Origin of the sequence: Nocardioides zhouii, from assembly GCF_004137345.1 — a bacterium.
Lineage (GTDB): Bacteria > Actinomycetota > Actinomycetes > Propionibacteriales > Nocardioidaceae > Nocardioides > Nocardioides zhouii.
This window is the reverse complement of sequence record NZ_SDWV01000015.1, coordinates 1-56,738: the sequence shown is the minus strand read 5'-3', so window position 1 is coordinate 56,738 and position 56,738 is coordinate 1. Positions and strand designations below refer to the sequence as shown.

Sequence of the window (56,738 nt, the reverse complement as noted above, 5' to 3'; positions counted from 1 at the left end):
TCCTCGACGTCGCGCAGATGCTGCTCGCCTCGGTCAAGGGCGAGCAGGCGACCAAGGCCGCACCGGGCTCGTCGGCTGCTGCTCCTGCCGCTGCTCCTGCCGCTGCCGACACGGACGTCGCCACTAAGGACGAGCCCGAGGCCGGTGACGTCACGGTCACCGACGACACCGTCACCGACACCGCCGATGCCGGTCCCGCCGCGAAGGCTTCCGGCGGTACGTCGCTCTTCGACACTCCTGCGCCCGAGGCTGAGCCTGCGCCCGAGCCGGAGGCCGCACCCGCTGAGCCCGCCGCTGACGAGAAGCCCGCGTCGACCGACCTGGGTGGCGGCGGATCGCTCTTCGACCTCGTCCCGAGCGAGCCGGCCCCGAGCGAGCCCGAGGCGGCGCCCGCGTCCTCCACCGAGGAGCCGACCGAGAAGGCCCCTGCCGAGCCCGCAGCCGCGGAGAAGCCCGCAGCCAACCTCAGCAGCGGCGGATCGCTCTTCGACATCGCCGCCCCCGAGCCGAGCGAGCCGGCGGCCGTACAGGCAACTGAGCCCGAGCCGGAGCCCGTAACGAGTGACGAAGCGGCGGCCCCGGCGACCACAACGTCACACGTCCCCGAGGCCAGCAGCGGTACGACCTCGACGCCGGCCACCGACGTCGACCTGAGCAGCGGCGGCTCACTCTTCGACATCGAGGCCCCGGCCACGTCGACCGCCCAGCCGGAGCCCGAGCCGGAGCCTGAGCCTGAGCCCGAGCCCGAGCCCGCAACGAGTGACGAAGCGGCGGCCCCAACGACCACAACGTCACACGTCCCCGAGGCCAGCAGCGGTACGACCTCGACTCCGGCAACCGACGTCGATCTCACGAGCGTCGGATCGCTCTTCGACATCGAGGCCCCGGCCACATCGACCGCCGAGCCGACCCCTGCCGCCGAGCCCGAGCCGGAGCCCGAGGCCGCGGTGGGGGTTGAGTCTCCCAGCGACTCAACTCCAAGCGAGCCCGAGCCCGAGCCCGAGCCCGAGCCGGCCCCGGAGCCCGCCGACGTACCTGCCGCACCCAGCGCTCCCCCGAGCGGCGCGGACCTGAGTCGCGCGGCCCTGTTCGCCGACCCCGACGACACCGCGACGGATGAGCCGGAAGACGAGCCGGCGGCCGCGGCAGAGGACCCGGAGACGATCCTCGACTCCGACGACTCCGACGACTCCGACGACTCCGACACTGCGCCCGCCGAGTCCGCCGAGGGACCGAAGGGCGAGTCGGACGACGAGGACGACGACACCGAGGAGGAGCCGGCACCCAAGCCCGCACCGACCTCCGACGCTCCCGGCCACGCACCGCGTACGGACGTCGACATCAGCGGCTCGGGTTCCCTCTTCGACCTCTGACACCCAGGTAGTCCGCAGCAAAATGCTCGCGGACCGGCGCTCGCGACCAGAATTTTGATGCGGACTACCGGACGTTTCACCCTCGTGACACCAACATGACGGCACGCTGACGCCAGTTGACATCACCATGGTGTTGACATGACGTCACTGTGATGTCAGAGTGGTGCGCATGGACATCACCCCCTACGTCGACACCCTTCGCCGCGACCTGGTCGCCGCGGCCGAGGCGGGCAGCGACGAGCTGAAGCAGGCGGCCGAGCGGCTGTCGTACGCGCTCGACCCGAGCGCCCGCCTGGCGCTGATGGAGGCCATCTCCCACGCCGCGGCCGAGATCACCGCCGAGCTGCCGGACGGCAGCGTCGACGTACGCCTGGTGGGTCGCGAGCTCGACTTCGTGGTCGAGATCGCACCGCCCGCCGAGATGCCGGCGCCGCCCCCGCCGCCGGCGCCGCCGGCACCTCCCGAGGAGGAGGACGGCGACCTGGCGCGGGTCACCCTCCGGATCCCCGAAGCCGTCAAGGCGCGGGCCGAGGAGAAGGCCGCGGCCGCCGGGCAGAGCCTCAACACCTGGCTCGTCGCGATCGTGCGCAGCGCGACCAACGAGCACTCCATCAACATCGACGTCGACCTGAGCAGCGTCCCCTTCGTGGGCTACGACCCCTTCGCCGCCAACCGCAGACAGGGGCAGGGAAACCGCCGGATGACCGGCTGGCTCTGACCCGCCCCGGCCGCCCCTGAGCGGCCACCCACCGCCTCACCGCGGACCGGCACCGGCCGGCCCGTCGGACGAACACACCCTCAACCCGACCGGAGACCCCGATGAACAACCACCTCGACCTCACCTTCGACACCCCCGAGCCGATCGAGCTCCACGTCGAGAACGGCCGCGGCACCGTCGACGTGACCGCCACCGACACCATCGAGACGACCGTCCGCATATCCGGCGAGCGCGCCGAGGAGTTCGACGTCCGCGACCTCGGCGACAGGATCGCGATCATCGCCCCCAAGGGCTCGGGCGGATTCTTCGGCAAGACTCCCCGCCACGAGATCGTCGTGGAGGTCCCGGTCGCCAGTGCGCTGGTCGCCAAGGTCGGCAGCAGCGACGTCGCCACCCACGGCCGCTTCGCCGACACCCGGATCGACAGCGGCTCCGGCGACGTCTCGCTCGACGTGGTCGACGGTGACACCGTCGTGCAGTCGGGTTCGGGCGACCTCGCGGCCGAGCACCTCGCCGGCGACGCCCGCATCAAGTCGGGCTCGGGCGACATCCGCATCCGCCGCGCCGACTCCGGCCTCGTCGTCACGTCCGGCAGTGGCGACGTACGCGTCGACGCCGCGAGCGGCGAGGTGGCCGTCAAGACCGGATCGGGCGACGCCCAGATCGGCGCGGTCACCGGCGACGTCGTCTTCACGACCGGGTCGGGCGACCTCACGGTCGCCCAGGCCTCCGCAGGCCGGGTCACCGCCAAGACCGCGAGTGGCGACGTCAGCATCGGCGTCGCGTCGGGCACCCCGGTGTGGACCGACGTCCGAACCGCCAGCGGCCGCCTGTCCTCCAGCCTCCCGAGCACCGGCGAGCCCGCCGAAGGCCAGCCCTTCCTCGAGGTCCGCGCCACCACGGCCTCGGGCGACGTCACCCTCCACCAGAGCTGATCCGAACCTCACCGAAAGGAGCACGACCATGTACGACTCGTTCACCGACATCGAGCTGATCGCCCGTCACCGCATCGCCGAGCGCGTGCGCTACTCGCCCCGCGCGCCCAAGCGCCGCTGACCCGCAACCACGCACCAGCCCCACGCCCGGACCCTCCGTCCGGGCGTCAGGCCGTTCAGGACTTCATGGCCACACCGCGGCGCCAGTAGCCCATGAAGGCGACCTGGCGGCGGTCGAAGCCCAGATCGTTGACGAGATGGCGGCGCAGGCCGGTGACCACCTTCGACTCCCCCGCGATCCAGGCGTACGTCCCGCCCGCGCAAGCCGCCTCCGGACCTGGGGCACCGGGGACCTCCTCGCCCGAGGAGGAGTAGTACGGCGTCTCCCACAGGTCGGGGTCGACGTCGTCGGGCGCCACCTCGACCTCAGCACCGGGGATGCCGAGGTGCGCGACCACGGCGTCGCGCAGGCCCACGCCGAGCGGGTCGCCCTCGCGGGCGATCCACACGACCGCGACCCCGGCCGGACCGCGTACGTCCAGCACGTCGGCCGCGAGCGGCACCTCGAGGAACGCCCTCCCGCGGGCGTCGGCCGGCAGCTGCTCGAGCACCGTGCAGATCGCCGGGACGGCCGTCTCGTCGCCCACGAGCAGCAGGTCCGCACCGGGCGCAGGCGTGAACTCGATGCCGCCGTAGGGGAACCCGCGACGCGGCGCGAGCAGCACGATGCGGTCGCCCGGCTCCGCCCGCGAGGCCCACGTCGACCCCGGACCGACGAGGTCGCCCTCGAGGTGGAGCACCATGTCGACGACGAAGGTCGTCTGCTCGCCGGAGCCGCGGACGTCGCGGATCGTGTACGTCCGCATGCGGCCGCGCTCGGAGGCCGGACGCTCGACCCAAGTGGCCCACCAGGACTCGTCGGCGCCCTCGGTCGACGTGATCGCGCCGGTCGTGGGGTCGGGGAAGACCAGCTTGATCCGCTGGTCCCACCGGTCTCCGTCGACGCCGTAGTCGGCCAGATCAGCGCCGCCGAGCTCGACCCGGACGTACGTCGGGCTGAGCCGCTCGACCGAGACGACCTCGACGTCGGCGAGCAGCATCGGCAGGACGGCAGCGGTCACGGTCATCGGTTCTCCTGGGGATCGGGGGCGGGATCGGCGGCGGGGCGGTGGCGCCCGACGGGCACCACGAGCGGGGTGTGCGAGACGGGGTCGTCGATGACCCGGTTGTCGAGGCCGAAGACGGTCCGGACGACGTCCTCGGTCACCACCTGCCGTGGCGTGCCCTCCGCGACCACGCGGCCGGTGTGCAGCGCGACGAGGTGGTCGGCGTACCGCGCGGACAGGTTGAGGTCGTGGAGCACCATCACGATCGTGGTGCCGCGGCGCGCGTTGAGCTCGGCGAGGAGGTCGAGCATCTCGACCTGGTGGGCGACGTCGAGGTACGTCGTCGGCTCGTCGAGCAGGAGCAGGTCGGTGCCCTGGGCGAGCGCCATCGCGATCCACACGCGCTGGCGCTGTCCCCCGGACAGCTCGTCGACCACGCGGTCGGCCAGCTCGAGGGTGTCGGTGAGGGTCAGCGCCTCGGCGACGGCCCGTTCGTCCTCCGACGTCCATCGCCCGAAGGCCCCGTGGTGCGGGTGCCGGCCGCGGGCGACGAGGTCGGCGACGGTCACGCCCTCGGGCGCGATCGGGTTCTGCGGGAGCAGGCCGAGCGTGCGGGCGACCTGCTTGGTCGGGAGCCGGTGGATCGCCTCGCCGTCGAGCAGCACCGCCCCCGAGCGCGGCTTGAGCAGCCGCGCCAGTCCCCGGAGCAGCGTGGACTTGCCGCACGCGTTGGCGCCGACGACGACGGTGACCTTGCCGTGCGGGATCCGCAGGTCCAGGTCGCGTACGACGTCGGTGTCGGCGTAGCCCAGCGTCAGGGCGCTCGCCTCCAGGCGGGTGTCAATGGCAGTGGGTTGAGCTGTGACGGTCATGCCGCCCTCCTTGAGGTGTGGTCGCGGGCGAGCAGCCAGAGCAGGAACGGTGCGCCGAAGGCGCCGGTGACGACGCCCACCGGCAGGTTGAGGTCGGCGAACGCGTACGCCCCGGCGTAGTCGGCGACCAGCACGATGACCGCGCCGACGAGCCCGGCGCCGGCGAGCGTCGTACGTCCGCGGTTGAGGGCGCGCGCGATCGGGCCGGACAGGAAGGCGACGAAGGCCACCGGTCCGGCCGCGGCGACGCCGACGGCGACGAGGAGCACGCCGAGGAACATCAGCAGGTCGGTGCGGCGGCGCCCGACGCCCAGCCCGGCGGCGGTGTCGTCGCCGAGCTCGGTCGCGACGAGCGAGTGGGCGGCCCAGGCGGTGGCCGGCAGCAGGACGCCCAGGACCGCGGCGAGCAGGCCGATGGTCGCCCAGTCGACACCGTTGACGCTGCCGGTCAGCCAGCGCAGCACCAGCTGGACGTCCCACTCGTCGACGCGGGTGAAGACGTACTGGATGACCGACTGCATGGCGGCGGCGAGGCCGATGCCGGCGAGCACGAGGCGGAACCCGCCGTGGTCGCCGGCGACGGCGCGTACGGCGAGCGCGACGCCGACCGCACCGCCGATCGCGGCAAGCGACACCGACCAGCCGGACCATCCGCCCAGCGCGATCGCCGAGACCGCGGCAGCGCTGGCGCCGAGGCTCACGCCGACGATGTCGGGGCTGGCGAGCGGGTTGCGGAGCGTGGTCTGGAAGATCGCGCCGCCGACGCCGAAGGCGAGGCCGACGAGCACGGCGAGCACGGCCCGCGGGAGCTTGGACTCCATCACGATGTAGGTGGCGCCGGGGATCTTCTCGCCGCCGACGATGCGGACGAAGTCGGGGATGGTGACGGTGTAGTCGCCGAGCAGCACCCGCACCGCGAAGGCACCGACCACGGCGAGGGACAGCACGGCCAACAGCCGCCGACGGTGGCGCGCCGGGCCGCGGCGGGCACGGCGTACGACGTCACTGGCATCGCGGGACGCCGACCCCACGGGCCGTTCGAGGATCGCGGTCACATCGCCCTCCCGGTGCGCCGGATGAGCGCGATGAAGACCGGCACGCCGACGGCGGCCGCCATGATGCCGACCTGGACCTCCGAGGGCGGCAGCACGATCCGGCCGACGGTGTCGGCGACGACGACGAGGGCCGCGCCGGCGAGCATCGAGAACGGCAGCACCCGCGTGTGGTCGGGGCCGACGAGCGCGCGTACGACATGGGGCACGACGAGCCCGACGAAGGCGATCGGCCCGGCGAGCGCGGTGGCGGTGCCGGCGAGCAGGACGATGGCCAGGGCGATCACCAGCCGGTCGCGCGTCGTGCGGCGACCGAGGCCGCGGGCCAGGTCCTCGCCGAGGGCGAGGGTGTTGAGCAGGCGGGCGCCAGCAAGCGCGAGCAGCGCGCCGACGACGAGGAACGGCAGGCCGACGGCCAGGACGTCGAGGCCGCGGCCGCCGATCGTGCCGACCTGCCAGAAGCGGAAGGACTCCATCGTCTTGCGGTCGGCCAGCAGCAGCCCGGTGGTCCAGCTCGCGAGGCCGGCGCTCAGGGCGGCGCCGGTGATGGCGAGCTTCATCGGGGTGGCGCCGTCCCGGCCGACCGACGCGATGGCGTGGACGAGGACGGCAGCGGCCGCGGCACCGACGAAGGCCAGCGGCAGGAACTGGCCCAGCGCGTCGAGGCCGAACATCGTCATCCCGATGACCATCGCGAAGGTCGCGCCGGCATTGACGCCGAGGATCCCGGGGTCGGCGAGCGGGTTGCGGGTCAGGCCCTGCATGAGCGCCCCGGCCAGGCCGAGCGCAGCGCCGACCGCGAGGCCGAGGAGGGTGCGCTCGAAGCGGGCCTCGACGATCGCGCGGGCCGGGTGGCCCTCGTCCCACAGCGCGTCGAGCGGGACCGCGTTGGCGCCGACCAGCAGGGACAGCACGCCGGCACCGGCCAGCACCGCGACGGCGATCGCGGCGCTGGCCGGCAGGGCGGGACGACGTGCCGGCCCTCCCCCGTGGGGGCCGGTCACGTCCTCCCGGGTCGGGACAAGCGCGGTCATGCTCAGGCGCCCTCGAGCGCCTCGACGACGCGGGGCAGGAAGTCGCTGACGATCACCGGGATCGACAGGGGCGTCGGGTTGGTCGACGCCATCGCGTTGGCCTTGTCGGTCTCGGCGTACCAGTTGCCGTTGGCGATCGCGGGGATCTGGCCCAGCAGCTTGTCGCCGGCGATCGTCTCGACGCTGTCCGGCGAGTCCACCCAGGTCAGGAAGACGTCGGAGTCGAGGTCGGCGGACTTCTCCGCGGAGACCGTGCCGTAGAACTCGCCGGGCTTGATCGCGTCGGCCACCGCCGGTGCGTCGACCATCCCGAAGTCGCGCAGGATCGAGACCCGCGGGTCCTCCGGGGCGTACATCCCGACGATGGACAGGTCGGTCGCGGCGAGGTAGCCGTAGATGAGCTCGGCGCCCTGGAGCTCGGGGTTGTCCGCCTTGGCCTCCTCGATCGTCGCCTCGGTGTCGGCCTCGACCTTGTCGGCCAGTGCGGTGCGGCCCAGCGCCTCGCCGACCATCTCGAGCGACGTCTTCCAGTCGGTGGTCCACGGAGCCTCGGGGTAGGCCACGACCGGCGCGATCTTGGAGAGCTTGGCGTACTCCGCCTCGGTGATGCCCGAGTTGGTCGCCAGGATCAGGTCGGGCGCGAGCTCGGCGACCTCGTCGATCGGCGCACCGTCGGCGTCGTCGTAGCGCACGGGCGCCTCGGCCCCGGCCTCCTCGACGGCCGCGTCGAACCACGCGGTCGACCCGGCCTCGGTGCCGCCCCACGTGATCTTGGTGGCGCCGACCGGCACGACCCCGAGCGACAGCGCATGGTCCTGGTCGGTCCAGCCCAGCGTCGCGACGCGCATCGGCTCCGACTCGATCGTCGTCTCACCGAGCGCGTGCTCGATGGTGACGGGGAACGCGTCGGCGTCGGCGGTGGTCGTCGCCGTCGGCTCGGCGGCGGTGCCGGTGTCGCTGGTGGACCCGGTGCTGCAGCCCGCGAGGGCGACGGCGAGGACGGTGGCCAGGGTGACCGGCCCGGCGAGGGTGCGCTTCATCAGAACTCCGTGTCGATCTAGGTGAGGGTGACCTAACTAAGGTCACCCTAACCACGACTCGGAGCATTAACGCAACGCGGGTGTGCCGTAAAGCAATTGTGGGGCCAGCGATGTGGACGCCCACCCTCTCGCCAGTCCGCTCAGATCGGCGTGCGGTGGAAGCCCTGGAACGAGCGGCTCGGGGTGGGACCGCGTTGGCCCTGGTAGCGCGAGCCGTACTTCGCCGAGCCGTAGGGGTGCTCGCTGGGCGAGGAGAGCCGGAAGAAGCAGAACTGGCCGATCTTCATGCCGGGGTAGAGCTTGATCGGCAGGGTCGCGACGTTGGCCAGCTCGAGGGTGACGTGACCGGAGAAGCCGGGATCGACGAAGCCGGCGGTCGCGTGGGTCAGCAGGCCGAGCCGGCCGAGCGACGACTTGCCCTCGACCCGCGCGGCGATGTCGTCGGGCAGCGACACGACCTCGTACGTCGAACCGAGCACGAACTCACCCGGGTGCAGGATGAACGGCTCGTCGCCCTCCGGCTCGACCTCGCGGGTGAGCTCGGACTGGTCGGCCATGGGGTCGATGTGCGGGTAGCGGTGGTTCTCGAAGACCCGGAAGAACCGGTCGAGGCGTACGTCGACGCTCGAGGGCTGCATCATCTGCGGGTCCCACGGCTCGAGGGCGATCCGCCCGGCGTCGATCTCGGCGGTGATGTCGCGGTCGGAGAGCAGCACGGCAGCAACCTAGCCTCCGTTTTCCGCGCTGGGGAGCCGGTGACCACAATGGACAGGTGACCTTCCACCGCTACGTCGCCCTCGGCGACTCCTTCACCGAGGGTGTCGGCGACCCCGACCCCTCGCGCGCCAACGGCCTGCGCGGCTGGGCCGACCGCGTCGCCGAGGTCCTCGCGACGCAGACCGACGACTTCGGCTACGCCAACCTCGCCGTCCGCGGTCGCAAGCTCGGTCCGATCGTCGCCGAGCAGCTCGACGCGACCGTGGCCCTCGAGCCCGACCTGGTCACGATCCACGGCGGCGGCAACGACGTGCTCCGCCCCCGCGTCGACCTCGACGCCCTCGCAGCGACGTACGACGACGCGATCGCGCGGCTGGCCGCGACCGGGGCACGAGTCGTGATGTTCACGATCTTCGACCCGGGCGGGCGCGGGATCTACGGGCCCGTACGCGGCCGGATGGCGATCTTCAACGAGTGGGTCCGCGAGATCGCCGACCGGCACGACGCGACGATCGTCGACATGTGGCGGATGCGCGACATCGAGATCGCCGGCGTGATGGACACCGACCGGATGCACCTCAACCACCACGGCCACACCCACATGGCCCGTGCCGTCCTCGACGCTCTCGGGGTCGAGCACGCGCTCGAGCCCGTCACCGTCGAGCCCCTCCCCGTGCTCGCGCGGCGTCAGCAGTGGACCGCAAACGTCCAGTGGACGCGGGAGTTCCTCGTGCCCTGGGTGCACCGCCGGCTCACCGGCCGTTCGTCCGGCGACACCGTCCAGGCGAAGCATCCCGGCCTTTCCAGCGTGCAGTCGAGGGTCAGGTAGCATTCCTCCGCCGTCCCCGGACGGCACTGCGGATGTAGCTCAGTTGGTAGAGCGCGACCTTCCCAAGGTCGATGTCGCGAGTTCGAATCTCGTCATCCGCTCCAACTCATTGAGTGGCGCAGAGCGCGACGCTCTGCCCACCGTCGATGTCGCGAGTTCGAATCTCGTCATCCGCTCCATTTTTTCTCCGCAGTTGAGTGCGCACTCCTGTGGCGACTACTGCCGCGAGCGCACTCGACGCGGAGCGCGATGGAACGCGTGGGGCACTTGCGTCGCGTGGGACCAGAGAGGACAGTGAGGCGTCCGCGTCATCGGATCGAAGGTCTTCCCCATGCCTGCTCCTGCCCGCCTCCTCCCCCGACTCATCCCCCCACTCCTGGCCCACCGGATCGCCCACCGCATCGCGTCCGAGGACGCGACGCGCCCGCTCTGGCGACACCCGGTGACGATCGCTGCGGCCGCGCTCGCGCTCACCCTCGGCGCCGTACCGCTGCTGCCCGACGGCGACGACCAGCAGGGCGAGATCGCTCCGAGCGGCGAGACGACCGCCGGCCCCAGAGGTGCGGTCGGAACGGGTGAGGTGACGCCCGAGATGCAGGCCGAGATCGAGCGCGTGCTGGCCGAGGGCCGGACGCTCGACCGGGCCGACGGGCGTACGGCGACCGCGCGGGCCTCGGTCCGCTGCGCGACCTTCGACGGCCAGCGCTACTGCCTCGGGTTCGGCTGGACCAACCAGTCGCGCGAGGCGCTGGCCGCCCGGCTCGAGACGCGACCGACCTTCGGCGGGACGAACGAGCGCACCGGCGACCTCGACGCGGAGGGCGTCCTGGCGCGCAACAGCGCCCGCAGCGCCACGGCCCGCACCGACGCCGAGCGCGCGGAGCTGACCATGGCTGCACAGTCGGTCGGCAAGGTGTGGATGCTTCGCCACGAGATCCAGGGCGTCGAGCTGCCGGCGGACTTCGCGGAGAAGCACCCCGAGGTGAGCACCGGCGTCGACGCGCGCGGCGGGTTCGGTGAGTCGTACCCGACGAAGGCCAAGATCTTCACCAGCAAGGTGGCCCGGGCGCAGAACCAGACCTACTGGTGCGGCCCGGCGACGATGCAGGCCATCGGCTGGAGCTCGCAGGGGAAGCGGAAGACCCAGGCCTACTGGGCCCGCCGCCTCGGCACGTCCAGCGCCGGCACCGCGATCAGCGACATGGTGCGCGTGCTCAACAACAAGACGGACTACGACAAGAAGAAGCACGCCGGCCCGTACATCGTCCTCGACATCAGCGACTTCACCTTCAAGCAGTGGTACCGCCTGATGATGCGCCACGTCCACGACTACCAGGCGCCCGTCGTCCTCCACCCCGTGCTGCTCAAGCAGTACTACCCCTACCTCGACGACGACGCGAGCGGCCACTTCCAGGTCGGCCGCGGCTACGACCAGGACCCCGACGGCAACCGCAAGATCGGCTACTTCGAGCCGTGGGACCAGTCGAAGTTCGACCCGAGCGAGCCCGCCATCGAGCGCGTGCAGTGGCGCAACGCCTACAAGGCCTACCGCGCCAACCTCGACCACTTCCAGCACAACATCGGCGTCTGACGTGTGGGTCCGTACGACGATCGCGCTGGCGCTGCTCGTCGCGCTGATCGGCTGCGGCACCGACGACGACGCCCCGGCGCCCGGCACCGACGAGCAGTCGAGCAGCACGAGCGAGCCCACGACCGAGCCCTCCGCCGAGCCGACGAGCGCGGGCGACACCGGCGGAACGATCGACGCGCCGACAGTCGTCGAGCCCACGCCGGCCCTGCTGGACTGGCAGGACAGCGGCCTCGAGGCCGGCACCCGTTACGTCCGTGGCCCGGAGTTCGAGGCGATCGTGAGCGACGGCAACGGCAACGGCAGCATCGAGATCACCACGGGCGGTCCGACCAAGGTGATCTCCGCTGGAGCTGGGCGCACGATCTCCGAGGTCCTGATGAGCGAGCGGTGGGCCGTCGTCGTCCGGCAGGACAAGGCGGAGACCAAGCCGAGCTCGGCGGACGTCGTCGAGCTCGCCACCGGGGTGATGGGCGTGGCCAACGGCCCGCCTCCGGCGAGCGGCGGCTCCTGGGTGCTCACCGACGGCGACCTCTACTACCCGTCGTACGGCGTCGACCGGAAGTACTGCCTGGCCACCAGCGCACTCGACGACAAGAACGGCGAGGACGGGTGGTGCGCCCCGGACGGCACGGGCTTCTCCGGGCTCACTGCGAGCGAGCGCGGCGTCGGCATGATGACCTTCGACGATGCTCGCCCGGTCGCGTGCCGCACCCTCAACGTCCTCGACGGCAGCGGTCTGCCTCAACCGGTCGAAGGGCCCGCCGACTGCATCGGCTGGGACGTCGCCGCCACGGCAAACGGCGCCGTCTGGTCAGAGGTGCCACGGCCTCGCCGTCAGGAGGAGGCAGTGTTCAGAGCCTCGGCCGACGGCACGTTCTTCGACCTCGGCCCCGGCACCACCGGCACCGCCCTCCCCTGCGGCGACTCGGTCTTCTTCGTCCGCGACCCGCAAGGCCCCGACGAGCCGGCCCGACTCATGAGGTGGACCCCGGACCACACCCTCGAGGTCGCCTACGAGTCCACCTCGGTGGGCAACGCGTTCCTCGGCGAACCCGCCTGCGGTGGCGGCGTACTCACGCTCTCGTCGTTCGGGGAGAAGGGCGACGAGCTGGTGTGGGCCGAGGTCGACTGACCCGAGCGCGCACGCGCAGCCCACAGCAGCGCGACTCCGGAGAGCGTGAAGAGGACCGGCGGGAGGGCGTCTGCCCAGGCCGGAACGTCACCCGGGAAGAAGAACTGCTCCCCCAGCTCCGTGGTGATCGCCAGCCCGAGGAGCACGGCGAACACCAGGTGGGCGGTGCTTCCGCGCAGGGGCCAGAGGACCGCGAGCGCGAGCATCAAGCCGACGGGAAGCAGCAGGAAGAAGTCGCCCATGACGAGCTCGACGAGGGCAGGGACGATGGCCAGCAGGAGGCCGCCGACGTACGCGCAGAAGATGGCCCAGCGGGGCGCGGAGGTCAGGTCGGATCGCATGCCTCCATGCTCCGAGCGGACGGAGGACCGCGACACCTGCTCGGGTCGGGAGGATTGCCTACCTGAGTAGGGGACACACGGGCTCCACCGTCCCTACCGTGGTGTCGTGCCCCTCTTCGACAAGGCGCTCGCCCTCGTCTTCGCCGCGCTCGCGTTCGTCGAGACGCTCGGCGCGGACGGCGGGCATCCGCTCTCGTTCGACCTCACGCGAGCCGGGCTCGCTGCGGCAACGGTCGCGACGCGGGCCGGTCGACGCACGTGGCCGAGCCTGATGGCACTGGGGTTCGCGGCCGGCATGACGATCGAGTCCCTCGTGACCGAGTCGCCCGATCAGATGGCGGTGCTGTTCGCCGCGATGATCGCCTCGTACTCGGTCGCCGCGCACGCCGCCTCGACCGAGGCCGCGCTGGGCATCGGGCTGCTCGGCATCGCCGTCTCGGTGGCGATCGCCGTGGACCCCAGCGACGACCTGTCCAACATCCCGCCGACGCTCGCCCTCTTCGTGCTGCTGCCCGGTGCCTTCGGGTTCGCTTGGGCCCGCCGCAGTCGTGACGTCGACGACCTGGCCGCGCGCGTGAGCGCCGCCGAGGACGCCCTGGCCGAGGAGCGGCAGGGCAAGCAGCGTCGGCCGGTCGCGGCCATGCCGCTCACCGAGCGCCAGCACGACGTGGTGCTGCTCGTGGCCCGCGGCTTCTCCAACAAGGAGATTGCCGCCGCGCTCCACTTGTCCGAGAACACCGTCAAGGGCTACGTCAGCGACATCCTCACGCTGCACGACCTCCGGGACCGGACGCAGCTCGTCATCCGCGCCTACGACACCGGGCTGGTCGCCCCACCCGAACCACGGGCCTGAACGCCGTACGCCGGTGGGCTAGCGTCGCCGGGTGAGCTTCACCGGATTCCCCGTCGCCGCGCTCGACTTCTACGACGACCTCGAGATGGACAACACCAAGTCGTTCTGGGAGGCCCACAAGGCCGTCTGGAAGGAGTCGGTGGAGGCGCCGATGAAGGCGCTCATCGCCGCGCTCGAGCCCGAGTTCGGGCCGGCCAAGGTGTTCCGGCCCTACCGCGACGTCCGCTTCGCCAAGGACAAGACGCCCTACAAGACCCACCAGGGCGCGTACGTCGGCGCCGGGCCGTCGACCGGCTGGTACGTCGAGATCTCCGCGCGTGGCACGCGGGTCGGCGCCGGCTTCTACGACGCCGACGGCCCGCGGCTGGCCGCGATCCGCGAGGCGATGGCCGACGAGAAGTCCGGCAAGGCGCTCGAGCGGCTGCTCAAGCGGCTCGAGAAGGACGGCTTCGAGATCGGCGGCGACCGGCTCAAGACGTCGCCGCGCGGCTACGACGCCGACCACCCGAGGATCGAGCTGCTCCGGCGCAAGCAGCTCATCGCCAACAAGTCCTACGGCTTCGAGGCCGACGCGATCGACGCCGGACTCCTGGACCGTGTCCGCGAGGACTGGAAGACCCTGCGTCCGCTGGTCAGCTGGCTGCGGGCCGTCCCGGTCGACTGACCCTGCTCAGGCGTACCAGGCGGTGCTGGTCGCAAGTGCCTGCATCTCGTCCATCGTGAGCACCGGCTCGTCGGCGACCACCTCGCCCTGCTTCTCGTCGGTCGTGTTCCGCGCGATGACGCTGATCTGCCAACCGTCGTACGTCGCCAGGGTGAGCGAGCGCTCGAGGAAGGTCTCCGGCACGCCGGTCCCTCCGCCCGGGCGTACCTCCTCGCGCAGCAGGCGCGATCCGTCGGGCAGCGTGGTGCAGTCAGGCTCCACCTCGGGCTCGCAGATGTGGCTCGGCGGCAGCGGCTGACCGCCGTCCTCGACGACCTGAGGGTTGTTGTACCACCGGATCCAGAAGGAGACCTGGGCCCCGTCGACGCTCGCGTAGTAGAGCCGCGCACGGTCCTTGCCGGACTCGTCGATCGTGACGGCGTCGACCCGGGAGGCGCCTGTGAGGGTCAGCAGCGTGTCCGACATGTCCTGCGGCAACACGAGGGTGCGCAGCTCGTCGGCGGGCGGCGCCCGGTCGGGATCGGGTGCCGGGGTCGGCGACGGCGCCTCGGTGGCGGAAGCGCCCTCCGTGCCGATCCCGGGGTCGCGCGCACTGTCGGCACCGCCCAGATGGGGTACGACGACCGCCAGTCCGCCGACGACGCCGATCACGGCGAGCGAGGCGACCGTCGTACCGATCCGGGCGCGGCGCTGGCGCGAGCGGCCGCGGGAGATGCCGCCGCGGACGAGGCGGTCGACGTCGGGGGTGAGGTCGTCACTGGCACGGCGGAGCAGGTCGGTGACGCCGGAGTCATGGGGTGACATGGAATCCTCCTCAGGTTTCCAGCAGGTCGCGGAGGGACGGACCCAGCACGGCGCGGAGTCGGTCGAGCGCACGGATCGTGCGGTTGCGGACGGCACCGGGACTGACGCCGAGCGCGTCAGCGGTGTCGGCCACGGAGACGTCCTCGAGGTAGCGCAGGACCAGGACGGCCCGGTCCATCGGCGCGAGCTCGTCGAGCGCCTCCCGCAACGCGAGTCGGGTGGCGGCGTCTCCACCCGTCTCGACCGTCTCGGGCAGGTGCTCGCTCGGGGTCTCGTGGTTGCTGCGTCGGCGCTGCGCACTGATGTAGGTGCGGGCCAGCGTCGTGTGGGCGTACGCGACCGGGTGCTCGATCGGTGCGCCCAGTCGGCGGTGCCACCGGACGTACACCTTGGCCAGCGTCTCCTGGACGAGGTCCTCGGCCCGGTGGGCCTCGCCGCACATCAGCCACGCCGCGCGGTAGAGCTGAGGCGTCCGCGCGACGGCGAACTCCTCGAACTCCTCGCTCGTACGGGGCATGTCTCTCCCTGGGTGTGGTTCGGCGTCATGAGGGAGACGCGCGGGACCGCCACGACGTCACACCAGACCAGGTAAAGACTCTGCCTGTTCGACCCGGCGACGACCCGCGTTCACGCCCGCGACGCCCGGGCGCGCGAGGCTGGCGCCATGGCCAAGAGACTGTTCCTGCTCCACATCGGCCCCGACGCCGCGGAAGTCCCGGCGATGCGCGACGCACTCGCGCTCGGCCGGATCGCCGTACCCGACGCCGACCCCGAGGTCTTCGACCACGCGGGCATCGAGATCCGGCGTACGCACAAGGCCGAGGGCCTCAAGCGCAAGCAGGTGGAGGGCGCGTGGGCGATGGTGTGCCGCCGCGCGCACAAGGCCAAGTCCGACTGCTTCGTGAGCATGCCGGCGTTCTTCGACGCGACGTCCGAGCAGGCCGCCCTCGCGCTCGACGGCCTCGCCGGGTTCAAGGTCGTCCTCGTCGTCACCAGCGGCTTCGCCGTCCCGCCACCGGCGGCGTGGCTGTCACTGGTCAAGGCCGACCGCGTCCACGTGCTGCCCGACAACCTCCCCGACGAGATGCTCGCCGCGCAGGTCGCACGCATCGCGCTGATCGAGGAGGAGGCGCGCCTCGACAAGCGGCTCGCCAAGATCTCCCGCCGCCGCAAGCAGGTCAACAAGCGCCTGGCCGCCTAGGCCCGGCGGTCGTGCCGCACGTCAGTGCGGCTGCCAGGCGTCCTCGTCCTCGGTGAGGGCGGCGACGCCCTCCGGCAGCTTGCCGTCGGCCAGGTCCTGGATGCTGACCTGCTCGAAGACCATCCGCAGCGAGCTGCGCGCCGCGATCCACACGTGCTGCAGCACTTGGGCGGAGTCGTCGTACGCCACCGCCTCTGGACGGAGGCCGTAGACCGACACCAGCGGGCCGTCGACCGCGCGGATCACGTCGGCGACCGTGACCGAGCGCGGCTCGCGCGCGAACCGCCAGCCACCCGACTGGCCGCGCTGCGACACCACGATGTCCGCGCGGCGTAGGTCGGCGAGGATGGCCTGGAGGAAGCCGTGCGGGATCCCCTGCGCCTTGCCGAGCTGCTCGGCGCTGACGGCCGTGCCGTCGGTGCGCACCGCGATCTCGATCAGGGCCCGGAGGGCATAGTCGGCTTTGGCGGAGACGCGCATAGGCGCAGTTTGTCAGATATGTCGGCCAACACAGTGGTTGTTGCGCCGTACGTCGGGTGAAGGTGTCGTACGCCCGGCGTCAGACGGGGGCCGACTCCAGCTCGGGCTCGTCAGCAGCGACGCTCCGGGAGAGGCGCTCCTGCTTGACGGCCCAGACGATGCCGGTGATCCAGAGGACGAAGATCGTCGCGGCGGCGACGGCGACGCCGACCCCGGGAACACCGACGGCCTCGAGCAGCGTCTTGGAGTTCGTCAGGATGATCAGGCCACCGGCAGCGGTGCCCAGGACGCGGGCGGCGAGGTGCCTGACCAGCCACGCGGCGATCGGCGCGGCGATGACACCGCCGGCGAGCAGCGCGCCGGCGTAGCCCCAGTTGATGCCCTCGGCGCCGAGGCCGATCAGGAAGCCGAGCGAACCGCCGACGGCCACGACGAACTCCGAGGTGTCGATCGAGCCGACCACCTTGCGGGGCTCGAGACGGCCGCTGGAGAGCAGCGAGGTGGTGCCGACCGGGCCCCACCCGCCGCCGCCGACGGCGTCGAGCGTGCCGGCGACCAGGCCCATCGGCGCGAGGAACATCGCGGAGGGGTGCCCCTTGAAGGTCGGTCGGGCGCCACCGAGGCGCAGGAAGCGGTAGACGACGTAGATGCCCAGGCTCATCAGGATCACGGCGACGACCGGCTTGGCGATCGCGGCATCCATGTTCGACAGGAGCGTCGCGCCGAGGAAGGCGCCGACGAAGCCGGGCACCGCGAGGATCGAGACGGTGCGCCAGTCGACGTTGCCGAGCTTGTGGTGCGAGGCGCCGGAGACCAGCGAGGTGCCGATCTCTGAGAAGTGCACGGCGGCCGAGGCGGCGGCCGGGGCCACGCCGGCGGCCAGCAGGAGGGTGGAGGACGTGACGCCGTAGGCCATGCCCAGGGAGCCGTCGATGAGCTGGGCGATGAGGCCCACGACTCCGAGAACGATGAGCTTGCGCATGTGCGGGCCCCTTTCAGGATCTGGACAGGTCTAAGTCGAGCAACTTCGTTTGTTGGGTGAAAGGCTAGACATACATGCCCTGATAGCCAAATCCGATCACCACCTCGGCGAGCCATGCCTGTGATCGGCGACATCCGCCGTTCGTGTTGCGCGACGGCTGGACGCGAGGCATCATTAAGTTACTGGCGAGTAGGCGCTGCCTCCCGCCCCCAGACCGCGACACGGAACAGGTGGAAGCTGTGAGCCACTACAAGACCAACCTCCGCGACATCGAGTTCAACCTCTTCGAGGTGCTCGGCCGCGACGACGTGCTCGGCTCCGGGCCCTTCGGCGAGATCGACGGCGAGAGCGCGCGCGAGATCCTGCGCGAGGTCGAGCGCCTCTCCCGCGAGGACATCGCCTCGTCGTACGAGGAAAGCGACCGCAACCCGCCGGTCTTCGACCCCGCGACGCACACCGCGCCCGTGCCGGCGTCGTTCAAGGCCAGCTACCAGGCCTGGATGGACTCCGAGTTCTGGCGCCTGCAGGTCTTCGAGGAGATGGGCGGCACCCCCGCCCCGTCGTCCCTCATCTGGGCCATCGGCGAGATGGTGCTCGGCGCCAACGCCCCGGTGTGGATGTACGCCGCCGGGCCGGCGTTCGCCAACGTGGTCCACCGCAACGGCAACGAGCGCGACAAGGCCGTCGCCCAGTACATGGTCGACCGCCAGTGGGGCTGCACGATGGTGCTCACCGAGCCCGACGCCGGCTCCGACGTGGGCGCCGGCCGCGCCAAGGCGGTCGCCAACGACGACGGCACCTGGAACATCACCGGGGTCAAGCGCTTCATCACCAGCGCGACGCACGACATGAGCGAGAACATCATGCACCTCGTGCTCGCCCGCCCCGAGGGCGTGGACGGCGCCGGCGGCCCCGGCACCAAGGGCCTCTCCCTCTTCTGGATGCCCGAGCACCACTTCGACCTCGAGACCGGCGAGCTGACCGGCGAGCGCAACGGCGTGTACGTCACCAACGTCGAGCACAAGATGGGCATCAAGGTCTCCAACACCTGCGAGGTCACCTTCGGCGACCCGCAGGTCGGCGGCGGCGAGGCCGCCAAGGGCTGGCTGCTCGGCGAGGTGCACGACGGCATCGCCCAGATGTTTCAGGTCATCGAGAACGCCCGGATGATGGTCGGCACCAAGGCCATCGCCACCCTCTCGACCGGCTACCTCAACGCGCTCGAGTACGCCAAGGAGCGCGTGCAGGGTGCCGACCTCACGCAGGCCGCCGACAAGACCGCGCCCCGCGTGACGATCACCCACCACCCCGACGTACGCCGCTCGCTGATGACGCAGAAGTCGTTCGCCGAGGCGATGCGCGCGCTGGTGCTCTACACCGCCACCTGGCAGGACCAGGTCATGGTCGCCGAGCACGCGGGCACCCCCGACTCCGACGAGGCCCGCCTCGCCGCTGCGGTCAACGACCTGCTGCTCCCGATCGTGAAGGGCTACGGCTCCGAGCGCTCGTGGGTCCTGCTCGGCACCGAGTCGCTGCAGACCTTCGGCGGCTCCGGCTTCCTGCAGGAGTACCCGATCGAGCAGTACGTCCGCGACGCCAAGATCGACACCCTCTACGAGGGCACGACCGCGATCCAGGGCCAGGACTTCTTCTTCCGCAAGATCGTCAAGGACCAGGGCAAGGCGCTCGGCCACCTGGCGAAGGAGATCGAGGGCTTCATCGCCTCCGAGGCCGGCAACGGTCGCCTCAAGAACGAGCGGGCCCTGCTCGCCACCGCGCTCGAGGACGCCAACGCGATCGTCGGGCACATGATCAACGACCTGATGTCGTCGGCCGACGAGCTGCGCAACATCTACAAGGTCGGGCTCAACACCTCGCGCCTGCTGATGGCGCTCGGCGACGTCGTCTGCGGGTGGCTGCTGCTGCGCCAGGCCGAGGTCGCGCTGACCAAGCTCGGCGGCGACGTGTCCGCGAAGGACAAGGCGTTCTACGACGGCAAGGTCGCGGCCGCGCAGTTCTTCGCCCAGACCAACCTGCCGAAGATCACCGCCGAGCGCGCCATCGCCGAGGGCATCGACCTCGACCTGATGGACCTCGACGAGGCCTCCTTCTGACCGTCTGATCCACCACCGAGCGGTGGTCCAGCCACATTTCCCGACCGGGGAGTGTGGGTGGGCCACCGCTCGTGCGTGGGGCCAGCGAACAGAGCGATGACAGGTGTCATGGCGAGGTCGTGACACACGCCTGAGGCCAAGCGGGGCATACGCCGACACGCTCGGGTCATGATCGACACCAGCACCCCAGCCGTACGAGCCACCGGCCTCCGCAAGTCCTTCCGCACCGCCACCGGCGAGAACGTGGTGGCGGTCGACGATGTCGACCTGACCATCCGACCCGGCGAGATCGTCGCGTTCCTCGGCCCCAACGGCGCCGGCAAGACCACGACGGTCGACATGCTGCTCGGGCTGACCCGCCCCGACGCCGGCACTGTGGAGGTGTACGGCATGGCGCCCGCCGAGGCGGTCCGCGCGGGCCGGGTCTCGGCCGTGATGCAGACCGGCGGGCTGCTCAACGACTTCACGGTCGCCGAGACGGTCCGGGCCATCGCGGCACTCCACGGCCGTACCGACCGCGTCGACGTCGTCCTCGAGCGGGCCAACCTGACCGCACTGGCCGGGCGCCGGGTCGAGGCGTGCTCGGGCGGCGAGCAGCAGCGGCTGAAGTTCGCCCTCGCCCTGATCCCCGACCCCGACCTGGTGATCCTCGACGAGCCCACGACTGGCATGGACGTCGGTGCCAGGCAGGAGTTCTGGCAGACCATGCGCGCCGACGCAGCACTCGGTCGCACGATCGTCTTCGCCACCCACTACCTCGCCGAGGCCGACGAGTTCGCCGAGCGGACGGTCCTGATGAACCACGGCCGCATCGTCCACGACGCACCGACCACCGACGTGCGGGCGGCGTACGGAGGACGCACAGTCACCTTCCGCCCACCGGCCGAGGTCGTCGGCACCGACGGCATCGACGCCGCCTGGCTCGACCGGGTCCGCGACGCGCTCGCGCCTCTCGGTGTCACCGACCTCGAGGTCTCGGCCGCCAGCCTCGAGGCCGCCTTCCTCGCCCTGACCGCCGAGATCCCCGTCGACGCCATCCTCGAAGGAGCCTCCCGATGACCACCCTCAGCCACGCAACGACGAGCAGCACGACCGGCGCCCGCCCCCTCCCGCGCCCGGCCATGGCGACGTACGCCCGGCTCGACCTGCGCCGCCAGCTGCGCGACCGGATCGGGATGTTCTTCATCGTCGGCCTGCCGACGTTCATGTACCTCGTCTTCGGCCTCGGCTCCGACGACGCCGTCGGCAGCGGCAACGTCGCGATGTACGTGATGATCTCGATGGCCGCGTACGGCGCCGTCACCGCCACCACCGGGGTCGCCGGGAGTGCCGCGATGGAGCAGGTGATGGGGTGGGGCCGCCAGCTCGGGCTGACGCCGATGCGGCCGCTGGCGTTCGTCGCCGCGAAGGCAGCAGTCGCGATGACCGTCGCCGCAATGCCGGTCGCGCTGATCTTCGGGATCGGCGCCGCCACCGGAGCGCGCGGCAGCTGGTCGGACTGGGTGCTCGCCGCCGTCATCGTCTGGCTCGGCTCGGCACTCTTCGCGATCTACGGCCTGGCGATCTGCCTCGCCTTCCGCGGCACCAACGCCCCCGGCATCGCGTCCGGACTGATCGTGGTGATGGCCTTCCTCGGCAACGTCTTCACGCCGATGAGCGGCTTCATGCTCGACCTCGGCCGGCTGACCCCGCTCTACGGCTACGCCGCGCTGGCCCGCTTCCCGCTGACCGACGGGTGGCTGCCGGTGGCCGGACGCGACCCGCTGTGGCTCCCGGTCGCTAACGTGCTCGCGTGGACCGTGATCTTCTCCCTGCTGGCGATCTGGGGCGTACGCCGCAGCCGGGCGCGCACGTGAGCGCCCACGCGCGCCCGGAGCCGGAGCCGCTCCCCGCGAACCCGTGGGTCAAGTGGGGCTGGGCGTTCGCCTCGATCTGGCTGGTCTTCCTGGTCTACCCGGTCATCGCCGTCCTCGACGCCGACGTGCCCGCCGCGGTCAAGGCGCTGTCCCTGTTGTGCATCCTCGGCTTCGCGGTGTCCAACGTCCTGGGCTACGCGCGGCGCGGCAACGCCTGGCTGTTCCTCGGCCTGATGCTCGTCCTCGCACTGGCGACGCTGCCGGTGATCGGCATCGGCGTCATCTCCTACACCCCCTACCTCGCGATGCTCTCGGCCCTCGAGCTGCCCAGCCCCGGCTGGAAGTGGGCCGTCGCGTTCTGGGCCGCCGTACCGCTGCTGTCGCTGCTCAGCATCGACGGCTTCCCGCCCTACCTCTTCCTCATGCTCTGGCCGATCATGCTCGGCGGCGTGATGCTGCGGATCTTCGGCGAGCGCGAGCACCTCGCCCACGAGGCGCAGGGCGCGTACGCCCTGGTCGCCGAGCGCGAACGCGTCGCCCGGGACGTGCACGACGTCCTCGGCCACTCGCTGACCGCCCTGTCGGTCAAGGCCGAGCTCGCCGCCCGGCTCATCGACATCGACCCCGCGCGGGCCAAGGAGGAGCTGGAGTCCATCCAGGCCACCGCCCGCCAGGCGCTGGCGGAGGTGCGCGCCACGGTCGGCGGCCTACGGGCCGGCAACCTCGAGGCCGAGCTCCCCGCGGCGCCGCTCGTCCTGGCCGACGCCGGGATCTCCGCGAGCGTCGTCGGCACGGTCGCCGACACCGATCCGCGACACCGGGCGCTGATGGCCTGGGTGCTGCGCGAGTCGGTCACCAACGTCGTACGCCATGCGCGGGCGGACGCCGTCGTGATCGAGCTCGGCACCGACGGCATCACCGTCACCGACGACGGCGAGGGCTGCTCCGGCGCCGAGGGCAACGGGCTGCGCGGCATGCGCGAGCGGGTCGCGGGCGCCGGCGGCACGCTCGAGGTCACCCCGGCGACACCGGGCACCCGCGTCCGGGTGGCGCTCCCGTGATCCGGCTGCTGCTGGCCGACGACCAGGCCCTCGTCCGCGGTGCGCTGGCAGCGCTCCTCGACCTCGAGACCGACCTCGAGGTCGTCGCCCAGGTGGGCCGCGGCGACGAGGTGGTCGCGGCCGCGCGCGAGTCGGGCGCCGAGGTGTGCCTGCTCGACATCGAGATGCCGGGGCTCACTGGCATCGAGGCCGCCGCTGCCGTACGCCGCGAGCTGCCGGGCGTCAGGTCCCTGATCGTGACGACCTTCGGCCGGCCGGGCTACGTCCGCCGCGCCATCGAGGCGGGCGCCTCCGGCTTCGTTTAAGGACACGCCCGCCCGGCAGCTGGCCGACGCCGTACGCCGGGTCCACGCCGGGCTGCGGGTCATCGACCCGGACCTCGCCGCGGAGTCGCTGATCGACGGCCCGAGCCCGCTGACCGGTCGCGAGAGCGAGCTGCTGACGCACGCCCTCGACGGATCGCCGGTGGCCGCGATCGCCGCGCGCGTGCACCTCTCGGAGGGCACCGTGCGCAACCACCTGTCCGCCGCGATCGGCAAGACCGGCGCGACGACGCGCAGCGAGGCGGCCCGGATCGCGCAGGAGCGCGGCTGGTTGTGAGCCGGCCTCAGCGCTCGACGGCCAGGTAGCGGACGTCGACGGTCCACGTGCGGACGTCGACCGCGTCGTCGCCGGTTGTCGCGAACTGCCACAGCGCGGCAGGGTCGCGCTGGAGCACGCGGTAGTCACCGCCCTCCGGTGCCAGGCCGTCACCCCACAGGGGGTCGGGTGCCCAGGCGGACTGGCCAGAGACGCCGAAGACGTTCGCGCTCGTCAGGGTCGACCCGACGACCGGTCCGTACACCTTCAACGTCCCGATGTCGGTCTCCCCGGCCGTCGTTGGCGCACCGGCGAAGGCCACCCGGACCGCATCGAGCCCGCGTACGCCGGTCGCCTCGGGGACCTCCAGGTAGTGCAGGGACCGGGCGGTCACCTCCCGGCAGTCGGGTCGGCTCGGCCCGGAGCGATAGCTGAGCCCGCCGGGGAAGATCGCACTGGGCACCACCGACCCGCAGTCGGCCCCGTCGGCGCACTTGTACTCGTCGGGGTAGAAGTCGCACGACTCGACCGCCGACGCAGCAACACCGACCTCCTCGGTCTTCTCCTTCCACACGAGCCGGTCCCGCGAGACGAAGAGACTCAGGGTCTCCGAGCTGCCCCTGTTCCCCGCGCGGTCGCGCCCCTCGACCACGCCCGTGTAGCGGCCTGGCGGGAGCGGCCTCCCACCTCGGCGGCCGGTCCACTCAACCGTGCGGCCCCGTGCCTTGAGCTCCTCCAGGCCGCCGTCGCCGTCCGGGAGGTAGCCGAGGCTGGACTCCTCGACCACCCGGTTGGCGTCGACCTCCCGCACGACGCGCCCCGCGCTGTTGCGGATCACCAGGCTCAGCCTCGTCACCGCGTGCTCGTCGATGCGCGCGCGGAGCGGCAGGGAGTCGCGCACGGCGGTGGACCGCGGGAAGACGCGATAGGTCGCCTTCCCCTCCGCGACGCCGAAGGTCGGCGCACTCAGCGAGGGGTCGAACTCGGTGTCGATGTGGACGACGTCCATGAGCGGTGCTCCGCGCGGGATCCGGGTGTCCGCCCAGACCGCGCGCACCTCGACGACGTACGGCCCGTCGCGAAGCCGCTTCCCACGATCGGACCGGCCGTCCCATGTCCAAGTCGTCACCCCGGCCGATTGCCTGAGCAGGATCGCGGTGGTGCGCACGACCCCTCGCCCGTAGTAGTGGGCGATCTCGACGACGACCTTGGCGGCATCGCGCGGCAGCATGATGCGCACCGGGATCTCGTCCTTCACCCCGTCACCGTCGGGCGAGAAGGACTCGGGAGCCACGACCGCGAACTCGGCCGGCGCCGCAGTCCCCGCAGTCGCGGGCGGCGCACTGCTCAGCGTGGCGGCGACGACTGCCGCGGCGAGCAGGAACGCGAGATGACGTCGTGGCACCGGAGACCCCCCGTGGAGCAGTGGCGCTCGATGCGCCGCTCACGACCATAGACTCTGCCCGCGGCCGAGGAGTTGCGCCGCCGGGCCGACTACTCCGGCTGAGGCGGCGCGGCTGGCTCTAGACAGGCGCCAGGAACCGGTGGCTGACGGTGAACCGGTCGGCGTCGACGAGGGTCGTCGCCCGGCGGGCTACTGCGGCAGCTCGGGGAGCGAGGACGGCTCGGGCAGCCGCATCCGCTCGTCCTGGGCGATCGACCCGAGGTCCTCCAGCGACGGGAGCTCCCGCTGGGCCGCGGCCCAGGTCATGCCCGACTCCGTGGCCCAGACGTCGACCTGTTGCATCAGCCCTCCGTCCGACTGTGGGGAGACGACCTGCGCGTAGCGGCTCCAGACGCCGTCCTCCTGGCCCTGGATCCGCACCCCGTCGTGGAGCACCAGCAGGCGTCCACCGTCGAGCTGCGTCATGGTGCAGTCCGACTCGAGCTCGAACGTCCCGCGGCTGCACCATGCGATCCCCGGGGTCGGCTCGTTCCACGACGTCGACACCGAGAACAGCGCGAGGTCGCCGACGTCGAAGACCTGGTTCCACCTGAAGACCGTGTCCCAGTTGACCGGGTCGCCCAGCGTGATGTCGACGACGTCGCCATCCATGACCATCGAGTCGTAGAACTCGTCGCTCGTGCGCCTGGCCTGCGGGAACACGTCCTTCACCGCCGCCGTCATCCGGTCCGACTGGTCGTCGTACGCCGACGGGTCGACCGTGCGGGTGGGAGACGGATCCGGCGACGGTGTCGGGCTCGGCGACACCGACGTGTCGTCCGCGACCTGGGGCGTGCCGTCGCCGGACCCGCCGGCGGTCACCGCGAGGGGTACGGCGACGACTGCCGCCGCCGCGAGGCCACTCGCGATGGCGATGCCGCGCCGACGGCGGCGTACGGCCCGCCCCTGCGCGCGGATGCCCGCGACGTCGGGGCGCTGCGGGAGGCCGGTGTCGAGGGTGTCGACCACCTGCTTGAACTGGTCGTGCGTCATCGTTGTTCTCCCGTCGGGGTCGAGACCGGGATCCGGAGTCGCGCCAGTGCGCGTGAGCACGTGCTCTTCACCGTGCCGACCGAGCAGCCCATCACCTCCGCGACCTCCCGCTCGGGGAGGTCGAAGTAGTGCCGCATGACGAGCATCGTGCGCTCGCGCGGTGACAGCAGCGCGAGCCGTCCGGCCAGGTCGAGGCGGTCGTCGATGGCCACCACGTCGTACGACGCCGGTCCGGCCACCTCGGGGACCTCGTCGACCGGGTGCTCGCGGAACCGCTGCCGACGGCGCCAGGTGTCGACGTACGCGTTGACGAGGCTGCGCCGCACGTAGGCGATCGGGTTGTCCCGACCCACCCGCGACCACCGCGCGTACGCACGGACCAGCACGGTCTGCACGAGGTCCTCGGCGTCCGGGACGCTGCCCGTCAGGGCATACGCGCCCTGCCTCAGGCTCGGCCACGAGGCGTGGACGAACTCCTCGAACGATGCGTCGTCCGGCTTCGACATCCCGGCTCCTCCAGACCCGGAGGGACGGTGTGCCCCTCCACCGCTAACCACGAACGGAGGGGTCGCGAGGTTGAGTGGGACCGCGAGGTCAGAGGTCGCGGCGCTCCTCGACGTGGGTGGTCCGCGAGCGCTGGTTGTTCATGACGAGGCCGAGCACGAGCGACAGGACGCCCGCGATGACCAGGATCCACCCGACGGTGGTGGGGTCGACCACGTCCTGGACGGACTGCGGGAACTCCTTGATGGCGAACAGCAGGATCAGTCCGATGACGAGCAGCAGGATGCCGATGCCGATTCCCATGACGACTCCTTGTCGTGGTGCGGTCGGCTCGGGAACGAGCCGTCCCCGGCAGCGTAGGGCGGCCGGGCGCGCAAACGGCGCAACCCGTCCCCAGTGAGGCCGCTGCGCCGCGAATCGGGCCGGTCAATGCGGTCGACGTTAGGCGTCTGCAGGCGACACCGTGGTCGAAACTGCCGAACGGGTCCGGCGATCTGCCCTGATTCCGTCCCTGCGGGTGGGCCTACGCTCTCCCCATGACCGACGCCGTGAAGGATCAGGAGCGCCTGGCCGCCCTCGTCGCCGTGTGGTGGGAGGCGGTCGACTCCTTCACCCGCGTCCTCGAGCACGTCGGCGACGACCAGTGGTCCGTGCCGACCGACCTGCCCGGGTGGGACGTGCGTGCCGTCGCCGCCCACACCGCGCACCTCGAGGCGCTGCTCGCCGGGCGCCGGCACGAGGAGGTCGACATCGGCGACGCCCCGCACGCCCACGGGATGATGGGGCAGTTCACCGAGCAGGGCGTGGTGCTGCGCCGCGACGAGTCGCCCGACACGCTCATCACCGAGATCCGCGAGTCCACGACCGCCCGCCACACGCAGCTGCTCGCCGACCCTCCCTCGGACCCCCACGCTCCCGCGCCGGGGCTGTTCGGCGCGATCGGCTGGACCACCGGCCTGCTCCTGCGCAACCGGCCGCTCGACGTGTGGATGCACGAGCAGGACGTACGCCGCGCCCTCGACATGCCGGGCAACCTCGACTCGGCGCCCGCGCTCCACTCCGCCGGCTACCTGATGGAGAGCCTTCCCTTCATCGTCGGCAAGCGGGCACAGGCACCGGCCGGCAGCGTCGTACGCCTCGAGGTCGCCGGGCACGCACCGGTGGCCGCGGTCGTCGGCGACGACGGGCGCGGCCGGGTCGCGGCGCCGGCGGACGGCGAGCCTGCCGTCACCCTGGCCATGGACCGCGAGACCTTCATCGTCCTGGCCGGCGGGCGACGCCGGCCGGAGCCCGACGCCGTCGGCGTGACCGGAGACGCCGAGCTCGGCGAGCGCGTCATCTCCGCGATGGGCGTGACCCCGTGAGCGAGGCAGCCTGGACGACCGACGACATCGGCGACCTGACCGGTCGCACCGCCGTGGTGACCGGCCCGACCCTGGGCGGACTCGGCTTCCACACCGCCCTCGAGCTGGCCCGGCACGGTGCCCGCGTCGTGCTCGCCGGACGTACGCCGGACAAGCTCGCCGCCGCTGCCGAGGCGATCACCGCAGAGGTCCCGGGCGCTCCGCTCGACTCCCTCGTCGTGGACCTGTCCGACCTCACGTCCGTACGCGCGGCCGCGACGACCGCCGCCGCGCTCGGGCCGATCCACCTCCTGGTCAACAACGCCGGCATCATGGCCACGCCGTTCCGCCGCACTGCGGACGGGCTGGAGTCGCAGATGGCGACCAACCACTTCGGGCCGTTCCTCCTGACCGGCCTCCTGCTCGACCAGCTCGTCGCGTCGGGTGACGGCCGGGTCGTGACGCTGTCCTCGCAGATGCACCGCGTCGCTCGCTCCGCGCCGCTCGGCGACCCGCGCGCGCGGCGGCGCTACAGCCGGTGGGGCGTCTACGGCCAGACGAAGCTCGCCAACCTGCTCTTCACCTTCGAGCTCGACCGGCGGCTGCGGCGGGCCGGGCTCCCGGTGCTCGCGCTGGCCGCACACCCCGGGCTGGCCGGCACGCACCTCGTGGTCAACGGCCAGATGCGCGGCATCGAGCAGCGCGGCGCCGCCATCATCGACGCGGCCGTCAAGGCGGTGTCGCAGTCCGCGGAGGCCGGCGCCTGGCCGACCCTGATGGCCGCGACCGCCGACCTGCCCGGCGGGACGTACGTCGGACCCACCGGTCCCGGCCAGGGCCGCGGTCGTCCCGGCATCGTCGGTTCGACCCCGCTCGCCCGCGACGAGATGGCGCAGCGCCGGCTCTGGGAGACCAGCGAGGAGACCGTCGGCCTCACCTGGCCCTGACTCTCGGCTGCCGGGTATCTAGGGACAAACTGGTAGGAGATCCGCCCGTCGGACCTACGAGAACGTCCCTAGGTAGCGAGCCTCAGCTGCGGTCGCGCACCCGGACCAGGCCGGCCAGCGTGCCCACCCAGGCCGAGCCGTCGGGGCCGATCGTGATCCGCGACCCGTCGCTGCCGGCGAGCAGGCCGGTGCCGGTGCGTACGCTCCACATCGTGCGACCCGACTCGGCGTCGAGGGCGGTGAGGTACCACGCGCTCACGCCGGTCATGGACGGCCGCTTCGTCCAGGCGTAGACCAGGCCGGTGGGCCAGCTCGCCGTCACCCCCGAGCTCGGCGAGACCGCCTCGCTCGTCCACTCCACGACGCAGCCGTCGTCGCCCAGGTCGACGCGGGCGATGCCGGCGTCGCTCGTGAAGCCGAGGAGCGTGCTCCGCGGCGAGGAGTAGCCGTGGTTGTTGGCGACCACCACACCGCGACCGAGAGGGGCCAGGGTGCTGGACGTCGCGCCGTCGTCCTCCTCGAAGACCGACTGGCGGCACAGGCCCGCCCCGGTGTCGCGCGCCAGGAACACCACTCCCAGCCGGGACTCGACGGTGTCGGTGACGGCGACCACGCCACCGTCGAGCAGGACCGGGGCCGACCCGCTGGCGCCGGCGTACTCCGTGCGCCACTGCTCCTGCGGCGCCCCCTCGGCCCCGGCCACCAACCGGTGGAGCGCCTCGTCGGTGACGACGTAGGCCCCGCCCTCGTCGACCGCGAGCCCGCGGCGGACCTGCTCGCCGAGGTCGGTCACGGCGACCCGGCCCGACTCGGGCGCGAGGGTGCCGACCAGTCCTTGCCGCGAGACCCACCAGACGAGGCCCGACCAGTCGGGGGCGATGGCGACGACGCAGTCGCCGAAGGGGATCCACGGCCTGAGGTCCCAGCTGCCGTCGGGGTCGAGCGCGGACTCGTCGCCACCGGACCGGGTGCGATAGGTCGACACCGCGCGTACGCCCGCCACCACGGCACGGTCGGCGTCGTCGACGTAGAACGCCTCGGTCGCGCACGCCGGGTCGTCGGACGTCTCGCCCAGGTCGTACGTGGCGGTCGGTCGCATCGTCTCGGCATCGACCATCCGCAGGCTCGCACCCGACCGGTCGGTGCACCTCGCCACCAGTACGCCGGTCGAGGTGGGCGCGAGGTCACCGCAGCGCTGGAGGCCGAGCCACGAGGTCTCCACCTCGGGCTGCAGGCCGAGCGGTCCGGGCCACGAGACCGGGGCGGGTCCGACGCGGTGCGGGTTCTGCGGCACCTCGGCCGCGACCACCGGGTGCGGCGTCACCGGCCGGCCGACGTACGACGGCGCGGCCCAGGTACCCGGAGCCGGCGGGATCGGGAGCCAGCCGTCGGGCACGGCGAGCACGAGGGCGACGAGCGCCGCAACGGCTCCGGTCAGGATCGCCACGGCTCGGCGGTCGACGTGGATCCGGTCCTGCACCCACCAGCGGGCGCGCGGCACGCAGAGGACGGCGGCCGCCACCACGAGCACGACGGGGCCCCAGGCCAGCCAGAGCAGGAGAAGCGCACCGACCAGCCAGACCACCGGCTGACCCTAGGTGAACAGCGTGCCCCTGGTCGGGAGGCTCGGCCGCGAACGGTCGGTCGGCCCTCAGTCCATGGCCGGGCGCGGCGCCGGCGCGGTGACCGTGAGGTCGGAGTACGCGCCGAAGCCCTCCGCGCCGCGCAGGAAGATCCGCGAGTGCCGCGGCTCGGGCACCCGCGTCGGCGGGGCCTCGTTGATCGGGATCCCGTCGGCCTCGGCACGGCGTGCCACGAGCGAGCCGGTGAACTGCTCCAGTGCCTTGATCCGTCCCGCGACGTCCCAGGTCAAGCTGTCGTCGTTGCGCTGCTTCCGCATGTGCGGACTCCTCCCACAATCGGCGGTCCCCCACGGACTACCTGGACCAAGGGTAGGAGCGCCCGGACCGCGCCGACCGGGACTAGCGGAACCCTTCGGGAAGTCTTCGGAAGACGGTCCAGACAGGTCCAGACAGCTCCTCGTTCCCCCGTGAGCACCCCGCGGACGACGGGTCCGGCCTTGACAGTTGCCGCCGCCCCGGGGCACGCCGAAACGGGCTGCCCGGCAGGTGCCGGGCAGCCCGTGTCTCGGGCAGAACGTCAGGCGGCAGGTGGCCGGACCGTCGACCCCACGTCGACAGTGCGCCGCGGACGCGGCACGGCGGGCCGTGACGGCTCGCTGCGTATGTCGTACGACTCCTCGCGCGCGACGGGAGGCTGAGCCTGCCCCACTGCGCCGACGCGGATCATCGGACCTGTCCTGATGTGTTCATGCTGGTTTCCATGTTCTCGACCCCCACGATCGATAGTTCCTGATGTACAGGATGTACCCAGTGTGCCCTTGATACATCCGTACAACTACCAATGATCCAGTTTAGTTATGGAGGTCCAGACCAGCACTTTCCGTGGCAAATTGCACAGCAAACAACGGAAACCTTCGTGTCAAACGATTTGAGGCCCTCAGGCGGCCCGTGATTCGCTCTCCAGCTTGCGACCCAGGAGGCGCCGCGTACGGCGGTCGCCCGTGGCCATCTTGTAGAGGATCCCGAGCTGCTGGGGGGCGTTCTTGGCGTTCGTGGTCTTGAGCCAGCCGTTGGGCAGCGAGAGCCGGACGACCTTGTGCCAGGCCGAGTAGACCTGCGGGACGAGCGGACGCGCGAGGTAGGTGAGCTCGTACTTGTCGAAGAGGGCCTGCACCTGGGGCGCGATCTCCGCGTAGCGGTTGGACGGCAGGTCCGGGAACAGGTGGTGCTCGATCTGGTGCGACAGGTTGCCGCTCATCAGGTGCAGTGCCTTCGAGCCGGAGATGTTGGCCGAGCCGAGCATCTGGCGGACGTACCACTCGCCCTTCGTCTCGCCCTCGATGGAGCGCTTCTCGAAGGTCTCGACGCCCTCGGGGAAGTGGCCGCACAGGATGATCGAGTTGGACCACAGGTTGCGGACGATGTTGGCCGTGAAGTTGGCCGCCAGGGTCGGCAGGAAGGAGCCGGTCGGGATCGACAGCGCCGGGTGGACCGCGTAGTCCTTGGTCGCCTGCTTGCGGATCTTGGTGAGCACCTGCTTCGCGCGGGCCCGGAAGACCGGGTCCTTGGTCTGCTTCTTCTTGACCACGGCGCCGAGGTCGAGGTCGTACGCGGCGATGCCGTACTCGAAGAAGACCGCGTTGATGAAGCACCAGATCGGCTGGCCGAGGTGGAACGGCGCCCAGGTCTGGTCCTCGTCGACGCGCATGATGCCGTAGCCGAGGTCGTTGTCCTTGCCGACGACGTTGGTGTACGTGTGGTGCACCTCGTTGTGGCTGTGCTTCCACTGCGCGGCGGGCGACGCCATGTCCCACTCCCAGGTGGAGGAGTGGATCTTCGGGTCGCGCATCCAGTCCCACTGGCCGTGCAGGATGTTGTGGCCGATCTCCATGTTGTCGAGGATCTTGGCGACACTGAGGCCGGCGGTGCCGACGACCCAGGCCGGCGGGAAGGCGCTGAAGAGCAGCACCGCGCGCGAGCCGAGCTCGATCTTGCGCTGCCGGTCGATGAGCTTGCGGATGTACGCCGCGTCGTTCGCGCCGCGCGAGTCGAGGACCTCCTGGCGGATGGCGTCGAGCTCGACCCCGATCTGCTCGATGTCGGCCTCGGTGAGGTGCGCGATCGGGTTGCTCTGGCCGACGTGCGGCTTCTTCTGGACGGTGGTCATGTCGATCTCCTGGGGGTGTCGGGGGAGGTCTGGGTCAGTGGTCGATGTGGCAGGGGCCGGCGGCGGCGTTGATGCAGGTCTGCACCTTGAGGTCGCCGGTCTCGCCGGGGACCGCGGTCGTGATGGCGCCGTTGCGCAGGTCACGCACGCTGCCCTCACGGAGCGGGATCACGCAGCCCATGCAGATGCCCATCCGGCAGCCGCTGGGCATCAACATGCCGGCCGCCTCGGCCGCGTCCAGGATGGGCGTGGCGCCGTCGAGGTCGAGGGTGGCGCCGGAGGTGAAGCGGACGGTGCCACCGTCGCCCGGCTCGACGCGAGCGGTGCGGAACTGCTCGGTCGTCAGGGTGATCCCCGCGGCCTCGTGGTGCGCGGCGAGGGCGTCGAGCAGGCCGGCGGGCCCGCAGGCGAGGGTCGTACGCTCGGCGAGGTCGGGCACGAAGGTGGCCAGGTCGTCGACGTCGAGCACGCCGTGCTCGTCGTCGTACCGCGCGACGAGGCGGATGGCGCCGGCGGCGTCGAGCGCCTCGAGGTCGCGGATGAAGATCGAGTCGGGGTGGCTCGGGGCGACGTGGACGACCACGATGTCGTGGTCGGCGCTGCGCGCCGGGCGCAGCACGCCGTCGTCGGTGCTCGGGAACAGGTTGCGCAGCATCCCGATGACCGGGGTGATGCCGGAGCCGGCAGTCACCATGAGGAACTTGCCGCCTGCGGGCGGGAGGATGAACTCGCCCGCGGCCTGCTCGAGGTGGACGAGCGTCCCGGGCTGCGCCCGGTGGACGAGGTGGTTGCTGACCAGCCCGTCGGGCACGGCCTTGACGGTGATGGAGATGCGGCCGTCGCGACGCGGACCGTGGGTCAGCGAGTAGGCGCGCCACTGGCGTACGCCGTCGACGTCGATGCCGATGCGCAGGTACTGGCCGGGCACGTGGCCCGCCCAGTCGGCGCCGGGGCGGATCACGATGGTCGCGGCGTCGGCGGTCTCGGGGTGCACGGACTCGATGCGTCCTCGCAGGTCGGCGCCGGAGCGCAGCGGGGCGAAGAGGTCCATGAAGTCGGCCGGGAGGTACGGCGTGGTGGCCGCCTCGGCGACGCGGACCAGGTGGTCTCCGATGCGTCGGCTCCGTCGGGTGCCGGTGCCGCCCGTGGGCGGCTCGAGAGTCGTGGTCATAGGTACCAATGTGCCCGTCGGGGGCCCGTTGTTCCTGCCCTGAGCACGTGAATCCGGCGTACACTCTTGTTCGTAGCGAACAAAAATACCCTCAGGAGACCCGATGGCACAGCGGACTGTGCGCCCCACCACACAATCACCCACCGTGGTCGGCCTCGACCCGGAGGTGGCAGCGGCCCTCCGCGCCCGCCTCGCCGAGGTCGCCGACAGCGCGGTGCTCCACATCGTCGAGGAGGTGCCCAGCTATGCCGGCGCGTGGAGCGGCCGGATGGGCGAGGTGATCCGCAACGCGGTCCAGCTCGCCCTCGGCGGCTTCCTCACCCTCGCCACCCGCCAGGACGCCGACGCCCCGAGGGCGCCGGCGATCGAGGGCGCCTACCAGCTCGGCCGCGGCGAGGCGCGCAGCGGACGTACGGTCGAGGCGCTCCTCTCCGCCTACCGCATCGGCGCCCGCGCCTCGTGGCGCGAGATGGCCGAGACCGCCGTGGCGGCCGGGGTCGACTCCGGCCAGCTGGCCCGCTTCGCCGAGCTGGTCTTCGCCTACATCGACGAGCTCTCGGCGGCCTCGGTCGCCGGTCACACCGACGAGCTGGAGAGCAGTGGCCGGGTGCGGCAGCGCAACCTCGAGCGGCTCGCCCGCGCCCTGCTCACGGGCGCCCCGGCCGACGCGGTCAACGCCGCAGCCGAGCGGGCCGACTGGGAACCGCCGGGCGCGCTGACCGCCGTCGTCCTCCCGGAGTCGCAGGTCTCGCACGCACTGACAGCCCTCGACGCGCAGACCCTCCAGCCCACCGACGACGTGCCCGGGCTGCCCGAGGGCCACACGTCGCTGCTCGTGCCGAGCGCCGCGTCGACCACGGCCCGGCGTACGTTGCTCCGCGCGCTGCGCGGCACCGACGCCGTCGTGGGGCCGAGCACACCGTGGCTGGAGGTGGGCGGCTCGCACCGGCGCGCGCTGCGGTGCTCGGCGCTGGAGATCGAGGGCCTGGTCGACACCGACGACCACCTCGCCGCGCTCGTGCTCGCCGCCGACGCCGAGAGCCGTGCCGACCTGCGGGCGCGCGTGCTCGCGCCGCTCGCCGACCTGCGCCCCTCGACCGCCGAGAAGCTCACCGACACCCTCCGCAGCTGGCTCCTCCACCACGGGCGTCGCGACGCGGTCGCCGAAGAGCTCTTCGTGCACGCGCAGACCGTGCGCTACCGCGTCGGCCAGCTCCGGGAGGTCTACGGCGACCGCCTCGACGACCCCGCCTTCGTGCTCGACGCGACGCTCGCCCTGGCCTGATCCCCCGTCCGGGGGCCGACTCGAGCGGACCATGGGCCGCTCGACGCACGCCATGCCGTGCGTCCAGCGTCCATCTCGGTCGTCAAGCGTCCACGGTTCCGCTCGAGCCGCGCTGTGGCTCGAGCGCACCCGGTCAGGCGCGCTCGTACACCGGCGAGCCGGCGACCCAGGTCGCGACGACCCGGTCGGCAAAGGCCCGCAGCGCGAGCGCGTGCTCGCGGCCGGAGTCCCCGGCGAGGGGGTCGGCGTCGAGGAGGACGAGGTCGGCGGGGTGGCCGGCGGCGACGGTGCCCCAACCGTCGGTCGAGGCGGCGAGGGCCTCGCGCGCGGTGATCGCCTGCTCGGGGTGCCACGGCTCCCGCTCGTCGGCGGAGCGGTGGACCGCCGCGGCGACCGCGAGCCAGGGGTCGAGCGGGGAGACGGGGGCGTCCGAGCCGAGGACCACGTCGACCCCGGCGTCGACCATCCAGCGCAGCGGGAAGCAGCGCTCGGCGCGCCCCGGCCAGAGCCGCTCGGTGACGTCGCGGTCGTCGAGGAGGTGGGCAGGCTGCACGCTGGCGCGGACGCCGAGGGCAGCGAGGCGGCGTACGTCGTCACGGGTGGTGAGCTGCACGTGCTCGATCCCCCCGCGGGCGCCGGTCTCCTCGAACGCGTCGAGCGCCTCGGTGACCGCGCGGTCGCCGATCGCGTGGACGGCGACGTCGAGGCCGCCGGCCGCCGCGCGGGCGAGGAGGGACCTCAGCTCGGTCGCGGTCTGGTTGGGCTGGCCGGACTCGCTGCCGGGGACAGCCTTCTCGGCGTACGGCTCGCGGCACCAAGCGGTGCGGGTGTTGAGGGAGCCGTCGCTGATGATCTTGAGCGGACCCATCGTCAGGCGGCCCCCACCATCGGGCAGCGAGTCGGCGAGGGGGTCGCCCGAGCGCAGCCCACGGGCGAGCACGTCGTCGAGCCCGTCGGCGTAGCAGGCGTGCCGGATCCGCAGCAGGTCCGCACCCGCCGACCAGCGGGCGACCCAGTCGGCGACGCCGCCGCTGAACTCGAGGTCCACCAGTCCGACCACGCCCTGCGCGGCCGCCGCTTCCATCGATCGGCGGTAGGCGTCAGGCCCCGTCCCGTCCGAGCCCATCACCCCCGCCAGCCGCCCGTACGCCTGGAACCACTCGCCCTCGCTGACCATGCTGTCCCGCGTCGAGAGCGCCAGCATGTGCAGCGCGATCGTGTTGAGCCAGCCGTGGTGCCCGTCGCCGGCGATCAGCACGATCGGCTGGTCGGTGTCGATCGCGTCGAGGTCGGAGACAGCCGGGTTGTCGGGCCATGCCGTCGGCCGGTGACCCCAGCCGATGACGGGCAGGTCGGGCCACTCCTCGAGCCGCTCGCGCACGGCCGCCACGGCCTCGGCGCTCGACCGCACCCCCGCGAGGTCGAGGCGCGCCGAGGCGAGCGTCCACTGGCCGAGGTGCACGTGCTGGTCCCAGAGACCCGGCATCAGCCAGCGCCCGCCCGCGTCGTACGCCCCCTCGTCCCCGCGCGTGTCCAGCGACGGCCCGACCTCGGTGACGCGGCCGTCCTCGATGCGTACGTCGACCGGACCCGCCGTGGCGTCGGTGAGGGCCACCAGGCGGGCGTCGCGGATCAGCATGCCGCCACCGTAGGACGTCCGTGATGGACCGGACCGGGCAGGTGGCGGATACAGTCGTGGCATGGATTGGCGGGGGCCTGCGGTGCTGGTCGCGCTCCTGGCGATCGGCACCGGGAGCGGGTACGCCGCGTCCGTGCAGGCCCGCGACACAGCGATCGGGGCGGGGGTCCCGGCGCCCGTGCCGGCCGAGCAGCCCGAGCTCCCGATCGAGGCGCCCCTGCCCTTCGAGCAGGACCCGGACGACCCGGCGCTCAGGCCGGGCCTTCCGATGGAGACCCAGAAGCTGGGCACCGGCAAGTTCGAGATCACCTTCCCCGCGCCGGTCGGCTGGGTCACCAACGCCAACGCGACCAACGAGTTCAAGTGGAAGAAGCCGGGCACGTCCAACAACACGTACGTGATGCGGATCGAGCAGATCAACAGCCAGGACATCACCATCGAGGACGCCATCGACATCCGGATCGAGCGCCTCGAGCGCGAGCAGGTCGACGTCGACATCCTCGAGCGCGGTGCGGACTCGCTGGAGTACACGTACCGCAGCAATGAGGACAACTTCCGCCACAGCTTCATGCGGTGGCTCGACCTCGACCTCAGCGGCCAGGCCGACGTCGAGATCGTCGTGCACGGCCGGCAGAAGGACACGCCCGGCACCCGCGACCTGATCCGGCGGGTGGCCGAAGGCATGCGCGGGGCGAGCGGCGGCGTGGTCGAGACCGGCTGACGGCCGCCACGGCTGACGGTGGCCTAGATTGTCCGCCGTGACATGGCGGGGGCCGACGGTGCTGGCGCTGCTGCTGGCGCTCGGCGTCGGCGGCGGGTACGCCGCGTCCTGGTCGCTCGGCGAGCAACCGCTCGGCGAGGGAGCGGCCGTCCCGGTCGCCGCGGCGTCGCCGAGCCTGCCGGTCGACCCGGTGCCCGACCTGCTGCCCGATCCCGACTTCGCCCCGCTCGAGCCCGGCATCGAGCTCGTCCGGCAGCAGGTGGGGATCGGCGACTTCGGGCTGTCGCTGCTGCGGCCCGCCGGGTGGCGGTTCTCGCCCAACTCGCTCACCGAGTGGCAGTGGCGCCCGCCGGACTTCCAGTCCTTCGGCTTCTACATGCGGGTCGAGCAGGTGATCAGCAACCGGCGCTCCATCGCCTGGACCCTGGACCGCCGCATCGACGAGCTTGTCGAGGATGAGGCAGCGGTCAAGGTCCGCAGCCGGACCGCGAACAGCCTCCACTACACGTACATCACCAGCAACCACCTGCGCCACGGGTTCCTCACCTGGCTCGACCTCACCGGCTCCGACAACGCCCAGGTCGAGATCGCGGTGACCGGCCGCGCCGCGGACGTGTCGGGCATGTCCGAGCTCATCGGCCGCGTCGCGGAGTCGATGACGCTGGGCGCGCGCCGGCCGGCGGCCTAGAGGTACGTCGTCACCGACGCCAGCACCCGGTTGGCGGTGCCGCGGTCGTCGCTGCGGATCTGCACCCACAGCAGGCGGTTGGACGTCAGCTGCACGACGCGCTCGACCACCACGTCGGTCCCGGGACATCCCTTGGAGAAGACCGTCATCGAGGCGTCGCCGTCCTGCTGGTCCTTGATCACCTCGCCCGTGGTCTCGCAGTCGAAGTGCTGCGGCACGCGGGACGGCAGCTTGTCGGCCTGCAGCACTCCCACGAAGACACCCGGCGCCGGATCGTCGGTGTTCCACCCGGATCGCGAGCCAGTGGCGATCGACGGCTGCTCCTGCTGTCCCTCGATCGGGGTCCACTGCTCGGGGTCGACCTGCGCGGTCCACGACTCCGGCACGGTGACCGAGATCGTCTCGGTCGCGTCGACGAGGGTGCGCTCGGACGTGGCGGCCTGCTCGGCCGACCAACCCACGCCGGCCCCGGCGGCCAGGGCCACGATCCCCGCGACCAGCCACGGGAGGCGACGGCGCCTGGGCGCTGCCAGTGGCGGGAGCTCGTCCACGGGGCCGGTGTCCTCGGGGCGCGGTGCGGCCTGGGTGAGGTCGGGGTCGGCGGGGATCCACGCCAGCGGCGCTTCCTCCACCTGGCCGCCGAGCGCATCGACGAGGGCGCTCGTGAAGGACTCGATGTCGTCGTAGCGGTCCGCGCGGTCCTTGGCCAGGCCCTTGAGCACCACTGCCTCGGCCTCGGGGTTGTCGATGCCCATCGGTGGCGGCGGCGCCGGGTCCTCGGCAGCCGCGAGGGTCGTGTGGTGGAAGGGCTGGCGGCCGGCGAGGAGGTAGTAGCTGAGGGCCGCCAGGGAGAACTGGTCGGCCCGCGCGTCGAGCCCCTCGCCCAGCGCCTGCTCGGGAGCGACGTACGTCGGGGTGCCGCCGACCATCGTGAGCCGCGACGACATGTCCATCGCCTTGCCCAGCCCGAGGTCGCCGACCATCGCCACGACCTGCGACCCGCGGGCGCTCTCGACGGTGCGGAAGAGGACGTTGGCGGGCTTGATGTCGCGGTGCAGCACGCCGCGGTCGTGCAGGGCGGTCAGGCCGCGACCGACCTGGGTCAGCATGGTGAGGGCCTGCGACGGCTCGAGGGCGGAGAGCTCGAGCCGGTCGGCGAGCGTGCCCTGGTCGGCGTACGCCATCACGAGGTAGGGACGGTCGTCGGCGAGCTCGCCGGCGTCGTAGACCGTCACGACGTGGGGCGACTCGACCTTGCGGAGGAAGCGGCCCTCCTCGAGGAAGCGCTGCCGGATGTGGAGGTCGCCGGTCCAGTTGTCGGCGAGCACCTTGATCGCCACCGGGGAGTCGAGGTGCTCGTCGTAGGCGAGCCACACGGTCGCGAAGGCTCCCGATCCGATGCGGCGGCGCACCGGATAACGACCGAGACGAGAAGGAGCGGACACCCGGGCATTATCGTGCAGGGGTGACTGAATCGGGGGACCACGGTGCCGGACTGACTCCGGACGACATCGACGAGCTGGCGCGGAGTGCGCGGGACGGCGACCGGGACGCCCTCGAATCGCTGCTCGGAACCGTACGTCCGCGGGTGCTCAACATCTGCCGCGGAGTGCTCCCCTACTCCGGCGACGCCGAGGATGCGTGCCAGGAGGCGATGCTCAACGTCGCGACCAAGATCCACACCTGGGGCGGGCGCGGCCGGTTCACCACGTGGTTGCACGTCGTGGCAGTCAACAGTGCCCGTACGACGTACCGGCGGCTGAAGAACCTGGCGACGCCGACCGACTTCGAGGACGGCACCCACGACCGCCCCGACCCGCGTACGACCAGCGTCATCGCCGGCACCCGCCTCGACCTTCTCGAGGCGATGGAGACGATCGAGCGCGACCACCCCCAGTTCGTGGAGCCGCTGCTGCTCCGCGACGTCTACGGACTGCCCTACGACGAGATCGCCGCGCTGGTCGGCGCGCCGCTCGGGACCGTGAAGGCCCAGATCCACCACGGCCGCAAGCTGGCGCGTCCGCTGCTGCGGGGCGATCGATGAGCCTGCGGCGACGCCTCCCGGCACTCCTCGCGTGCACCGCACTGCTCGCCGGCTGCTCGTCGAGCGCCGACGCACCCGACGAGCTCACCACCCCTACCGCCGAGCCCTCCGCCGCGGACGACTCCGGCACCGGCACGGAGCAGGGCGCGGCCGCGGCGTCGTCGGAACCGGTGCTCACCGAGCCCGTCGAGCAGGCCCTCGACACGGCGGTGTCGGAGCCCGTCGAGGACAGCGTCTACCCCGCCGTCGGCGACCCGCGGGTCGACGCCCTGCTCTACGACCTCGACCTGTCGTGGGACCCCGACGCCCGCAGGCTCACTGCCAGTGCGGCCCTCACCTTCCGGGCCGCCCGTACGGCTCCGCGCTTCCAGCTCGACCTCGGCCGGGGACTCACGGTCGGTCGGGTCTCCCTCGACGGCGAGCCCGTCGCCTTCGCCCGACGCGGCAAGGACCTGGTCCTCAAGGCGCCGATCGAGGCGGATGCGCGCTACGAGCTGACGATGGACTACGTCGGCACGCCGAGACCCGCGCCGGCCCCGACGACGCGGCGCGACTTCTCCACGACCGGCTTCACGATCACCGACACCGGCGAGGTCTGGACGATGCAGGAGCCCTTCGGCGCCTACACGTGGTACCCCGTCAACGATCAGCCGTCCGACAAGGCGCTCTACGACGTCACGATCACCGCACCGGCTCCCTGGACCGGGATCTCCAACGGCCACCTCACCCAGCTGGTGACCGCGGACGGACGGACGAGCACGTCGTGGCAGCTCACCGAGCCCGCGTCGTCGTACCTCGTCACCCTCGCGATCGGCGACTACGCCCACAGCAGCAACACGACGGCCGGCGGCCTGCGCGTCGACTACTGGACGCCGCGCGGCATGGTGCTCGGGGTCGACCAGGTCCAGACGGCGGCGGCGTCGATCGACTGGATCGAGGGCAGGCTCGGGCCCTACCCGTTCGACTCCCTGGGCCTCGTCGTGACCGCGTCGCAGAGCGCGATGGAGACCCAGACCATGGTCACGCTGGGCAACAACGAGTACGTCCTGTCTCCGCAGGTGATCGCCCACGAGCTCGTGCACCAGTGGTACGGCGACCAGGTGTCACCTGCCGACTGGCGCGACGTGTGGCTCAACGAGGGCATGACGATGCTCATGCAGTGGATCTACGAGGACGAGCACGACATCCGGCCGCTGCGCGGGACGATCCAGCAGGCCCGCGCCGGCGACCAGGGCCTGCGCGACGAGTACGGACCTCCGGGGGCGTACGACCCGCAGCAGTTCGGCGGGTCCAACATCTACTACACGCCGGCCCTCATGTGGAACGAGCTGCGCCTCGCGCTCGGTGACGACGAGTTCTTCCGGATCGCCCGGTCGTGGCTGGGCCAGCACGACAACACGTCCGTGACCCGCGAGCAGATCTTCGCGCACTGGGAGTCCGAGACCGGCCGCGAGCTGTCGGACTTCTTCGCCCGCTGGATCACCGGCCGGACCACCCCCGACGCCGGAGTGCCGAAGGCGTGAGCCGCCTGTCCGCGCGCGACCTGATCGACCTGGTGCTGGACGACGACTCGTGGTCCTCCTGGGACACCACGCCGTCGCGAGAGGGGGTCAGCGACGCGTACGCCGCCGAGCTCGCCGCGGCGGCCGCGAAGTCCGGCGTCGACGAGTCGGTGCTCACCGGTGAGGCACGGCTCCACGGGCGACGGATCGGCGTGCTCGTGGGCGAGTTCGGCTTCCTGGCCGGCTCCATCGGCCGGGCCTCCGCCGACCGCATCGTCGCCGGGATCGAGCGCGCCACGCGCGAGGGGCTGCCGCTGGTCGCGGCCCCCATCAGCGGCGGCACCCGGATGCAGGAGGGCACGCCCGCCTTCGTCCAGATGGTGCGGATCTCCGCCGCCGTCGCGGCCCACCGCACGGCCGGGCTGCCCTACCTCGTCTACCTGCGCAACCCGACCACCGGCGGGGTGATGGCCTCGTGGGGCTCGCTCGGCCACGTGACGGTGGCCGAGCCGGGTGCCCTCGTCGGCTTCCTCGGCCCGCGGGTCTACGAGGCGCTCTACGGACGCGCGTTCCCGGGAGACGTACAGACCTCGGAGAACCTCTACGCCCACGGCATCATCGACGCCGTCCTGCCGCCCGACGAGATCGCCGACATCCTCGACCGCGCGCTGACGATCCTGATGGCCGCGCGCGAGGGCGTCGCGCCGGTGGCCGACCCGGGGCAGGAGTCGGTCCCCGACGTCGACGCCTGGGACTGCGTGACCCGTTCGCGGCGCCCGGACCGGCCCGGCGTACGCCGTCTGCTGCGCTACGCCGCCAGCGACGTGGTCCCCCTCAACGGCACCGGGCAGGGCGAGTCGGACCCCGGCCTGCTGATCGCCCTGGCCCGGTTCGGCGAGGCGCCGTGCGTCTTCCTCGGCCAGGACCGGCGCGGCCAGACGACCGACCACCCGATGGGACCCGAGGCGCTGCGCGAGGCACGGCGCGGGATGCGGCTGGCCTCCGAGCTCGGGCTGCCGCTGGTGACCGTGATCGACACGCAGGGTGCGGCGCTGTCGGCGGACGCGGAGAACGGCGGCCTGGCCGGCGAGATCGCCCGTTCGCTTGCCGACCTGGTGACGCTCGACGCGCCGACGCTCTGCCTGATGCTCGGCGAGGGCAACGGCGGCGGCGCACTTGCGCTGCTGCCCGCCGACCGCGTGGTCGCGGCCCAGCACGCGTGGCTCTCGCCGCTCCCGCCCGAGGGCGCGTCCGCGATCGTCCACCGCGACCTCGACCACGCCGCGGAGATGGCCCGCGCCCAGCAGGTGCGGGCGCTCGACCTCTACCGCCGCGGCATCGTCGACCGGATCGTGGCGGAGAAGCCCGACGCCGCCGACGAGCCCGAGGAGTTCTGCCGCCGGGTCGGGGCCGTGCTCGAGCACGAGCTCAGCGCGCTCCTCATCGCCGGACCGGGCTCGCCGGAGAAGCGGGCCCGCCGCTACGTCTGAGGTTGTGTCGAGCGGTGCGTGAGGGGGATTCCACCCTCGCGGAATCCTCCTGGCTCACCGCTCACCAGCGTGTCCGGTGTGTCGCATGCCAGGGCGGTGCGTGAGGCGGATTCCACCCTCGCGGAATCCTCCTGGCTCACCGCTTGTCGGCGGCCGCGTCCTCCTGGGCCTCGACGACCTCGGCCTCGGTGACGGCTTCCGGCTCCTCGGCGGGCGCCTCGTCGGCCTCGGGCGCCTCGGCCGCGGGCGCGTCCGCGGGCACGTCGGGGCGTACGTCCGCCGCGACCGGCTGCGGCTCCTCGGGCAGCACCACCCCGGGCACGGTGCCGGTGAGGGTCGCGAGCATCTGGCGCACGTTGGAGAGCTGGGCGTTGATGCTGTCGCGACGCTGGGCGGCCGCTCCGAGCTCGCGGTCGGACTCCGCGCGCACCCGGTCGGCCGTCGAGCGGGCGTCGGAGACCATCGTGGTGGAGCGCTCCTCGGCGTCGGCGAGCATCCGCGCGATGCGGGACTCGGCCTCGCTGCGGGTGCGTTCCATCGAGGCCTCGGCGTCGCGGTTGCGGGCGGTCATCGCGTCGAGCTCGGCCTGGGTGGCGGCTTGCTGGGCCTGGAACTCCGACGTCGCCTTCTGGCGCCGCTCGGCCAGCGTCGTCTCGAAGTCGGCCGCGGACTGCGCGGCCTTCGCCCGGGCGTCCTCGTAGAGGGCCTCGGCCTCGGCGCGGCGGGCGGACGCATCGCGCTCCGCGGCGTCGCGCTCGGACTCGGCCGCGGTCCGGGCGTCGGCGACGAGCCGGCCGCCCTCGGCCTCGGCGTCGCGCCGGGTCTCGTCGGCGTAGCGGTCGGCCTCCGAGCGCACCGTCCCCGCCTCCACCTCGGCGTCCTTGCGCAGCGCCTCCACCTCGCCGACCACGCGGTCGCGGATCTCCGCCGCCTCGGCCTCGGCGAGGGCCAGGATCTGGCCGACGCGCTCGCCGAGGTGGGCGTACGTCGGCGCCTCGGGCTCCTGCGACTCCCGCGAGACGAGCGCCTCCCGGGACGTCGTCGCCTCCCCGCGCGCCTGGTCGGCGGCGGCCTCCGCAGACGCGAGCCGGGTGCGGAGGTCCTCGGCCTCGCTCCGGGCCTGGCCGATGGCGCGCTCCACCTCCGCCGGGTCGTACCCGCGGCGCACGGTCGTGAACATCTCGTCAGGCATCGGGGGTCTCCTGGTCAGGGGTGGAGGGCTGCGGGTGTGACGGGGGGTCGGTCTGCTGGGGATCGGCGGCGGCGCCGCGCTCGGGGACGGAGAGCGCCTCGATGACGCCGGACAGCTGGCCGAGCTCGGCGGCGATGCCGTCGCGGCGGGTCTGGAGCTGGGCGATCTCGGCGCGCGCCCGCTCGAGGGCGCGCTGGGCGCCCTCGCGCAGCTGGTCGGCCTCGGCGCGGCCCTCGGCGACGAGCGCCAGCGACTCCTCTCGGGCGCGGCGCCGGTCCTCGGCTGCCGTGGCGCGGCTGCGGGTGACCTCCTCGGCCACGAGGCTCCGGAGGCTGGCGGCACCGGTCTCGGCCTCGGCACGCCTGCGCTCGAGGCGCTCGACGGCACGCTCCGACTCGTCGGTCGCGTCGGCCACGATCCGGGCCGCCTCCGCCTCGGCCTGCACGAGGGCGGCGTTGGCCTCGGCCTTCCGCTCGCCCGCGACGGTGCTCGCGTCCTTGGCGATCTCCTCGGCGCGCTGCTGGGCCTCGGCCATCTCGAGCGCGACCCTGCCGTTGACCGCGGCGATGACGCCCTGCACACGCTCGCGCACGAGGCGTACGTGCTCGCCGGCATCCGCGTACGCGGCCTTGCGCGTCGCCTCGGCCTCGGCCGACGCACCGGAGAGCACCGAGTGCACGGTGGCCGTGGCCCACTCGGTCTGCTCGGCGGCGTTGCGCAGCTGCTCCTCGCTCTCGGCCCGGGCAGCGGCCAGCGTGTCCTCGGCGGCCTGGCGCATCCGCTCGGTCTCGGCGCCGGTCGTGCGGCGCAGGTCCTCGACGTGCAGCGACGCCTCGTCGCGCATGCGGGCGGACTCGATCGACGCGGTCGCCCGCAGCGACTCGGACTCCACCGTCGCCGACCCGAGGTGCTGCTGGCCGGCGGCGCGGGCCTCCTCGACGAGCCGGGTCGCCGTCTCCTGCGCGGTCGTGACGATGGACTCCGCCTCGGCCCGGGCGCCCTCGAGCAGCGCCGCCTTCTCGGCGGCAGCCATGTCGCGCAGCTCCTGCGACTCGGCGCGGAGCGCCACGGCGTCGTCGGTGGCCCGGGCGCGCAGCCCGTCGCCCTCGGTCCGCGCCGCCTCGACCTGCTCGTCGCGGGCCGCCTCCGCCGAGCTCATCAGCAGGGCGGACTGCTCGTTGGCGTCGACCACGATCGTGGCCGCCTCCTCGGACGCGCCGGCGAGCACCTGCTCCGCCTGCTTGCGCGCCCGGCCGGCCTCGGCGCGGTCGGCCTCGGCCCCGGCCACCAGGCGGCGGGCCTCCTCGCGCAGCACCGCGAGATCGGCGGTGAGCCGCTCGGCCTCCTGTCGCGCCTCGCTCTGCAGCTGGTCGGCCACCTGCTGGGCGCGGGCCAGCAGGGCGGCCGTCGAGGGGTCGCCCGAGGAGGCTGTGGCGGCATCGAGGGCCATCTGCCCGCTCCCTTCGCGCGCGTTCCGAGGCCGACAGTGTGGCAGCGCGACCGCACCGCTGACAAAGGGGCCAGTGGTTGCGCCCAGAGCGAACCACCTTGTCCCCCCGACCCGGCGGCCGGTGGAGTGGACCCATGAAGCTCCTGGTGCTCGGCGGAACCCGCTTCCTCTCCCGCGAGACGGCCACCCAGGCGGTCGCTCGCGGCTGGGACGTCACCTGCGCGTGCCGCGGGGAGTCCGGTCCCCTCCCAGAGGGTGGGACGCACCTGCCGTGGGACCGCAACGACGACGCGCCCGCCGCGATCACGGACGGCTGGTGGGATGCCGTCGTCGACGTGACCCGACTCCCCTCCCACGCGCGCCGCGCGGTCGAGGCGACCGCCGATGCGCACTGGGTCTTCGTCTCGACGATCAACGTCTATCCCGACAATTCCTCCTCCGAGATGGGCCCGCTCGCCGACCCGATCACCGAGGACGTGGACCTCGCGGTGGATCCCGAGGCGTACGGCGGCATGAAGGTCGCCTGCGAACAGGCCGCCCAGTCGGTCGCGGCATCGTCGGTCATCGCGCGGCCGGGACTCATCGTCGGCCCCGGCGACCCGACCGGCCGGTTCGCCCACTGGCCCCAGCGGCTGGCGCGCGGCGGCGAGGTCCTCGCCCCCGGCACCCCGGACGACGTGGTCCAGGTGATCGACGTACGCGACCTCGCGACCTGGCTGCTCGACCTCGCGGAGTCCCGTACGACCGGCGTGTTCGACGCGGTCGGGCAGCCGGTGCCGTTCGGCGAACTGCTGGCCGGAGTGGCTGCGGGCGTCGGGTCACCCGACCCCGACCTCACGTGGGTGGACTCGGCGTTCCTCGAGGCGCACGACGTCGTGCCGTGGGCCGGTGAGGGCTCGTTGCCGCTCTGGCTGCCGCGACCGGAGTACGACGGCATGCTGGCGCGCGACCCCGGACCGGCCGTGGCCGCCGGGCTTCAGTTGCGCCCGGTGGCGGAGACCGCACCCGGCTGCCTCGACTCCCCCGTCACCGCACTGACCGCCGAGCGGGAGGCCGAGGTTCTCGCCGCCTGGCACGCTCGCACCCTGGGTATCTAGGGACGAAATGGTAGGTCGGACGCCGGTCCGGCCTACCAGAACGTCCCTAGATACCGAGTCAGAAGAGGAGGGCGGTCCCGGGGTCCGACAGCATCCCGGCGACGTCGGCCAGGAAGCGCGAGCCCTTCTCGCCGTCGATGTGACGGTGGTCGAAGGACAGCGCCAGCGTCGTGACGTCGCGGACGACGATCTCGCCGGTCTCGTCGTCGACCCAGGGCCGCTTGTTGATCGCGCCGAAGCACAGGATCGCGGACTCGCCCGGGTTGATGATCGGCGTGCCGGCGTCGACGCCGAAGACGCCGACGTTGGTGATCGTGAACGTGCCGCCTGCCATCTCCGCGGGCTGCGTCTTGCCGTCGCGCGCGGTGGCGGTGAGCTGGCCCAGCGCCGCCGCCAGCTCGGTCATCGACAGGGCGTCGGCGTCCTTGACGTTGGGCACGACCAGGCCCCGCGGCGTGGCGGCCGCGATGCCGAGGTTCACGTAGCTCTTGTAGACGACCTCCTGGGCGGCGTCGTCCCAGAACGAGTTGATCTCCGGGGTCTTCTTGATCGCGAGGATCACCGCGCGCGACAGGACGAGCAGCGGGTTGACCCGTACGTCGCGCAGGTCGGAGCGTTTCTTGAGCCGCGCCACGAGCTGCATCGTCGCCGTCACGTCGACGGTGATCCACTCGGTGACGTGCGGGCTGGTGAAGGCCGACTGGCTCATCGCCGTCGCCATCATCTTGCGCACGCCCTTGATCGGCTCGCGGGTCTCGCGGGTCTCGATACGGCCCTCGTTCCTCGGGTCTACTCGACCACCGACAGCGGCCGTTGCGGGGGCGGCGGCGGGCGCACCCGACGAGGCACCCTGGACGTCGTCGCGGGTGATCGAGCCCGACGGCCCGGTGCCGGTCAGCGTGGTGAGGTCGACGCCGAGGTCCTTGGCGAGCTTGCGCACCGGCGGCTTCGCCAGCGCGCGTACGTCGCTGGGCTCGGCCTGCGCGGACGCCGGCACGAGCGCCTCGGCGGGGGCAGCCGCGGGGGCGGGCCGCTGGTCGACGGCCGGGACCGGCGACTCGTCGGCGGGCAGCACGTCCTGCGACTGGGCACCACCGGGAGCGAAGGCGCCCTGCAGCTGCAGCTGGGCCTGGGCGCCGGCGTCGGTGCTCGGCGAGGCGGAGCCCCGGCGGGCGCGACGCATCGGGCCCTTGTCGGCCTTGATCCGGCCCACGAGGGACGCACCCTCCATCGACCCGGAAGCGGCTGGGTTGGACAGGTCCATCTCCGAGAGGTCGGCCTCGGCCGCGCCGGCCTTCTGAGCCATGCCCAGGTAGGGGTCCGACTCGGTCTGCTCGGTCGGGGCGGCCGGAGCAGCCGGCTCCTCCCCGGCAGCACCGATCGCGATGATCGGCGTACCGACCGGCACCATCTCGCCCTCCGCGACGAGCAGCGCCAGGACGGTGCCCTCGTAGGGCGAGGGCAGCTCGACGAGCGACTTGGCGGTCTCGATCTCGACGATCACGTCGTTGATCTCGATCGTGTCGCCGACCTTCACCTTCCAGGCGACGATCTCGGCCTCGGTGAGGCCCTCACCGACATCAGGGAGCAGGAACTCGGACATCGCGTGCCTCTCAGAAAGCGAACGTGCGGTCGACGGCGTCGAGCACGCGGTCGAGGTCGGGGAGGTACTCCTCCTCGATCCGCGAGGGCGGGTAGGGCATGTCGAAGGCGCCGACGCGGAGCACCGGGGCCTCGAGGGAGTAGAAGCACTGCTCGGTGATGCGGGCCGCGACCTCCGCGCCCATGCCGAGGTTGACGTGCGCCTCGTGGGTGATCACGCAGCGACCCGTCCGGCGTACGGACTCGAAGACCGGGCCCATGTCGAGCGGCGAGAGCGTGCGCAGGTCGATGACCTCGAGGCTGCGGCCCTCGGACTCGGCGGCCTCGGCGCACTTGAGCGCGGTCTTCACGGTCGGGCCGTAGGCCAGCACGGTCGCGTCGGTGCCGGCGCGTACGACGCGCGAGGTGAAGAGCGGCTCGGGCGTCGCCGACTCGTCGAGATCGGCCTTGTCGGCGTGGTACTGCCGCTTCGGCTCGAGGAAGATGACCGGGTCGTCGTGGGCGATGGCCTGCTGGATCATCCAGTAGCCGTCGACCGGGTTGGAGCAGGCCACCACCTTGAGGCCGGGGGTGTGCGCGAACTGCGCCTCCGGGCTCTCGGAGTGGTGCTCGACCGCGCCGATGCCGCCGCCGAAGGGGATGCGGATGACGATCGGCATCTTCACCTTGCCCTGCGAGCGGTAGGTGTACTTCGCGACCTGGCACACGATCTGGTCGTACGCCGGGTAGACGAAGCCGTCGAACTGGATCTCGACCACGGGGCGATAGCCGCGCAGCGCCATGCCGACCGCGGTGCCGACGATGCCGGACTCGGCCAGGGGCGAGTCGATGACGCGGTCCTCGCCGAAGTCCTTCTGCAGGCCGTCGGTGATGCGGAAGACGCCGCCGAGCTTGCCGACGTCCTCACCCATGAGCAGGACCTTGTCGTCCGCCTCCATCGCCTTGCGCAGGCCCATGTTGAGGCCCTTGGCGAGAGTGATCTTCTGCGTGCTCATGCGTGGGCCCCTTCTGACTGGCCGAGCTCAAAGGAAGCGAGGTAGGCCGCGAAGCCGTCACGCTGCTCGCGGATCTCGTCGGTCATCTCGCTGAAGACGTAGCCGAACTGGTCCAGCGGCTTGGGGTCGGGCAGCGCCTTGCACCCCTCACGGAGGTGGTGGCCCAGCGCCTTGGCCTCGGCATCGAGGTCGTCGAAGAACTGCTGGTCGACCAGGCCGTTGCGGCGCAGGTAGACCTTGAGCCGCTCGATCGGGTCCTTGAGCTTCCAGTGCTCGAGCTCGTCGTTGAGGCGGTAGCGCGTCGGGTCGTCGGTCGTGGTGTGCGCGCCCATCCGGTACGTGTACGCCTCGACGAACGACGGCCCGTTGCCGTCGCGGGCCCGCTGCAGTGCGGCCTTCGTGACGGCGTACGTCGCCAGCACGTCGTTGCCGTCGACGCGGATGCCCGGGAAGCCGAAGCCCAACGCGCGCTGGTAGAGCGGGATACGGGTCTGGCGCTCGATCGGCTCCGAGATGGCCCACTGGTTGTTCTGGCAGAAGAACACGACCGGGGCGTTGTAGGACGCGGCGAAGATGAACGCCTCGTTGACGTCGCCCTGCGAGGAGGCGCCGTCGCCGAAGTGGGCGAGTACGGCCGAGTCGCGCTCGGGGTCGCCGGTGCCGACGACGCCGTCACGCTGCATGCCCATCGCGTAGCCGGTGGCGTGGAGCGTCTGGGCGCCGATGACGATCGTGTAGAGGCCGAAGTTGTTCTCGTTGGGGTCCCAGCCGCCCTGGTCGACGCCGCGGAACAGGCCGAGCAGCCGCAGCGGGTCGACGCCCTTGCAGTAGGCGACGCCGTGCTCGCGGTAGGTCGGGAAGGCGTAGTCCTGGGGACGCATCGCGCGACCGGCGCCGATCTGCGCGGCCTCCTGGCCGAGCAGCTGGGCCCAGATGCCGAGCTCGCCGTGGCGCTGGAGGGCCGTGGCCTCGACGTCGATCCGCCGGGTCAGCACCATGTCGCGGTAGAGGCCGCGCAGCTCCTCGGCGGAGAAGTCGTGGTCGAAGTCGGGGTGGTGCACGCGCTCGCCCTCGGGCGTCAGCAGCTGGACGAGGTCGGGGCCACCGTCGGACTGCGAGGGCCCGAAGACCTCCGCCAGGTCGGGGCCGAAACTCACAGGATCGGTCAACGGACTCTCCTTCAACAGCTAGCGGCAGTCGCGGGATCGCCGGACGCCGACGGCTTGCAGGCGTGGTCGTCGGCGTGTGTGACCCCGACCACATGATCGGGCTCAACGTATCGGCCGCAGCCTGCCAGCACCAATCTGACGGGAGGCCCACGGGGGCATGGATGAGCCGGCGCCGACGGACTCGTGGGTGACCCGTCGACGCCGGCTCGCCTCCATTGGGGGTGGAGGCTCCGGGCAGCAGAGACCGCTACCCGGCGGGGGGGGTCGTCGGGTGTTTCCCGAGCATCAGGTCGCGGTCAGGTCCTGGTCCGAGGCTTGAAGCACCACACAGCCCGAGGAGGGATGGCATCAACCCGTCAGTCCTTCTGCAGAGCGGACGAGTGATCTACCGGTGCGACGTCGTCGGACGCGGAGGCCCGGGGCCCCACCGCCGACAGCCCGCCGACGGCCAGACCGACCGCCAGCAAGGCCAACAGGGCACGTCGCATGACAAGCTCCTCTGGTTGCCTTACTGGTTCAAAGGATTCACCCCGGCAGGGTCGCCGCGCTCGCGCGCGCGAGGCGGCAACCCTCCTCGGAGGACGCGGGCTCTACTACCCGTCGCAGTTGGCCGGCGAGATGGCCGAGGCCGTGAACGCCTCACCCGTACGAAGGACGGCGCAGGAGCCCACAGCGAGCAGCCTGAACGTGATCCTCGACGAGAACGTGCTGGACGACCCGAGGGAGTTGGACTCGATCCAGTACGTCGCATTGCTGGTGCCGGCCGGAACGAGGACGTTCCCCCCGGCGATCCCGCCCGGGCAAGCAGGCGAAGGCGGGGTGACCAGCGTGCAGTCGTTCTGGCTCGGCACGGTGTGGTTGGGCGTGGCGAAGATGCCGCGGACGCCGACCGCAGTGCCGTCACCGGGCGTCGCGGACGTGGGCGCGGTCGCGCAGTTGCAGGTGAACATGGCCGTGATCTGGAAGATGATGTCGGTGGGCCCCGGATTGCTCAGCGTCAACGGGACCTGCAGCGTCTTGTCGCCTCCGCAGCCCTTCTGCTGCGCCCCGGTGTTTCCGCAGGCACCGCCGAAGTTGATGACGGGCGGCGGCGGCACGTTGGATGCTGCGAACGCCGGCACGGTGGTCGCGACTGCGACGACCGGAACCGTCCAGGCTGCGCCCCGAACGACGGTGCGGCGAGTGAAGTCAGACATGGTTGTGGTCCCCTTGATTGGTGGAGTGTGTGGCCGGCGCCCCAAAGCCGACGACCACCGCAAGCCGTCGCCCCCAAAGCGACCGGCTGCACATCAAGGGTCTCCCCTTGGCAAGCCGCAACACAGGGCCTGATCCAAGGTGGCGGGCTATCTGCGTGAGGCCTTGACAGAGTCTTGGTGTATCAGCCCGGATAGGGGCCGAATGGACTAGGCCCTTCCACCCCTTCGATCCGCCATCCATCTCCACGGGAACGCCGGAAACGCGCTCGAACCCCTGCCGGAGCCGCCGGATCGGCGTACACCGGGACGTGCCGAGCAGTCCACGACAGGGCGTTCCGGGCGCGCTCGTACGCCGGGCGGCGGGCGCGCTCGGCGAGCTGGTCAGGACTACGGACGCACCGCGGAGTGGTGCGCCGGCGCACTGTCTCCCGACGCGGAGGCCCGAGGTTGCACGGCCGTCAGGCCGCCTGCGGTCAGGAAGATCGCCAGCAGCACGAGTGCCAGCCGGCGCATCACGTCGGGTTGCCGCTGCGCGGCGGGTCGGAGGCGCTGGCGCCCATCTGAGAGAAGTCAGACATCGGATGTCCCCTTGCTGCTGGCCGTGGATGAAATGACCGGCGCCCCAAAGCCGTCGACCACCGCACGCCGTCCGCCCCCCAAAGGCGGGCCGGCACTGCACTTTCGTCAGCCCTCACTGTCACCCCGTTTCGCGTCGCGCGTCGCGTCTTGCGCAAGGTGACGGCCTAACTGCACGGGGCCTTGACGGACTTTCGGGGCATCTGGCCCGTTAGCGGGGCAACTGGACCAGACAGACCCGTACGACACGAACGAGCCGGCGCCGACGGGTCCGTGGGTGAAACCGCCGACGCCGGCTCCCTCCATGGGGGGTGGAGGCTTGGGCGGCCAGGGATAACGCCGCCCGGGGTGAGGTCCGTGCCGCCCCACAGGTGAGTCGACTGACCTGTCCACGTTCCGCTTCCGGGAGTGCGCGCGACGGGCCCGGATCGAAGTCGTGGACTACCTCCAGCCCGCCTTGACCGAACCTTCACTGCGCCGACCGGATAGAGGGCCGCCGGACGTCACCGGACCAGACCGGGGGCGGCGTACGACAGACCGGCGCCGACGAGCTCGTGGGTACTCGTCGGCGCCGGCGGCCTCCGTGTGGGCGGAGGCGTCAGGGGAGGTGCGGTGGGTCAGCGGGTCGTGCCGCGGAGCCCGGTGTCGGGCAGCACGCCCGGCGCCTGGCAGCGCTGCGGGATGCGCAGGCGGTCGAGGCGGGCGCCGTCGGCGCGCAGCGTGACCTGCGCCCGGGGGCGGCCGTGGGTGACGACCTGCTTGCGCGCCAGCGACTTCACGGCGACCTTGTGCACCTTCGTGCCGACCCGGAGCCGGTAGACGACGGTCCGTCCCGAGCGGTTGACCAGGTGGGCGCGGACGGTGCCCTGGCAGGTCACGCGGATCCGGCCGACGGCCTTGCCGAACGACTGCTCGCCGAGCACCTCGGGAGCGGGGCACACCGTCACCGTCTCGGTGTCGCTGGTCGCATCGGCCGACTCGCGGGCGAGGTTGACGTGGTCGGCACACACGCCGTCACCGGCCGCGAGCGCCAGCGAGGAGACCTTCACCAGCACCCGGTGGTCCGGGGCGGCCCAGACGTCGTCCCAGTCGAAGGTGCCGAGGTCGACCGCGGTGGCGCCGTCGAGGGAGTTGGTGACGGTGGTCAGCTCGTCGGTGCGCTGGTCGACGGCGTACGCGGCCTGCGCCACGGCGCTGGACGAGCCGGCCGCACGTGCGGCCTCGTCCTGCACCGCCGGCGCCTGCCACGACACGGTCACCGTCGTCGTCGCCGGGTCGGCCGGGACGCTGCCGGGGGCACAGGCGTAGGCGAAGGAGCTCGGGCCGGGGGGCAGCGTGACCTGGAGGCCCGTGGCGGGCGACTCGTCGGCCGCGGCGATCGCGCACGCGCCGGCACCCGCCAGGTCGGCGGACAGCTCGACGGGCAGGGCCTGCTCGTCGGGGTTCGTGACGCCGAGGGTGCCGCGGACCTCGAAGCCCGACCTCGCCGGCGACCCGAGCGCGGTCACGCCCACGGCGTAGTTGATCGTTGCGGTGGTGCCGCCGACGGCCGCGGAGGCGCGGTTGCGGTCGACCGCGTTGAAGACCTGCCACGCGTGGTCGACGTCGTACGTCGCGGAGACGGTGTTCGTGACCACGAGGGCGTCGCCCACGGCGGCCGATGCAGCGGTGGTCGACGCCGGGACGACCACGGCGGGCACGAGCAGCAGTGCCGCGAGGCGTCCGGTGCGTGCGGAGGTCGTCGAGCCGAAGAGAGTTCCCACAGTTGTCCCCTGTCGAGCACCCCGGGCGGACCCGGGGGGCCGTGCTCCCCACGAGTCGGCCTTCGAAGTGCAACCTTGGGGCACCGACACGCCACTCTCGCCCCACTAGGGTGAATCGCAGGGCTACCTACATGGGTCCTTGAGCAAAAGCACCGACCTCGGCCCGGATCGTCCAGTCAGCCACGCCCGTGGGGCGTGTGCCAGACCGACTCGTCCGGCCCGGCCGGCACGATCTGCATCGGATTGATGTCGGTGTGGACGTCGTAGTAGTGCCGCTTGATCTGGTCGAAGTCCACCTCGTCGCCGAAGCCCGGCGTCTGGAAGAGGTCCCGGGCGTAGGCCCACAGGTGCGGCATCTCGGTCAGCTTGTTGCGGTTGCACTTGAAGTGCCCGTGGTACACCGCATCGAAGCGCACGAGCGTGGTGAAGAGGCGTACGTCGGCCTCGGTGAGGCGCTCGCCCATGAGGTAGCGACGCTCGGCGAGGCGGTCCTCGAGCCAGTCCATCGCCGCCCACAGCCGCGCGTACGCGTCGTCGTACGCCTCCTGCGAGCCGGCGAAGCCGCAGCGGTAGACGCCGTTGTTGACCTCGGTGAAGACCCGCTTCATGACCCCCTCCATCTCCTCGCGGAGGTCGACGGGCCACAGGTCCGGGGCATCGGCACGCTGGTGCTCGCGCCACTCGAAGGCCAGGTCGTGGGTGATCTGCGGGAAGTCGTTGGTCACGACCTCGCCCGATGCGACGTCGACGATCGCCGGCACCGTGATGCCGCGCGGGTAGTCGGGGTCGCGGGCGAGGTAGGCCTCCTGGAGCCGCTCGATGCCGAGCACCGGGTCGCGACCGCCCTCGTCGAGGTCGAAGGTCCAGCTGCGGGCGTCGTGGGTCGGGCCGGGCGCGCCCCACGAGATGGCGTCCTCGAGGCCGAGCAGGCTGCGCACGATGATCGAGCGGTGCGCCCACGGGCAGGCGCGCGCGGCGACGAGGCGGTAGCGGCCGGGCTCGGCGCTCCACACCGGGACGTCGCGGGGGCTGTCCTTCGACCCGCTGGGGAAGGTGTCGTCGAGCGGGTCGACCGACGTGTCGCCGGCCAGGATGCGGTCGGGCAGGTAGGACATGTCGCGCTCGAAGGGCTTGCCCTCGGTGGTGTAGGTCGCCGTGTCGTTCACGCTTCAACCATACCGACGGCTCCACGCCGTACGGTCTGGGGCGTGAGCGCGACACCTCCCGGCCCCGCCGGCCCCGCCGTCTTCGCCACCAGCGACGCCCACGGCCACCTCGCCGAGCTCACCGCGGCGCTCCGGGCGCCCGGGCTCCTCGACGACGAAGCCCGCTGGTCGGGCGGCGACGCCCGGCTGTGGGTCCTCGGCGACCTCCTCGACCGCGGTCCGGACGGGCTCGGCGTGATCGCGCTCGTACGCCGGCTCACCGTCGAGGCCGCCGCCGCGGGAGGGGCGGTGCACACGGTGCTCGGCAACCACGAGGTCATCGCGCTGGGCACCCGGATGTTCGGCGACGCCGAGGTGGTCCACCGCGGCGTGCTCCGGACCTTCGGCTCGATCTGGGCCCGCAACGGCGGCCTCGCGTCCGACCAGGCCGGCATCGACGACGAGCTCTTCGCGTGGCTGGCCGACTTGCCGGCGATCGCCCGCGACGGCGACCACCTGCTGATGCACTCCGACACGGTCGGCTACCTCGAGTGGGGCAGCTCGGTCGACGCGATCAACCACGCGGTGCGATCGACGCTCGCCGGGGACGACCCGGTGGCGTGGTTCGACGTGCTCGTCCGGCTCGGTCGGCGCCACGAGTTCGCGGGCAGGTCCGGCCCGGCCGCCGCCCGCCGGCTCCTCGACACCCTCGGCGGCGAGCGGATCGTGCACGGGCACAGCATCATCGGCGACCTCTTCGGCGAGCGCTGCGACTCGTACACCGAGCCGCGGCTGTACGCCGACGGGCTCGCGCTCGACATCGACGGCGGGATCTACGAGGGCGGACCGTGCCTGGTCGCTCGCCTGTCGGGGTAGTCCACCGGGAAATGGCTGCCCCGCCCGGGTAGTCCACCGGGAAATGGCTGCCCCGCCCGGGTAGTCCACCGGGAAATGGCTGCCGGACGGGTCATCTGACGACCGGAACCCGGTGGACTACCCGACAGATCGCAAAGAAGTGTTTGCAAATAAGTCTTTGCAGTCGTAGCGTCGCCCCATGGCCTCCTCGATCACCCCGGACATCGCCGGGCTGCGCGCCCTCAGCCACCCGGTCCGGCTGCGGATGCTGACGCTCCTGCGCGGCGAGGGACCGGCCACCGCGACATCACTCGCGCAGCGGCTCGGCCTCAACACCGGGGCCACGAGCTATCACCTCCGCCAGCTCGCGCAGCACGGGTTCATCGAGGAGGACGCCGAGCGCGGCAACGCCCGCGACCGCTGGTGGCGCGCCGCTCACGAGAGCACCCGCACCGACTTCCGCGAGGAGGGCATCGTCGACAGCGACGTCGAGGCCTACCTGACGACCGTGGCGCTGATGTACGCCGACCGGATGCGCGCGGCCGTGTCGGAGATGTCGTTCCTCCCCGAGCCGTGGCGCAAGGTCGGCACCCTGAGCGACTGGGAGCTGAGGGTGACCCCGGCACAGGCCGAGGCCCTGGTGCAGAAGCTCGCCGAGCTGATCGAGGAGGCGCCCAAGTCCGACGACGGCGACGCGGCTCCGTTCGTGGTCAACCTCAACGCCTACCCGCGCCCCGGCCAGTCGTGGGGAGACCAGGAGGACGCCCGATGAGTAGCCCTGTGTCAACGTCAGGCGGCCTCGAGGTGGTTGAGGACTGCTTGCAGCGCGTTGTGTTGGGTGGG

52 protein-coding genes, 1 tRNA gene and 1 pseudogene (1 of these 54 running past the window's edge) are annotated in these 56,738 nt (G+C 72.0%); 26 read left to right on the top strand and 28 right to left on the bottom strand.

Annotated features, from left to right (window positions below; translation table 11 throughout):
• The 3 genes from EUA94_RS14790 to EUA94_RS14780 all read left to right on the top strand — a co-directional run.
• On the top strand, positions 1-1,373 hold the end of the coding sequence (locus tag EUA94_RS14790) for a (Fe-S)-binding protein (RefSeq protein ID WP_129427655.1). 2,116 nt of this gene lie to the left of the window's left edge; only the last 1,373 of its 3,489 coding nucleotides appear in the window; its start codon lies off the left edge, out of view; it ends in the stop codon at positions 1,371-1,373.
• Between the two features lie 169 nt (positions 1,374-1,542).
• Positions 1,543-2,091: a toxin-antitoxin system HicB family antitoxin gene (locus EUA94_RS14785; protein ID WP_129427654.1), complete on the top strand. Its 549-nt coding sequence runs from the start codon at positions 1,543-1,545 to the stop codon at positions 2,089-2,091.
• A 101-nt stretch (positions 2,092-2,192) separates the two neighbouring features.
• The gene (locus EUA94_RS14780) at positions 2,193-3,026 is read left to right on the top strand and encodes a DUF4097 family beta strand repeat-containing protein (protein WP_129427653.1); all 834 of its coding nucleotides are present in this window, start codon (positions 2,193-2,195) and stop codon (positions 3,024-3,026) included.
• A gap of 176 nt (positions 3,027-3,202) precedes the next feature.
• On the opposite strand, the gene EUA94_RS14775 is transcribed toward EUA94_RS14780, so the two are convergent.
• The 6 genes from EUA94_RS14775 to dcd form a co-directional block, all read right to left on the bottom strand.
• On the bottom strand, positions 3,203-4,153 hold the full coding sequence (locus EUA94_RS14775; RefSeq protein ID WP_129427652.1) for a siderophore-interacting protein: 951 nt from the start codon (positions 4,151-4,153) through the stop codon (positions 3,203-3,205).
• A complete protein-coding gene (locus tag EUA94_RS14770) occupies positions 4,150-5,004 on the bottom strand; it encodes an ABC transporter ATP-binding protein (protein ID WP_129427651.1) in 855 nt (284 codons plus the stop codon). The genes EUA94_RS14775 and EUA94_RS14770 overlap by 4 nt, the downstream gene beginning before the upstream one ends.
• A complete protein-coding gene (locus EUA94_RS14765; RefSeq protein WP_242494893.1) occupies positions 5,001-6,059 on the bottom strand; it encodes a FecCD family ABC transporter permease in 1,059 nt (352 codons plus the stop codon). Before EUA94_RS14765 ends, EUA94_RS14770 begins: the two co-directional genes overlap by 4 nt.
• Positions 6,056-7,090 (bottom strand): FecCD family ABC transporter permease, encoded by a 1,035-nt coding sequence (locus tag EUA94_RS14760; RefSeq protein ID WP_129427650.1) that lies wholly within the window; start codon positions 7,088-7,090, stop codon positions 6,056-6,058. The genes EUA94_RS14765 and EUA94_RS14760 overlap by 4 nt, the downstream gene beginning before the upstream one ends.
• A 2-nt stretch (positions 7,091-7,092) precedes the next feature.
• Positions 7,093-8,130 (bottom strand): ABC transporter substrate-binding protein, encoded by a 1,038-nt coding sequence (locus EUA94_RS14755; RefSeq protein WP_129427649.1) that lies wholly within the window; start codon positions 8,128-8,130, stop codon positions 7,093-7,095.
• A 140-nt stretch (positions 8,131-8,270) separates the two neighbouring features.
• Complete coding sequence (gene dcd / locus EUA94_RS14750) at positions 8,271-8,846, bottom strand: dCTP deaminase (RefSeq protein ID WP_129427648.1); 576 nt, start codon at positions 8,844-8,846, stop codon at positions 8,271-8,273.
• A gap of 56 nt (positions 8,847-8,902) precedes the next feature.
• Between dcd and EUA94_RS14745 the strand changes: the two genes are divergently transcribed.
• The 6 genes from EUA94_RS14745 (at position 8,903) to EUA94_RS14720 (ending at position 14,257) form a co-directional block, all read left to right on the top strand.
• The gene (locus EUA94_RS14745; protein ID WP_129427647.1) at positions 8,903-9,676 is read left to right on the top strand and encodes an SGNH/GDSL hydrolase family protein; all 774 of its coding nucleotides are present in this window, start codon (positions 8,903-8,905) and stop codon (positions 9,674-9,676) included.
• Between the two features lie 28 nt (positions 9,677-9,704).
• A tRNA-Gly gene (locus EUA94_RS14740) sits at positions 9,705-9,780 on the top strand.
• Between the two features lie 227 nt (positions 9,781-10,007).
• Complete coding sequence (locus EUA94_RS14735) at positions 10,008-11,267, top strand: C39 family peptidase (RefSeq protein WP_129427646.1); 1,260 nt, start codon at positions 10,008-10,010, stop codon at positions 11,265-11,267.
• A 1-nt stretch (position 11,268) separates the two neighbouring features.
• Positions 11,269-12,399, top strand: a complete 1,131-nt coding sequence (locus EUA94_RS14730; protein ID WP_129427645.1) for a hypothetical protein — start codon at positions 11,269-11,271, stop codon at positions 12,397-12,399.
• A gap of 447 nt (positions 12,400-12,846) precedes the next feature.
• The gene (locus tag EUA94_RS14725; protein WP_242494892.1) at positions 12,847-13,593 is read left to right on the top strand and encodes a helix-turn-helix transcriptional regulator; all 747 of its coding nucleotides are present in this window, start codon (positions 12,847-12,849) and stop codon (positions 13,591-13,593) included.
• Between the two features lie 31 nt (positions 13,594-13,624).
• Positions 13,625-14,257, top strand: a complete 633-nt coding sequence (locus EUA94_RS14720) for a DUF2461 domain-containing protein (protein WP_129427644.1) — start codon at positions 13,625-13,627, stop codon at positions 14,255-14,257.
• 6 nt (positions 14,258-14,263) lie between these two features.
• Here the strand turns inward: EUA94_RS14720 and EUA94_RS22170 are convergent, their stop codons facing one another.
• Positions 14,264-15,061, bottom strand: a complete 798-nt coding sequence (locus tag EUA94_RS22170; protein WP_165356907.1) for a hypothetical protein — start codon at positions 15,059-15,061, stop codon at positions 14,264-14,266.
• Between the two features lie 10 nt (positions 15,062-15,071).
• Complete coding sequence (locus tag EUA94_RS14710) at positions 15,072-15,578, bottom strand: SigE family RNA polymerase sigma factor (protein WP_129427643.1); 507 nt, start codon at positions 15,576-15,578, stop codon at positions 15,072-15,074.
• A 147-nt stretch (positions 15,579-15,725) separates the two neighbouring features.
• Here EUA94_RS14710 and EUA94_RS14705 point away from each other — a divergent pair, with 147 nt between their 5' ends.
• Positions 15,726-16,262: a hypothetical protein gene (locus EUA94_RS14705; protein WP_129427642.1), complete on the top strand. Its 537-nt coding sequence runs from the start codon at positions 15,726-15,728 to the stop codon at positions 16,260-16,262.
• Positions 16,263-16,283: 21 nt separating this feature from the next.
• Here the strand turns inward: EUA94_RS14705 and EUA94_RS14700 are convergent, their stop codons facing one another.
• Complete coding sequence (locus EUA94_RS14700) at positions 16,284-16,742, bottom strand: RrF2 family transcriptional regulator (RefSeq protein ID WP_129427641.1); 459 nt, start codon at positions 16,740-16,742, stop codon at positions 16,284-16,286.
• A 79-nt stretch (positions 16,743-16,821) separates the two neighbouring features.
• Complete coding sequence (locus tag EUA94_RS14695; protein WP_129427640.1) at positions 16,822-17,724, bottom strand: sulfite exporter TauE/SafE family protein; 903 nt, start codon at positions 17,722-17,724, stop codon at positions 16,822-16,824.
• 239 nt (positions 17,725-17,963) lie between these two features.
• Between EUA94_RS14695 and EUA94_RS14690 the strand changes: the two genes are divergently transcribed.
• The 5 genes and pseudogenes from EUA94_RS14690 to EUA94_RS14670 all read left to right on the top strand — a co-directional run bounded on the left by EUA94_RS14690 (position 17,964) and on the right by EUA94_RS14670 (position 23,355).
• Positions 17,964-19,838, top strand: a complete 1,875-nt coding sequence (locus EUA94_RS14690; RefSeq protein ID WP_129427639.1) for an acyl-CoA dehydrogenase — start codon at positions 17,964-17,966, stop codon at positions 19,836-19,838.
• 168 nt (positions 19,839-20,006) lie between these two features.
• A complete protein-coding gene (locus EUA94_RS14685; protein WP_129427638.1) occupies positions 20,007-20,897 on the top strand; it encodes an ABC transporter ATP-binding protein in 891 nt (296 codons plus the stop codon).
• Positions 20,894-21,694: an ABC transporter permease gene (locus tag EUA94_RS14680; RefSeq protein WP_242494891.1), complete on the top strand. Its 801-nt coding sequence runs from the start codon at positions 20,894-20,896 to the stop codon at positions 21,692-21,694. The genes EUA94_RS14685 and EUA94_RS14680 overlap by 4 nt, the downstream gene beginning before the upstream one ends.
• Positions 21,631-22,755 (top strand): sensor histidine kinase, encoded by a 1,125-nt coding sequence (locus EUA94_RS14675; RefSeq protein WP_129427637.1) that lies wholly within the window; start codon positions 21,631-21,633, stop codon positions 22,753-22,755. The genes EUA94_RS14680 and EUA94_RS14675 overlap by 64 nt, the downstream gene beginning before the upstream one ends.
• A pseudogene (locus EUA94_RS14670) lies at positions 22,752-23,355 on the top strand (response regulator). The gene EUA94_RS14675 and the pseudogene EUA94_RS14670 overlap by 4 nt, the downstream one beginning before the upstream one ends.
• A 7-nt stretch (positions 23,356-23,362) precedes the next feature.
• On the opposite strand, the gene EUA94_RS14665 reads toward EUA94_RS14670, so the two are convergent.
• The 4 genes from EUA94_RS14665 to EUA94_RS14650 all read right to left on the bottom strand — a co-directional run bounded on the left by EUA94_RS14665 (position 23,363) and on the right by EUA94_RS14650 (position 26,578).
• Positions 23,363-24,739, bottom strand: coding sequence for a FlgD immunoglobulin-like domain containing protein (locus EUA94_RS14665; RefSeq protein WP_129427636.1), 1,377 nt, complete (start codon positions 24,737-24,739; stop codon positions 23,363-23,365).
• A gap of 189 nt (positions 24,740-24,928) precedes the next feature.
• Positions 24,929-25,771: a hypothetical protein gene (locus EUA94_RS14660; protein WP_129427635.1), complete on the bottom strand. Its 843-nt coding sequence runs from the start codon at positions 25,769-25,771 to the stop codon at positions 24,929-24,931.
• Positions 25,768-26,277 carry a SigE family RNA polymerase sigma factor gene (locus tag EUA94_RS14655; RefSeq protein ID WP_129427634.1) on the bottom strand — a complete coding sequence of 170 codons (510 nt, stop codon included), beginning with the start codon at positions 26,275-26,277 and terminating at the stop codon, positions 25,768-25,770. Before EUA94_RS14655 ends, EUA94_RS14660 begins: the two co-directional genes overlap by 4 nt.
• Before the next feature lie 88 nt (positions 26,278-26,365).
• Entirely contained in the window at positions 26,366-26,578 is a 213-nt protein-coding gene (locus tag EUA94_RS14650) for a DUF6458 family protein (protein ID WP_129427633.1), read from the bottom strand.
• A 233-nt stretch (positions 26,579-26,811) separates the two neighbouring features.
• On the opposite strand from EUA94_RS14650, the gene EUA94_RS14645 reads away from it, so the two are divergent.
• Positions 26,812-27,639: a maleylpyruvate isomerase family mycothiol-dependent enzyme gene (locus tag EUA94_RS14645; protein ID WP_129427632.1), complete on the top strand. Its 828-nt coding sequence runs from the start codon at positions 26,812-26,814 to the stop codon at positions 27,637-27,639.
• Positions 27,636-28,565: an oxidoreductase gene (locus EUA94_RS14640; RefSeq protein WP_129427631.1), complete on the top strand. Its 930-nt coding sequence runs from the start codon at positions 27,636-27,638 to the stop codon at positions 28,563-28,565. Before EUA94_RS14645 ends, EUA94_RS14640 begins: the two co-directional genes overlap by 4 nt.
• Before the next feature lie 82 nt (positions 28,566-28,647).
• Here the strand turns inward: EUA94_RS14640 and EUA94_RS14635 are convergent, their stop codons facing one another.
• From EUA94_RS14635 to EUA94_RS14620, 4 genes are all read right to left on the bottom strand, one after another.
• Positions 28,648-30,150, bottom strand: a complete 1,503-nt coding sequence (locus tag EUA94_RS14635) for a PQQ-binding-like beta-propeller repeat protein (RefSeq protein WP_129427630.1) — start codon at positions 30,148-30,150, stop codon at positions 28,648-28,650.
• Between the two features lie 66 nt (positions 30,151-30,216).
• On the bottom strand, positions 30,217-30,465 hold the full coding sequence (locus EUA94_RS22165; protein WP_165356906.1) for a hypothetical protein: 249 nt from the start codon (positions 30,463-30,465) through the stop codon (positions 30,217-30,219).
• 620 nt (positions 30,466-31,085) lie between these two features.
• Positions 31,086-32,315 (bottom strand): fatty acid desaturase family protein, encoded by a 1,230-nt coding sequence (locus tag EUA94_RS14625; protein WP_129427629.1) that lies wholly within the window; start codon positions 32,313-32,315, stop codon positions 31,086-31,088.
• 34 nt (positions 32,316-32,349) lie between these two features.
• A complete protein-coding gene (locus EUA94_RS14620) occupies positions 32,350-33,486 on the bottom strand; it encodes a ferredoxin reductase (protein ID WP_129427628.1) in 1,137 nt (378 codons plus the stop codon).
• Positions 33,487-33,589: 103 nt separating this feature from the next.
• On the opposite strand from EUA94_RS14620, the gene EUA94_RS14615 reads away from it, so the two are divergent.
• Positions 33,590-34,771 (top strand): RsbRD N-terminal domain-containing protein, encoded by a 1,182-nt coding sequence (locus EUA94_RS14615; protein WP_129427627.1) that lies wholly within the window; start codon positions 33,590-33,592, stop codon positions 34,769-34,771.
• A 133-nt stretch (positions 34,772-34,904) separates the two neighbouring features.
• Here EUA94_RS14615 and EUA94_RS14610 read toward each other — a convergent pair whose 3' ends face one another.
• Entirely contained in the window at positions 34,905-36,410 is a 1,506-nt protein-coding gene (locus tag EUA94_RS14610; protein ID WP_129427626.1) for an amidohydrolase, read from the bottom strand.
• A 61-nt stretch (positions 36,411-36,471) separates the two neighbouring features.
• On the opposite strand from EUA94_RS14610, the gene EUA94_RS14605 reads away from it, so the two are divergent.
• Both EUA94_RS14605 and EUA94_RS14600 read left to right on the top strand, forming a co-directional pair.
• Positions 36,472-37,131, top strand: a complete 660-nt coding sequence (locus EUA94_RS14605) for a hypothetical protein (protein WP_129427625.1) — start codon at positions 36,472-36,474, stop codon at positions 37,129-37,131.
• A 37-nt stretch (positions 37,132-37,168) separates the two neighbouring features.
• Positions 37,169-37,819 (top strand): hypothetical protein, encoded by a 651-nt coding sequence (locus tag EUA94_RS14600; protein WP_129427624.1) that lies wholly within the window; start codon positions 37,169-37,171, stop codon positions 37,817-37,819.
• Here EUA94_RS14600 and EUA94_RS14595 read toward each other — a convergent pair.
• Complete coding sequence (locus EUA94_RS14595) at positions 37,816-39,264, bottom strand: serine/threonine-protein kinase (RefSeq protein WP_165356905.1); 1,449 nt, start codon at positions 39,262-39,264, stop codon at positions 37,816-37,818. The two genes, EUA94_RS14600 and EUA94_RS14595, sit on opposite strands and share 4 nt — an antisense overlap.
• Positions 39,265-39,284: 20 nt before the next feature.
• Between EUA94_RS14595 and EUA94_RS14590 the strand changes: the two genes are divergently transcribed.
• The 3 genes from EUA94_RS14590 to EUA94_RS14580 are packed head-to-tail and all read left to right on the top strand — an operon-like array spanning position 39,285 to position 42,855.
• Positions 39,285-39,863 (top strand): RNA polymerase sigma factor, encoded by a 579-nt coding sequence (locus EUA94_RS14590; protein ID WP_129427622.1) that lies wholly within the window; start codon positions 39,285-39,287, stop codon positions 39,861-39,863.
• Positions 39,860-41,386 carry a M1 family metallopeptidase gene (locus EUA94_RS14585; RefSeq protein WP_129427621.1) on the top strand — a complete coding sequence of 509 codons (1,527 nt, stop codon included), beginning with the start codon at positions 39,860-39,862 and terminating at the stop codon, positions 41,384-41,386. The genes EUA94_RS14590 and EUA94_RS14585 overlap by 4 nt, the downstream gene beginning before the upstream one ends.
• Positions 41,383-42,855, top strand: a complete 1,473-nt coding sequence (locus EUA94_RS14580) for a carboxyl transferase domain-containing protein (protein ID WP_129427620.1) — start codon at positions 41,383-41,385, stop codon at positions 42,853-42,855. Before EUA94_RS14585 ends, EUA94_RS14580 begins: the two co-directional genes overlap by 4 nt.
• A 136-nt stretch (positions 42,856-42,991) precedes the next feature.
• Here EUA94_RS14580 and EUA94_RS14575 read toward each other — a convergent pair whose 3' ends face one another.
• Positions 42,992-44,047, bottom strand: coding sequence for a hypothetical protein (locus EUA94_RS14575; protein ID WP_129427619.1), 1,056 nt, complete (start codon positions 44,045-44,047; stop codon positions 42,992-42,994).
• Positions 44,040-45,497 (bottom strand): coiled-coil domain-containing protein, encoded by a 1,458-nt coding sequence (locus tag EUA94_RS14570; RefSeq protein WP_129427618.1) that lies wholly within the window; start codon positions 45,495-45,497, stop codon positions 44,040-44,042. The genes EUA94_RS14575 and EUA94_RS14570 overlap by 8 nt, the downstream gene beginning before the upstream one ends.
• Before the next feature lie 134 nt (positions 45,498-45,631).
• On the opposite strand from EUA94_RS14570, the gene EUA94_RS14565 reads away from it, so the two are divergent.
• Positions 45,632-46,594, top strand: coding sequence for an NAD-dependent epimerase/dehydratase family protein (locus tag EUA94_RS14565; RefSeq protein WP_129427617.1), 963 nt, complete (start codon positions 45,632-45,634; stop codon positions 46,592-46,594).
• A gap of 58 nt (positions 46,595-46,652) precedes the next feature.
• Here EUA94_RS14565 and EUA94_RS14560 read toward each other — a convergent pair whose 3' ends face one another.
• The 6 genes from EUA94_RS14560 to EUA94_RS14535 form a co-directional block, all read right to left on the bottom strand.
• Positions 46,653-48,197, bottom strand: a complete 1,545-nt coding sequence (locus tag EUA94_RS14560; RefSeq protein WP_129427616.1) for a dihydrolipoamide acetyltransferase family protein — start codon at positions 48,195-48,197, stop codon at positions 46,653-46,655.
• A gap of 10 nt (positions 48,198-48,207) precedes the next feature.
• Positions 48,208-49,191, bottom strand: a complete 984-nt coding sequence (locus EUA94_RS14555) for an alpha-ketoacid dehydrogenase subunit beta (protein WP_129427615.1) — start codon at positions 49,189-49,191, stop codon at positions 48,208-48,210.
• Positions 49,188-50,360 (bottom strand): pyruvate dehydrogenase (acetyl-transferring) E1 component subunit alpha, encoded by a 1,173-nt coding sequence (pdhA, locus tag EUA94_RS14550; RefSeq protein ID WP_422879903.1) that lies wholly within the window; start codon positions 50,358-50,360, stop codon positions 49,188-49,190. Before pdhA ends, EUA94_RS14555 begins: the two co-directional genes overlap by 4 nt.
• 593 nt (positions 50,361-50,953) lie before the next feature.
• On the bottom strand, positions 50,954-51,556 hold the full coding sequence (locus tag EUA94_RS14545; RefSeq protein ID WP_129427613.1) for a hypothetical protein: 603 nt from the start codon (positions 51,554-51,556) through the stop codon (positions 50,954-50,956).
• 1,193 nt (positions 51,557-52,749) lie between these two features.
• On the bottom strand, positions 52,750-53,895 hold the full coding sequence (locus EUA94_RS14540) for a hypothetical protein (protein WP_129427612.1): 1,146 nt from the start codon (positions 53,893-53,895) through the stop codon (positions 52,750-52,752).
• A gap of 176 nt (positions 53,896-54,071) precedes the next feature.
• The gene (locus EUA94_RS14535) at positions 54,072-55,061 is read right to left on the bottom strand and encodes a glutathione S-transferase family protein (RefSeq protein WP_242494890.1); all 990 of its coding nucleotides are present in this window, start codon (positions 55,059-55,061) and stop codon (positions 54,072-54,074) included.
• Positions 55,062-55,103: 42 nt separating this feature from the next.
• Here EUA94_RS14535 and EUA94_RS14530 point away from each other — a divergent pair, with 42 nt between their 5' ends.
• Both EUA94_RS14530 and EUA94_RS14525 read left to right on the top strand, forming a co-directional pair.
• Positions 55,104-55,916, top strand: coding sequence for a metallophosphoesterase (locus EUA94_RS14530; protein ID WP_129427611.1), 813 nt, complete (start codon positions 55,104-55,106; stop codon positions 55,914-55,916).
• Positions 55,917-56,094: 178 nt separating this feature from the next.
• Positions 56,095-56,667 (top strand): ArsR/SmtB family transcription factor, encoded by a 573-nt coding sequence (locus EUA94_RS14525; protein WP_129427610.1) that lies wholly within the window; start codon positions 56,095-56,097, stop codon positions 56,665-56,667.
• The last annotated feature ends 71 nt before the right edge of the window (positions 56,668-56,738 follow it).

Excerpts from the sequence above, each read along its gene's own strand:
- EUA94_RS14695 (WP_129427640.1), bottom strand. The coding sequence starts at position 17,724 with ATGCGCAAGCTCATCGTTCTCGGAGTCGTGGGCCTCATCGCCCAGCTC.
- EUA94_RS14625 (WP_129427629.1), bottom strand. The coding sequence starts at position 32,315 with ATGACCACCGTCCAGAAGAAGCCGCACGTCGGCCAGAGCAACCCGATC.
- EUA94_RS14775 (WP_129427652.1), bottom strand. The coding sequence starts at position 4,153 with ATGACCGTGACCGCTGCCGTCCTGCCGATGCTGCTCGCCGACGTCGAG.
- EUA94_RS14545 (WP_129427613.1), bottom strand. The coding sequence starts at position 51,556 with ATGTCTGACTTCACTCGCCGCACCGTCGTTCGGGGCGCAGCCTGGACG.
- EUA94_RS14570 (WP_129427618.1), bottom strand. The coding sequence starts at position 45,497 with ATGGCCCTCGATGCCGCCACAGCCTCCTCGGGCGACCCCTCGACGGCC.
- EUA94_RS14555 (WP_129427615.1), bottom strand. The coding sequence starts at position 49,191 with ATGAGCACGCAGAAGATCACTCTCGCCAAGGGCCTCAACATGGGCCTG.
- EUA94_RS14525 (WP_129427610.1), top strand. The coding sequence starts at position 56,095 with ATGGCCTCCTCGATCACCCCGGACATCGCCGGGCTGCGCGCCCTCAGC.
- EUA94_RS14560 (WP_129427616.1), bottom strand. The coding sequence starts at position 48,197 with ATGTCCGAGTTCCTGCTCCCTGATGTCGGTGAGGGCCTCACCGAGGCC.
- EUA94_RS14680 (WP_242494891.1), top strand. The coding sequence starts at position 20,894 with ATGACCACCCTCAGCCACGCAACGACGAGCAGCACGACCGGCGCCCGC.
- EUA94_RS22170 (WP_165356907.1), bottom strand. The coding sequence starts at position 15,061 with ATGTCACCCCATGACTCCGGCGTCACCGACCTGCTCCGCCGTGCCAGT.
- EUA94_RS14700 (WP_129427641.1), bottom strand. The coding sequence starts at position 16,742 with ATGCGCGTCTCCGCCAAAGCCGACTATGCCCTCCGGGCCCTGATCGAG.
- EUA94_RS14615 (WP_129427627.1), top strand. The coding sequence starts at position 33,590 with ATGGCACAGCGGACTGTGCGCCCCACCACACAATCACCCACCGTGGTC.
- EUA94_RS14660 (WP_129427635.1), bottom strand. The coding sequence starts at position 25,771 with ATGACGCACGACCAGTTCAAGCAGGTGGTCGACACCCTCGACACCGGC.
- EUA94_RS14705 (WP_129427642.1), top strand. The coding sequence starts at position 15,726 with ATGGCCAAGAGACTGTTCCTGCTCCACATCGGCCCCGACGCCGCGGAA.
- EUA94_RS14645 (WP_129427632.1), top strand. The coding sequence starts at position 26,812 with ATGACCGACGCCGTGAAGGATCAGGAGCGCCTGGCCGCCCTCGTCGCC.
- EUA94_RS14710 (WP_129427643.1), bottom strand. The coding sequence starts at position 15,578 with ATGCCCCGTACGAGCGAGGAGTTCGAGGAGTTCGCCGTCGCGCGGACG.
- EUA94_RS14785 (WP_129427654.1), top strand. The coding sequence starts at position 1,543 with ATGGACATCACCCCCTACGTCGACACCCTTCGCCGCGACCTGGTCGCC.
- EUA94_RS14760 (WP_129427650.1), bottom strand. The coding sequence starts at position 7,090 with ATGACCGCGCTTGTCCCGACCCGGGAGGACGTGACCGGCCCCCACGGG.
- EUA94_RS14620 (WP_129427628.1), bottom strand. The coding sequence starts at position 33,486 with ATGACCACGACTCTCGAGCCGCCCACGGGCGGCACCGGCACCCGACGG.
- EUA94_RS14755 (WP_129427649.1), bottom strand. The coding sequence starts at position 8,130 with ATGAAGCGCACCCTCGCCGGGCCGGTCACCCTGGCCACCGTCCTCGCC.
- EUA94_RS14735 (WP_129427646.1), top strand. The coding sequence starts at position 10,008 with ATGCCTGCTCCTGCCCGCCTCCTCCCCCGACTCATCCCCCCACTCCTG.
- EUA94_RS14655 (WP_129427634.1), bottom strand. The coding sequence starts at position 26,277 with ATGTCGAAGCCGGACGACGCATCGTTCGAGGAGTTCGTCCACGCCTCG.
- EUA94_RS14605 (WP_129427625.1), top strand. The coding sequence starts at position 36,472 with ATGGATTGGCGGGGGCCTGCGGTGCTGGTCGCGCTCCTGGCGATCGGC.
- EUA94_RS14575 (WP_129427619.1), bottom strand. The coding sequence starts at position 44,047 with ATGCCTGACGAGATGTTCACGACCGTGCGCCGCGGGTACGACCCGGCG.
- EUA94_RS14565 (WP_129427617.1), top strand. The coding sequence starts at position 45,632 with ATGAAGCTCCTGGTGCTCGGCGGAACCCGCTTCCTCTCCCGCGAGACG.
- EUA94_RS14610 (WP_129427626.1), bottom strand. The coding sequence starts at position 36,410 with ATGCTGATCCGCGACGCCCGCCTGGTGGCCCTCACCGACGCCACGGCG.
- EUA94_RS14650 (WP_129427633.1), bottom strand. The coding sequence starts at position 26,578 with ATGGGAATCGGCATCGGCATCCTGCTGCTCGTCATCGGACTGATCCTG.
- EUA94_RS14780 (WP_129427653.1), top strand. The coding sequence starts at position 2,193 with ATGAACAACCACCTCGACCTCACCTTCGACACCCCCGAGCCGATCGAG.
- EUA94_RS14585 (WP_129427621.1), top strand. The coding sequence starts at position 39,860 with ATGAGCCTGCGGCGACGCCTCCCGGCACTCCTCGCGTGCACCGCACTG.
- EUA94_RS14685 (WP_129427638.1), top strand. The coding sequence starts at position 20,007 with ATGATCGACACCAGCACCCCAGCCGTACGAGCCACCGGCCTCCGCAAG.
- EUA94_RS14770 (WP_129427651.1), bottom strand. The coding sequence starts at position 5,004 with ATGACCGTCACAGCTCAACCCACTGCCATTGACACCCGCCTGGAGGCG.
- EUA94_RS22165 (WP_165356906.1), bottom strand. The coding sequence starts at position 30,465 with ATGCGGAAGCAGCGCAACGACGACAGCTTGACCTGGGACGTCGCGGGA.